General features: G+C 72.2%; 37 protein-coding genes (1 of these 37 running past the window's edge). 18 read left to right on the top strand and 19 right to left on the bottom strand.

Features of this window, described 5'->3' with window-relative positions:
- A partial coding sequence (locus ACFVH0_RS24880; RefSeq protein ID WP_385823470.1) for an acyl-CoA dehydrogenase C-terminal domain-containing protein occupies nt 1–1807 on the bottom strand: 1807 nt, incomplete at its 3' end.
- A 172-nt stretch (nt 1808–1979) separates the two neighbouring features.
- Here ACFVH0_RS24880 and ACFVH0_RS24875 point away from each other — a divergent pair.
- From ACFVH0_RS24875 to ACFVH0_RS24865, 3 genes are all read left to right on the top strand, one after another.
- Complete coding sequence (locus ACFVH0_RS24875; RefSeq protein ID WP_385823468.1) at nt 1980–2420, top strand: SseB family protein; 441 nt, start codon at nt 1980–1982, stop codon at nt 2418–2420.
- 178 nt (nt 2421–2598) lie between these two features.
- A complete protein-coding gene (locus ACFVH0_RS24870; RefSeq protein WP_385823466.1) occupies nt 2599–3555 on the top strand; it encodes a pirin family protein in 957 nt (318 codons plus the stop codon).
- Nucleotides 3556–3633: 78 nt separating this feature from the next.
- A complete protein-coding gene (locus ACFVH0_RS24865) occupies nt 3634–4731 on the top strand; it encodes an AI-2E family transporter (protein WP_385823464.1) in 1098 nt (365 codons plus the stop codon).
- Nucleotides 4732–4807: 76 nt separating this feature from the next.
- Here the strand turns inward: ACFVH0_RS24865 and ACFVH0_RS24860 are convergent, their stop codons facing one another.
- Nucleotides 4808–6898, bottom strand: a complete 2091-nt coding sequence (locus ACFVH0_RS24860; RefSeq protein WP_385823461.1) for a SpoIIE family protein phosphatase — start codon at nt 6896–6898, stop codon at nt 4808–4810.
- Between the two features lie 205 nt (nt 6899–7103).
- Here ACFVH0_RS24860 and aspS point away from each other — a divergent pair, with 205 nt between their 5' ends.
- Nucleotides 7104–8921 (top strand): aspartate--tRNA ligase, encoded by a 1818-nt coding sequence (aspS, locus tag ACFVH0_RS24855; protein WP_385823459.1) that lies wholly within the window; start codon nt 7104–7106, stop codon nt 8919–8921.
- A gap of 86 nt (nt 8922–9007) precedes the next feature.
- Here aspS and ACFVH0_RS24850 read toward each other — a convergent pair whose 3' ends face one another.
- From ACFVH0_RS24850 to ACFVH0_RS24835, 4 genes are read right to left on the bottom strand one after another with little or no spacing between them, the layout of a single operon-like run.
- Complete coding sequence (locus tag ACFVH0_RS24850; RefSeq protein ID WP_385823457.1) at nt 9008–10201, bottom strand: ABC transporter permease; 1194 nt, start codon at nt 10199–10201, stop codon at nt 9008–9010.
- Nucleotides 10198–10941, bottom strand: a complete 744-nt coding sequence (locus ACFVH0_RS24845; protein WP_385823455.1) for an ABC transporter ATP-binding protein — start codon at nt 10939–10941, stop codon at nt 10198–10200. Before ACFVH0_RS24845 ends, ACFVH0_RS24850 begins: the two co-directional genes overlap by 4 nt.
- Nucleotides 10938–12017 carry a peptidoglycan-binding protein gene (locus ACFVH0_RS24840; RefSeq protein WP_385823453.1) on the bottom strand — a complete coding sequence of 360 codons (1080 nt, stop codon included), beginning with the start codon at nt 12015–12017 and terminating at the stop codon, nt 10938–10940. Before ACFVH0_RS24840 ends, ACFVH0_RS24845 begins: the two co-directional genes overlap by 4 nt.
- Nucleotides 12014–12676 (bottom strand): hypothetical protein, encoded by a 663-nt coding sequence (locus ACFVH0_RS24835; protein WP_385823451.1) that lies wholly within the window; start codon nt 12674–12676, stop codon nt 12014–12016. Before ACFVH0_RS24835 ends, ACFVH0_RS24840 begins: the two co-directional genes overlap by 4 nt.
- A 135-nt stretch (nt 12677–12811) precedes the next feature.
- On the opposite strand from ACFVH0_RS24835, the gene ACFVH0_RS24830 reads away from it, so the two are divergent.
- From ACFVH0_RS24830 to ACFVH0_RS24815, 4 genes are all read left to right on the top strand, one after another.
- Nucleotides 12812–13507, top strand: coding sequence for a response regulator (locus ACFVH0_RS24830; protein WP_385823449.1), 696 nt, complete (start codon nt 12812–12814; stop codon nt 13505–13507).
- A gap of 68 nt (nt 13508–13575) precedes the next feature.
- Nucleotides 13576–15135: an ATP-binding protein gene (locus ACFVH0_RS24825; RefSeq protein ID WP_385823448.1), complete on the top strand. Its 1560-nt coding sequence runs from the start codon at nt 13576–13578 to the stop codon at nt 15133–15135.
- Nucleotides 15132–15629 carry a hypothetical protein gene (locus ACFVH0_RS24820; protein ID WP_385823446.1) on the top strand — a complete coding sequence of 166 codons (498 nt, stop codon included), beginning with the start codon at nt 15132–15134 and terminating at the stop codon, nt 15627–15629. The genes ACFVH0_RS24825 and ACFVH0_RS24820 overlap by 4 nt, the downstream gene beginning before the upstream one ends.
- A 325-nt stretch (nt 15630–15954) precedes the next feature.
- Entirely contained in the window at nt 15955–16782 is an 828-nt protein-coding gene (locus tag ACFVH0_RS24815) for a L,D-transpeptidase family protein (RefSeq protein ID WP_385823444.1), read from the top strand.
- Between the two features lie 136 nt (nt 16783–16918).
- Here the strand turns inward: ACFVH0_RS24815 and metG are convergent, their stop codons facing one another.
- Nucleotides 16919–18532 (bottom strand): methionine--tRNA ligase, encoded by a 1614-nt coding sequence (metG, locus tag ACFVH0_RS24810; RefSeq protein ID WP_385823442.1) that lies wholly within the window; start codon nt 18530–18532, stop codon nt 16919–16921.
- A 148-nt stretch (nt 18533–18680) separates the two neighbouring features.
- Between metG and ACFVH0_RS24805 the strand changes: the two genes are divergently transcribed.
- Nucleotides 18681–19334, top strand: coding sequence for a response regulator transcription factor (locus tag ACFVH0_RS24805; RefSeq protein WP_385823474.1), 654 nt, complete (start codon nt 18681–18683; stop codon nt 19332–19334).
- Between the two features lie 14 nt (nt 19335–19348).
- A complete protein-coding gene (locus ACFVH0_RS24800; RefSeq protein WP_385823439.1) occupies nt 19349–20542 on the top strand; it encodes a sensor histidine kinase in 1194 nt (397 codons plus the stop codon).
- Here the strand turns inward: ACFVH0_RS24800 and ACFVH0_RS24795 are convergent.
- Nucleotides 20476–22047, bottom strand: a complete 1572-nt coding sequence (locus tag ACFVH0_RS24795) for a VWA domain-containing protein (RefSeq protein ID WP_385823437.1) — start codon at nt 22045–22047, stop codon at nt 20476–20478. The two genes, ACFVH0_RS24800 and ACFVH0_RS24795, sit on opposite strands and share 67 nt — an antisense overlap.
- Nucleotides 22048–22417: 370 nt before the next feature.
- Between ACFVH0_RS24795 and ACFVH0_RS24790 the strand changes: the two genes are divergently transcribed.
- Nucleotides 22418–24064, top strand: a complete 1647-nt coding sequence (locus ACFVH0_RS24790; protein ID WP_385823435.1) for a hypothetical protein — start codon at nt 22418–22420, stop codon at nt 24062–24064.
- Between the two features lie 37 nt (nt 24065–24101).
- On the top strand, nt 24102–24503 hold the full coding sequence (locus ACFVH0_RS24785; protein WP_385823433.1) for an RNA-binding S4 domain-containing protein: 402 nt from the start codon (nt 24102–24104) through the stop codon (nt 24501–24503).
- 3 nt (nt 24504–24506) lie between these two features.
- Here ACFVH0_RS24785 and ACFVH0_RS24780 read toward each other — a convergent pair whose 3' ends face one another.
- The 4 genes from ACFVH0_RS24780 to ACFVH0_RS24765 form a co-directional block, all read right to left on the bottom strand.
- On the bottom strand, nt 24507–26465 hold the full coding sequence (locus ACFVH0_RS24780; protein WP_385823431.1) for an FUSC family protein: 1959 nt from the start codon (nt 26463–26465) through the stop codon (nt 24507–24509).
- 22 nt (nt 26466–26487) lie between these two features.
- Nucleotides 26488–26739 carry a DUF2630 family protein gene (locus ACFVH0_RS24775; protein WP_385823429.1) on the bottom strand — a complete coding sequence of 84 codons (252 nt, stop codon included), beginning with the start codon at nt 26737–26739 and terminating at the stop codon, nt 26488–26490.
- Nucleotides 26740–26810: 71 nt separating this feature from the next.
- Entirely contained in the window at nt 26811–27761 is a 951-nt protein-coding gene (locus ACFVH0_RS24770) for an NADP-dependent oxidoreductase (protein ID WP_385823427.1), read from the bottom strand.
- 115 nt (nt 27762–27876) lie between these two features.
- Entirely contained in the window at nt 27877–28773 is an 897-nt protein-coding gene (locus ACFVH0_RS24765; protein WP_385823425.1) for a hypothetical protein, read from the bottom strand.
- 118 nt (nt 28774–28891) lie between these two features.
- On the opposite strand from ACFVH0_RS24765, the gene ACFVH0_RS24760 reads away from it, so the two are divergent.
- Nucleotides 28892–29314 (top strand): hypothetical protein, encoded by a 423-nt coding sequence (locus tag ACFVH0_RS24760; protein WP_385823423.1) that lies wholly within the window; start codon nt 28892–28894, stop codon nt 29312–29314.
- A 56-nt stretch (nt 29315–29370) separates the two neighbouring features.
- On the opposite strand, the gene ACFVH0_RS24755 is transcribed toward ACFVH0_RS24760, so the two are convergent.
- The 4 genes from ACFVH0_RS24755 to ACFVH0_RS24740 form a co-directional block, all read right to left on the bottom strand.
- The gene (locus ACFVH0_RS24755) at nt 29371–29529 is read right to left on the bottom strand and encodes a hypothetical protein (RefSeq protein ID WP_385823421.1); all 159 of its coding nucleotides are present in this window, start codon (nt 29527–29529) and stop codon (nt 29371–29373) included.
- 133 nt (nt 29530–29662) lie between these two features.
- A complete protein-coding gene (locus tag ACFVH0_RS24750) occupies nt 29663–30088 on the bottom strand; it encodes a universal stress protein (protein ID WP_124719759.1) in 426 nt (141 codons plus the stop codon).
- A 120-nt stretch (nt 30089–30208) separates the two neighbouring features.
- Complete coding sequence (locus tag ACFVH0_RS24745) at nt 30209–30880, bottom strand: FMN reductase (protein ID WP_385823420.1); 672 nt, start codon at nt 30878–30880, stop codon at nt 30209–30211.
- A gap of 5 nt (nt 30881–30885) precedes the next feature.
- Complete coding sequence (locus ACFVH0_RS24740) at nt 30886–31983, bottom strand: LLM class flavin-dependent oxidoreductase (RefSeq protein WP_385823418.1); 1098 nt, start codon at nt 31981–31983, stop codon at nt 30886–30888.
- Nucleotides 31984–32147: 164 nt separating this feature from the next.
- Here ACFVH0_RS24740 and ACFVH0_RS24735 point away from each other — a divergent pair, with 164 nt between their 5' ends.
- From ACFVH0_RS24735 to trpS, 5 genes are all read left to right on the top strand, one after another.
- Nucleotides 32148–32285 carry a DUF6126 family protein gene (locus ACFVH0_RS24735; RefSeq protein WP_385823416.1) on the top strand — a complete coding sequence of 46 codons (138 nt, stop codon included), beginning with the start codon at nt 32148–32150 and terminating at the stop codon, nt 32283–32285.
- Nucleotides 32286–32323: 38 nt separating this feature from the next.
- Nucleotides 32324–33883 (top strand): hypothetical protein, encoded by a 1560-nt coding sequence (locus ACFVH0_RS24730; RefSeq protein ID WP_385823413.1) that lies wholly within the window; start codon nt 32324–32326, stop codon nt 33881–33883.
- A gap of 114 nt (nt 33884–33997) precedes the next feature.
- Entirely contained in the window at nt 33998–34396 is a 399-nt protein-coding gene (locus ACFVH0_RS24725; RefSeq protein ID WP_385823411.1) for a VOC family protein, read from the top strand.
- Between the two features lie 194 nt (nt 34397–34590).
- Nucleotides 34591–35394 carry a thioesterase family protein gene (locus ACFVH0_RS24720; protein WP_385823409.1) on the top strand — a complete coding sequence of 268 codons (804 nt, stop codon included), beginning with the start codon at nt 34591–34593 and terminating at the stop codon, nt 35392–35394.
- A gap of 292 nt (nt 35395–35686) precedes the next feature.
- On the top strand, nt 35687–36742 hold the full coding sequence (trpS, locus tag ACFVH0_RS24715) for a tryptophan--tRNA ligase (protein ID WP_385823407.1): 1056 nt from the start codon (nt 35687–35689) through the stop codon (nt 36740–36742).
- Here the strand turns inward: trpS and ACFVH0_RS24710 are convergent.
- The 3 genes from ACFVH0_RS24710 to ACFVH0_RS24700 all read right to left on the bottom strand — a co-directional run.
- Entirely contained in the window at nt 36736–37326 is a 591-nt protein-coding gene (locus tag ACFVH0_RS24710) for an exonuclease domain-containing protein (RefSeq protein ID WP_385823405.1), read from the bottom strand. The two genes, trpS and ACFVH0_RS24710, sit on opposite strands and share 7 nt — an antisense overlap.
- 119 nt (nt 37327–37445) lie before the next feature.
- Nucleotides 37446–39434, bottom strand: a complete 1989-nt coding sequence (locus ACFVH0_RS24705) for a potassium channel family protein (protein ID WP_385823403.1) — start codon at nt 39432–39434, stop codon at nt 37446–37448.
- 30 nt (nt 39435–39464) lie between these two features.
- Nucleotides 39465–44308 carry the 3' portion of a DNA repair ATPase gene (locus ACFVH0_RS24700; protein WP_385823401.1) on the bottom strand. Its footprint extends 112 nt past the window's final position, so only the last 4844 of its 4956 coding nucleotides appear in the window; its start codon lies off the right edge, out of view — the gene reads right to left on this strand; its stop codon occupies nt 39465–39467.

The raw sequence follows: 44308 nt of genomic DNA, 5'->3' as shown, positions 1-44308 counted from the left end.
GCTCCGCGGACTCCTCGGAGTCCGAGGCGTGGATGAGGTTCTCCCGGGTGATGGTGCCGAAGTCGCCCCGGATGGAGCCGGGCGCGGCGGCGATCTTGCCCCGGTAGAAGGCGACGTCCTTCCCGGTCGCGGCCGGCAGCTTCTCCGCCGCGACGGCCGCGCCCTTGAGCAGCAGGTAGCCGACGACGACATCGCCGGAGGCCATCAGCAGGCGGGTGGTGTTGAGACCCACCTTGTAGATGTTCTTGACGTCCTCGCCGGTCGCGGTGAGGTCGGTGATCATCGTGCCGACGATCGCCTCCAGGTCCACGGCCGCCTTGGCGAGCGAGTCCAGCGCACCGGACAGCTCCTCGTTGCCCTGGGAGCCGGCGAGGAACTTCTTGATCTCCTCGGAGAGGGCGTTCAGCGAGGCACCCTGGTCGCGGACGATCTTCCGGAAGAAGAAGTCCTGGCCCTGGATCGCCGTCGTGCCCTCGTACAGCGTGTCGATCTTGGCGTCACGGATGTACTGCTCGATCGGGTACTCCTGGAGGTACCCGGAGCCGCCGAAGGTCTGGAGCGACTGCGCCAGCTGCTCGTAGGACTTCTCGGAGCCGTAGCCCTTCACGATCGGGAGCAGCAGGTCGTTGAGGCCGTGCAGCGCCTTCGCGTCCTCGCCCGCGGCCTCCTTCTCCTGGATCGCGTCCTGGACGGAGGCGGTGTACAGCACCAGGGAGCGCATGCCCTCCGCGTACGCCTTCTGCGTCATGAGGGAACGGCGCACGTCGGGGTGGTGCGTGATGGTGACCTTGGGGGCGGTCTTGTCCATGAACTGCGACAGGTCCGTGCCCTGGACGCGCTCCTTGGCGTACTCCAGCGCGTTCAGGTAGCCGGTCGACAGGGTGGCGATGGCCTTCGTGCCGACCATCATGCGGGCGAACTCGATGATGCGGAACATCTGGCGGATGCCGTCGTGCTTGTCGCCGATCAGCCAGCCCTTGGCGGGGTGCTGGTCGCCGAAGGTCATCTCGCAGGTGTTGGACGCCTTGAGGCCCATCTTGTGCTCGACGTTGGTCGCGTACACGCCGTTGCGCTCGCCCAGCTCGCCGGTGGTCCAGTCGAAGTGGAACTTCGGGACCATGAAGAGCGAGAGGCCCTTCGTGCCGGGGCCTGCGCCCTCGGGGCGGGCCAGCACGTAGTGGATGATGTTCTCGGACATGTCGTGCTCGCCCGAGGTGATGAAGCGCTTCACGCCCTCGATGTGCCAGGAGCCGTCCTCCTGCTCGACGGCCTTCGTGCGGCCGGCGCCGACGTCGGAGCCCGCGTCCGGCTCGGTCAGCACCATCGTCGAGCCCCACTGCTTCTCGACGGCGATCTCGGCGATCTTCTTCTGCGCCTCGTTGCCCTCCTCGAAGAGGATGCCGGCGAACGCCGGGCCGGAGGAGTACATCCACACGGCCGGGTTCGAGCCGAGCAGCAGCTCCGCGTAGCCCCAGATCAGGGAGCGCGGCGAGGTGGTGCCGCCGATCTCCTCGGGCAGGCCCAGACGCCAGTACTCGGAGTCCATGAACGCCTGGTACGACTTCTTGAAGGTCGCCGGGACCGGTGCGGTGTTGGTCTCCGGGTCGAAGACCGGCGGGTTGCGGTCGGCGTCGGCGAAGGAGTCGGCCAGCTCGTTCTCCGCGAGGCGGTTGACCTCGTCGAGGATGCTCTTCGCCGTCTCGACGTCCATCTCGGCGAACGGGCCGGTGCCGTACGTCTTGTCGCGCCCGAGCACCTCGAAGAGGTTGAACTCGATGTCGCGGAGATTCGACTTGTAGTGCCCCATGGAAGGCTCCGTAATCAATAGCAGTGGCGCGCAGCGCCCCGGGGACGGGGTGTGGGCCGGGTGGGCGACGAGCTGGCGGTGCGTATATCAGCTGACCTCTACGATGATGCTACCCGTCAGTAATAAGACGCAACCCCTCAAGGCCCCGATGTGTCCGATTACTCTTTGCGGTATGTACGGCTACGACCAGAACCCGGGCGCACAGCAGCAGATGGGTGGCGGCTACGGCGAGCAGCCGCTGTATCCCGAGCCCTCGCCGCCGTCCCTGGGCGACGCGGTACGGGCCTTCACCACCGGCTCGCTGTCCGCCGAGGACTTCCAGCAGATCTTCGCGACGTCGAAGGTCTACTGCCCGCGCGGCGACAACCCGGGCTTCCTCGCGCTGCACAACACCCAGCAGCCGGTGATCCCGATGTTCACCACGCTCAAGGAACTGCGGCTGTACGCGGGCAAGGAGTCCAAGTTCTTCGTGATCACCGGGGCCGAGGTGATCGACCTGCTGCCGACCGGCTACGGCTTCGTCCTCGACATGGAGGGTGAGCACCGCATGGTCTTCGACGCGAAGGCCGTGGAGCAGATGGTCGACTTCGCGATGCGCCGCATGTACGGCTGACGTCCGATCGTTCGTGAAGGGCCCGCACCGCTCGGTGCGGGCCCTTTGTGCTGCCCTCTTCCGCCGCCCCTTCCGTTGCTCCGGGCGGGTGGGAGCGCGGGCGGGAATGAAGCGCGCCTTGCAGGATGTTCACCATTCAACTAAATTGAAGGCAGGACGATCCCGGAAGGTGGCTCCCATGCCCGCAGTGACTGTCGAAAACCCGCTGACCCTGCCCAAGGTCGCCGCTTCCGGCGACGCGGTGGCCCGCCCCGTGCTCGCCGTCACGACGGCGCCGAGCGGATTCGAGGGCGAGGGCTTCCCGGTTCGCCGTGCGTTCGCCGGGATCAACTACAAGTACCTCGACCCGTTCATCATGATGGATCAGATGGGTGAGGTGGAGTACGCGGCCGGTGAGCCGAAGGGCACCCCCTGGCACCCGCACCGCGGCTTCGAGACCGTGACGTACCTGATCGACGGAACCTTCGTCCACCAGGACTCCAACGGTGGCGGCGGCACCATCCAGAACGGCGACACCCAGTGGATGACCGCCGGTTCCGGGCTGCTGCACATCGAGGCCCCGCCGGAGTCCCTGGTGATGTCGGGCGGCCTCTTCCACGGCCTCCAGCTCTGGGTGAACCTGCCCAAGGCCGACAAGATGATGGACCCCCGCTACCAGGACATCCGCGGCGGCCAGGTCCAGCTCCTCGCCTCCCCGGACGGCGGCGCGCTGCTCCGCGTCATCGCCGGAGAGCTGGACGGGCACCAGGGCCCCGGCATCACGCACACCCCGATCACGATGATCCACGCCACCGTGCGCCCCGGCGCCGAGGTGACCCTGCCGTGGCGCGAGGACTTCAACGGACTCGCGTACGTGCTGGCCGGCCGCGGCACCGTCGGTGCGGAGCGCCGCCCCGTCCACATGGGGCAGACGGCGGTCTTCGGCGCCGGTTCCTCGCTGACCGTCCGCGCGGACGAGAAGCAGGACGGCAACGCCCCGGACCTGGAGGTCGTGCTGCTCGGCGGCCGTCCGATCCGGGAGCCGATGGCGCACTACGGGCCGTTCGTGATGAACAGCCAGGCCGAGCTGAAGCAGGCATTCGAGGACTTCCAGGCCGGCCGCCTCGGCACCGTGCCCGCCGTCCACGGGATGTGACCGCCGCCGCTTGACGGACCGTCACCCGTACGGCTCCGCAGGCGGGACACGGCCCCCGCGCCGTGATCGGGTGGGAGGGTGCAGACCCACAAACCCCTCCTGCCCGACGGCGCGCGCCGTGCCGCCGCCTGGTGCTGCGTGGTCCTCCTCGTCACCGGGGTGGCCGCGGTCGCCATCTGGCTGTGCATCGCCCTCAAGACCGCGGTCACTCCCGTGCTGCTCGCGCTGCTCGGTACGGCGCTGCTCGGGCCGGTGCACGGCTGGCTGACCGCCCGCGGGCTGAAGCGCTCGCTCGCCGCGGGGCTCACCTGTGTGCTGCTCGTCGCGGTGGTCGGGGGCGCCGGGTACATCGTCGTCACCGCGCTCGTCGACACCGGTGACCAGATCGTCCGGTCGCTGAAGGACGTCGCCCAGTGGGCCGTCGACCACTTCGGGATCGGCAAGAACACCAGCGTGGACGACCTGGTGGCCAACGCCCAGAAGCTCGTCGAGAAGTTCGGGGCGAGCGCCGCGGGCGGGCTCCTGTCCGGGCTCAGCCTGATCGGCTCGCTCATCGCCACCAGCGTCCTCGCGCTCCTGCTGACCTTCTTCTTCCTGCGCGACTCCGACCGGGCCGCGGGCCTCGCACACTCGATCGCCCCGCGCGGGACCGGGGACCTGGTCGAGGCGATGGGGCGGCGGGCCTTCGAAGCCGTCGAGGGCTTCATGCGCGGCACCACGTTCATCGCGCTGATCGACGCCATCTGCATCACCGTCGGCCTGCTGATCCTGCGCGTCCCCGGCGCGGTGGGGCTCGGGGCGCTGGTCTTCGTCGGGGCCTACATCCCCTACCTCGGGGCGTTCCTCTCGGGCGCGGTCGCGGTCCTGGTGGCGCTCGCCGACCGGGGGTTCGTGATCGCGCTCTGGGCGCTGGGGGTCGTACTGGCCGTGCAGGTGCTGGAGGGACACGTCCTGCAACCGGTGATCCAGAGCCGTACGGTGCAGATGCACCCCGCCATGATCATGATCGCGCTGACCGCGGGCGCCAGCGTGGCGGGCCTGCTGGGCATGCTGCTCGCGGTGCCGGTCTGCGCGGCGGCCTTCGGAGTCCTCGGCGAACTGCGCGGGGACCGGCCGGGGCCGGGGCCGGCGCCCGGGGAGGGGCCCCGGACCGGACCGGCCCCGGAAGGCGCCTGACTCGGCTTTCCGGCACTTGGCTTTCCGGCACTCGGCTCTGCGGTACTCGGCTTTCCGGGAATCGGCTCTGCGGGACTCAGCTCTCCGGACCCGACTCGTACAGCTCGAACCAGATCGACTTCCCCGCGCCCCGCGGGTCCACCCCCCACGCGTCGGCGAGCATCTCCATCAGCACCAGTCCGCGGCCGCTGGAGGCCATCTCCCCGGGGCGCCGCTTGTGCGGGAGTTCGTCGCTGCCGTCGGACACCTCCACCCGCAGCAGCCGCTCGCCGTGCTCCCCCGTCGCCTGCGCGAGCATCAGCGCGTCCCCGTCCGTGTGGACGAGGACGTTGGTGGCCATCTCGGAGATCATCAGCACCGCCGCGTCGACCTGCTCCGGATCCGCCCAGTCGTGCAGCAGGTCCCGCATCTGCTGCCGGGCCGCCGCGATCCGCTCCGGCTCGGCCTGCGCGATGGTCAGCGCGGTGCGCCGGGGCGCCGGCCGTCGCCGCGTCCCCCCGTCGCACCGGAGCAGCAGCAACGCGATGTCGTCCTCCCGGCGGTCCGCCAGCGGGCCCGTCGTGTAGTGCGACGTGGGCCCGTGCACGGCCTGCACGAGGGCGTCGGCGAGCTTCTCCAGGTCGGCGGTCTGCTGCTCAAGGACCGGCCGCAGCCGGTCCCAGCCGGAGAACATGTCATGGCCGCCGGTCTCGATCAGCCCGTCCGTACAGAGCATGATCGTTTCTCCCGGCTCCAGGGTGAGCCGGCTCGTCGGATAGTCGGCGTCCGTCTCGACGCCGAGCGGCATTCCGCCCTCGGTCTGGTGGATCATCGCCGTCCCGTCGGCGGTGATCACCACGGGGTCGGGGTGGCCGGCCCGCGCGATGTCCAGCGTGCCGGTCTCCGGGTCGGTCTCCGCGTACAGACAGGTGGCGAAGCGCGGCCCGGTCTCGTCGCCGTCCTCGTACGCGTCCGTGAGCCCGGAGAGGAAACGGGACGCCCGCGAGAGGACCGCGTCCGGGCGGTGCCCCTCGGCGGCGTACGCGCGCAGGGCGATCCGCAACTGCCCCATCAGCCCGGCGGCCCGCACGTCGTGGCCCTGGACGTCGCCGATGACCAGGGCGATCCGGCCGTTGGGGAGCGGGATCATGTCGTACCAGTCGCCGCCGACCTGGAGACCGCCGCCGGTCGGGATGTAGCGGGCGGCGACCGTCATCCCCGGGATTTCGGGGCCCAGGGTCGGCATCATCGAGCGCTGGAGCCCCAGCGACAGCTCCCGCTCGGTCTCGGCGACCCCGGCCCGGGTCAGCGCCTGCGCCAGCATCCGGGCCACGGTCGTCAGTACGGACCGCTCGTCCGGCGTGAACGAGACCGGGTGCCGGAACCCCGCCATCCAGGCGCCCATGGTGCGACCGGCGACGATCAGCGGCAGGAAGGCCCAGGAGCGGCGCCCGAACCGGCTGGCGAGCGGCCAGGTGACCGGGTAGCGGCGGCTGTAGTCCTCGGGCGACGGCAGATAGATCGCCCGCCCCGTCCGTACCACCTCGGCGGCCGGGTAGTCGGTCTCCAGCGGCATGTCGGTGAACGGGTCCTCGTCGCCCACGCTGTGCCCGTGGTGCCCGACGACCGTCAGCCGCTCGCCCGCGACGCCGAAGACCGCGAGGCCGTCCGGCGAGAACCCCGGCATGGAGAGCGAGGCGGCGACCCGCAGCACCTCCTCGGTCGACCTGGCCTCGGCCAGCGCCCGGCCGGCGTCCAGCAGGAACGCCTCGCGGGAGCGGCGCCAGTCGCCGGTGACGGGGGCGGGCGCCCCGGTGGTGCCCGGATGCGGCTCGGCGACCTCCTGGAGGGTGCCGAGCAGTACGCGGCCCGCCCCGTCCGGCCGCTCGCGCGACAGCGGCTTGGAGCGGCTGCGTACGGTGCGCAGCACCCGGCCGGTGCCGTCCACGATCCGCAGCCGGGCCTCGGCGAGGGTGCCCTCGGCGAGCGCGAGGTTCACCACCCCGTAGACCTCGTTCCAGTCGATGGGGTGGAAACGGGAACGCACCGCGGACTCGCGGAAGACACCGCCCCCCGCGGGCAGCTCCAGGAGCCGGGCCGCCTCCGCATCGAGCGTGAAGGTCCCGGATCCGTTGTCCCAGCGCCACAGACCGGTCGCGGTCGCGGCCAGGACGTCCTCGGTGCGCATTGCCCCACTTTAAGAAGGTCTGCTCCGTGGACGCCACCGAGGGGGCCGCCCAGGGAGTGTCCGGGCGGGGTCCGAGGGGCCGCCGCGGCCCGCCGGAGACCTCCGGATGATCTTGAAATGTCAATGTCAATGATTCGGTGCGGGTGCGGGCGGTAGCCTGGGGAGGCTGAATCCACCCCGAACCGCGAAGACTGGATGAACGACGATGCATCGGTACAGGTCCCACACCTGCGGCGAGCTCCGCGCCTCTGACGTCGGCACCGACGTCCGACTGAGCGGCTGGCTGCACAATCGCCGAGACCTGGGTGGCATCCTCTTCATCGATCTGCGCGACCACTACGGTCTGGTGCAGCTGGTCGCCCGTCCCGGCACCCCCGGCAACGAGGCGCTGGCGAAGCTCACCAAGGAGACCGTCGTACGGATCGACGGCAAGGTCTCCGCGCGCGGCGCCGACAACGTCAACCCGGAGCTCCCGACCGGCGAGATCGAGATCGAGGTCACCGAGGTCGAGGTGCTGGGCGAGGCCGCCCCGCTGCCCTTCACGATCAACACCGAGGACGGGGTCAACGAGGAGCGGCGCCTGGAGTACCGCTTCCTCGACCTGCGCCGCGAGCGCATGCACCGCAACATCATGCTGCGCTCGGCGGTCATCGCCTCGATCCGCGCCAAGATGGTGGCCCTCGGCTTCAACGAGATGGCGACCCCGATCCTCACCGCGACCTCCCCCGAGGGCGCCCGTGACTTCGTCGTCCCGTCGCGTCTGAACCCGGGCAAGTTCTACGCCCTGCCGCAGGCCCCGCAGCAGTTCAAGCAGCTGCTGATGATCTCCGGCTTCGACCGCTACTTCCAGATCGCGCCGTGCTTCCGCGACGAGGACGCCCGCGCGGACCGTTCGCCCGGCGAGTTCTACCAGCTCGACGTCGAGATGTCGTTCGTCGAGCAGGAGGACGTCTTCCGGCCGATCGAGAAGCTGATGACCGAGCTCTTCGAGGAGTTCGGCAACGGCCGCCACGTCACGTCGCCGTTCCCGCGCATCCCGTTCCGCGAGTCGATGCTGAAGTACGGCAACGACAAGCCCGACCTGCGCGCCAAGCTGGAACTGGTCGACATCTCCGACGTCTTCGCCGACTCGGAGTTCAAGGCGTTCGCCGGCAAGCACGTCCGCGCCCTCCCGGTCCCGGACACCGCCGGCCAGTCCCGGAAGTTCTTCGACGGCCTCGGCGACTACGCCGTCCAGCACGGCGCCAAGGGCCTGGCCTGGGTCCGGGTCGGTGAGGACGGCAACCTGGCGGGTCCGATCGCCAAGTTCCTCACCGAGACCGACGTGAAGACCCTCACCGAGCGGCTCTCCCTCGTGCCGGGCCACGCGGTCTTCTTCGGCGCCGGCGAGTTCGACGAGGTCTCCAAGATCATGTCCGTCGTCCGCGTCGAGGCCGCCAAGCGCGCCGGCCACTTCGAGGAGGGCGTCTTCCGGTTCTGCTGGATCGTCGACTTCCCGATGTACGAGAAGGACGAGGACACCGGCAAGATCGACTTCTCCCACAACCCCTTCTCGATGCCCCAGGGCGGCCTGAAGGACCTGGAGGAGAAGGACCCGCTGGACATCCTGGCCTGGCAGTACGACATCGTCTGCAACGGCATCGAGCTGTCCTCCGGCGCCATCCGTAACCACGAGCCCGAGCTGATGCTCAAGGCCTTCGAGATCGCCGGTTACGACCGCGAGACCGTCGAGCACGAGTTCGCGGGCATGCTGCGCGCCTTCCGCCTCGGCGCCCCGCCGCACGGCGGCATCGCCCCGGGCGTCGACCGCATCGTGATGCTGCTGGCCGACGAGCCCAACATCCGCGAGACGATCGCCTTCCCGCTCAACGGCAACGCCCAGGACCTGATGATGGGCGCCCCGACGGAGCTGGACGAGACCCGGCTGCGCGAGCTGAACATCCAGCTCCGCAAGCCGGCGGCGACGGTGAAGGAGAAGGCGGACGCCAAGGACTCCGTGGCGAGGGACACCGGCGCGAAGTAAGCGCCACCGGTTCCGCTCCGGTTCCACGTGAAACATCCCCCGGCCGACCCCGGCCGGGGGATGTTCCACGTTTCCGGTGGCCCGTCTCAGGTCGCGTTCAGAGCCACCGTCGGATGCAGCCGCGAGGCGCGGACCGCCGGATAGAGGCCCGCGACCACGCCGATCAGGAGGGTGGCGGCCAGGCCGCCCGCCAGGGACCAGGGCGGGACCACCGCCGTCCACCCCTGGACCTGCGCGAAGCCGTACGTCGCCGCCGCGCCCAGCAGTGCGCCCGTCGCCCCGCCCAGCGCCGACAGCAGCAGTGACTCGGTCAGGAACTGGAGCCGGATCGCGCCCCGGGTCGCGCCCAGCGAGCGGCGCAGCCCGATCTCCTGGCGGCGTTCCAGGACGGAGATGACCATGGTGTTGGCGACGCCCACCCCGCCGACCAGCAGGGCCACCGCGCCCAGACCGAGCATCAGATTGGTCAGCCCCTCGTCGGTGGCGGCCTTGGCGGCCAGCGCGTCCGAGGGGCGGGAGACCCTGATTCCCCCTTCGCTGCCGGGGTTGATGCTGCGGGCCAGGACCGCCCGTACGTCCTCGACCGAGGCGTCCGTGGAGCGCTCGAAGACGGTGGTCGGGTGGCCGTCGAAGCCGAAGTGACGCTCGGCGGCGGGGAATCCGACCATGGCCACCCGGTCCAGGGTGGGAACCAGTTCGAGCGGTTCGAGGATGCCGACGACGACCATGCGGGTGTCGTTCATCATGATCGTCTCGCCGGTGCGGGTGACGCCCAGGCGCTCCGCCGCCACCGCGCCGAGGACCGTCGTCGGGAGGCGTTCGCCGGCCGGGTTCAGCCAGCTGCCCTTCGCGACCCGGCCGCCGAGCGTGGACAGCAGGTCGATGCGGGCCGCCTGGGCGGTGACACCGGCGCTGCGTTCCTCGGGGACCACATCGCTGCGGCGGATGCGGGCGTCGATGTCGGCGGTGGCCGTGGCGTGCCGCACCGGGCCGATGCGCTCGACCATCGCGACCGCGTTCTTCGGGAGCCGGATCCGCTGCCCCGTGGCGTCCTGGCCCGCCTCGGCGGTGAGGAGGTTGGTGCCGAGGCGGTCGAGCCGGGCCATCAGGTCAGCGCGGCTCGACTCGGACAGGCCGACGACCGCGACCATGGTCGCGATGCCGATGGCGATGCCGAGTGCCGAGAGCACCACGCGCGCGCGGCGGGCGCGCAGGCCGACCGCGCCGACGCGGAGGACATCGCGGGGGGAGAGCCGCGAGGGCCGCAGGTCGTTCCTCATGAACCGGCCCCTTCCGTGCGGAGTTCGGAGCGGGAGCCGGAACCGGGGCCGGCGATCGCGCCGGAGCGCGTGTCCGAGACGATCTCGCCGTCCCGGAAGCGGACCCGGCGCGGCAGCGAGTCCGCGATCTCGTTGTCGTGGGTGATCACGCAGACGGTCGTGCCGGACGCGTTCAGCTCGTGCAGCAGCTCCATGACGATCTCGCCGGACGTGGTGTCCAGCGCCCCGGTCGGTTCGTCCGCCAGCAGCAGCCGGGGGCTGCCCACCAGGGCGCGGGCGATGGCCACCCGCTGCTTCTCGCCGCCGGACAGCTCGTTCGGTGTGTGCGAGCGGCGGTGGTCCAGCCGGACCCTGGCCAGCGCCTCCCGGGCACGGCTGCGCCGCTCCTTCAGCGGCACGCCCGCGTACAGCAGGCCGTCGGCGACGTTGTCCACCGCGTCGCGCCCCGCCGCCAGGTGGAAGTGCTGGAACACGAACCCGATGTGGCGGGCGCGCAGTGCGGAGAGCCGGGAGTCGGAGAGCCCGGACACGTCGTATCCGGCGACCTCGACGGTGCCCGTGGTGGGCTTGTCGAGGGTGCCCATGATGTTGAGCATCGTGGACTTGCCGGAGCCGGACGGGCCGACGACGGCGAGCAGCTCGCCCTCCTCGACGGTGAGGTTCACCCCGCGCAGGGCGTGGACGCCGCCGGGGTACGACTTGGTGGCGTCCCGCAGTTCGATCACCGGGGCCGGTGTCATGACGCGGCCACTCCGACCTTCAGGCCCTCGCGCAGGTCCGGGCCGCTGACCTCGATCTGCCCGTCGGCGGTCATGCCGGTCTCCACCCGCACCATCGTCGAGGTGGTCCCCCGCACGACCTGGAGGCCGTAGCCGCCGTTCTCGCCGCGCAGGGCGACGACCGCCTCGACGGGGACCGCGAGGACCCCCTTGTGCGCCTCGCTGACGAACTTCACGCTCGCCGGTTTCCTGGTGTCCTCGCCGGACGCGGCGTTCGCCCCGCCGTCCAGCACGACCTCCACGACGATGCCGTCCGGGGCGCCCGAGTCGGCCCCGGAGGCGGGCGTCTCGGGGCGCACCGTTCCGGCGACCCGGCCGGCGGCGGTCCTCCCGCTCGGCAGGGTGACCTCGACCTTGGTGTCCTTCGAGGTGAGCGCGCCGTCGGCCTGGTCCAGTTCCGCCCGTACGACGGGCCGGGTGGAGGCGATCGTGAGGACCGGTTCGTCCGGGCCGACCTGGTCGGCGAGCGCCGCGTCGGCGGAGACCACCTTGACCCGGTCGGGCTGGAAGACGACGTCGCCCCGGCCGACCCGGCCGGTGGTGTCGCGGTTCAGGGACTTCTGCCACTGCTTCACGGCGGCCTCGGTGCCCTTGTCGTACCGCGTGTCGACGTAGAGCTGCGAGCCGTACCCCAGGTCGCGCAGATTGCGCTCCAGCTGGAGCACGTCACTGCCCCGGTCGCCCTCCTTCATCTCGCGGAACATCGGGACCGGCCCGTAGAGGAGGGTGACGGGCTTGTCGTTCAGCTCGTACAGCGCCTGTCCCATGGTCACCGTCCTGCCTTCGGGGGCGGCCACCGTGACGGTGCCCTCGACGGCGGACTTGACGGTGCGGCGCTGCGAGAAGTCGAGCCTGCCGTCGACCGTCGTGGACCGTACGAGGTCGGTGCGTACGACGGTCGCGGTGGCGGGCGGCAGGTCGCCGCCCCGCCCGGAGGCGCCCGCGTCGCCGCCGTCACCGAGGAAGAGGACGCCCCCGGTGACGGCGGCGAGGACGGCCGCCGCACCGAGCGCGACGAGGGCGGAGCGGCGCCTCACTGCATGCCTTCCACGCTGTCGATCAGCTTCGACTTGCACGCCTCGCGGGCCTGCTTGTACGCGGGTGAGTCGGTGTCGATGGACGGGGAGGCGGGGTTCGGGTCGCCGCCCGGCTGGGCGTTGCCGCCGCTCATGGTCGGGTTGGTGAACCTGGAGACGCCGTTGTCCCGCATGCACTTGGCGTGCGCGAGCATCGACTCGTAGGACTTCTGCTGGTCGCGCTCGGGCTCGACGTCCATGGCGGCCAGCAGCTCGGGGGCGCAGACCCCGTCCTTGCCGCCCTTGTACGCCTCGTTCTGACCGGGCTTCGAGGCGATCACCTCGATCTTCTCCCAGTCGAGGTAGCCGCTGAGCTTGGGGTCGGGGTAGTCCTTGTAGCCGCCCTTGACGCGCATGCACTGGACGTACTTCAGCTGGGCGTCGTAGAAGGCGCTCCTGCCCGCGGGCAGCGTGCCGGCCTCGTTCTTGTCGGTCCCGGCGCTCGCGCCCGGCGACTGCGGTACGTCGGCGATCACATCGCTCTTCTTCGTACCGCCCGCGCCGTCGTCACCGCCGCCGCAGGCGACGGCGAGGGCGAGCACGGGCAGGGTCACGAGGGCGGTCATGCGCAGCCGGGCGGTGGCGCGGGGGCCGCGGGGGTTCGTCCTGGGGAAGGTCATGCGTCGCACGTTCGCCGTCGCAGATGATGGCCCCTCCATGGCCACATGATGGGAACGTAACAATGCCCCCGGCCTGCGCCTGTGCCCCTGTCCGGGGCAGACGCGGGCGGTCCCGGCATGCTCATAATCGGCTCCATGCCGCATGTACTGCTGATCGAGGACGACGCGTCCGTACGGGACGGGATGGAGCTCGTGCTGCGCCGGCACGGGTACGGCGTGGAGACCGCCGCCACCGGCGAGCAGGCCCTGGACCTGCTGGCCGGGGAACGGGGCGCGCGGGTGGAACTGGCCGTCCTGGACCTGATGCTGCCCGGCATGGACGGCTTCGAGGTGTGCCGCCGCATCCGCGCCCGCTCGGCGACCCTGCCCGTCATCATGCTGACCGCGCGCGGCGACGACTCGGACATCGTGACGGGCCTGGAGGCGGGCGCCGACGACTACGTCGTCAAACCGGTCACCGCACCCGTCCTGGAGGCCCGGATCCGGGCGGCGCTGCGGCGGGCGGAACCGTCCGGGCCGGTGCGCGGGGGAGCCGACGATCTCGCCGGGCTGGTGATCGACCGCGCCGGACTGACCGTCACCAAACACGGCACCCCAATCCCGCTGCCGCCCACCGAAATGCGGCTGCTGCTGGAGCTGTCGGCCTCCCCGGGCCGGGTCCTCAGCCGCGAGCAGCTTCTCGAATCGGTCTGGGACCACACCTTCCTGGGTGACTCCCGGCTGGTGGACGCTGCGGTCGGCCGGCTGCGGGCCAAGCTGGAGGACGTGCCGGCCAGACCGCGGTACGTCCAGACGGTGCGGGGCTTCGGCTACCGCTTCGGACCGCTGTGAACCGTACGGAACGGGCCGCTGTGAACCGTACGGAGCGGGCCGCTGTGAACCGTACGGGGAGGCCCGCTGTGAACCGGACGGGGAGGCCCGCCGCGGGCCGTGCGGGGAGGCCTGCCACGGGACGTACGGACCGGCGTGGGCGCGGCGTCGCCCCGAAGCGGCGCTCCCGGCGGCTCGTCGGCGGGCTGCGCGTCCGGCTCGTCGTCACCTTCGTCGTCGTCGCGCTCATCAGCGCGGTGACCGCGACCGCCCTCGCCTACCGGGACGCCCGCACCGCCGTACTCCAGCGCACCCAGAACGCCGCCGTGAACGACCTCCGGGAGCGGGTCACCGCGGTCGCCGCCGACTTCGACGTACCGCCCGACCAGCAGTCGCTGTCCCGGTTCGCGGCCCGGGTGTCGGAGGGCCTCGGCGGGAACATCGTCGTCGCCCGCTACCAGGACCTCTCCGCCGTCTCCGACTCGCTCGCCGACACCAGAACCCGGATCACCACCGAGCTGCGCACCGCCGTCATGACCGGCGACGGAGCCCGGTTCCAGCGGGTGCGGTGGCGGGGCGATCCCTATCTGGTCGTCGGCACGCCCGTCACGTTCGCCGACGGGGACCGCCGCACCTCCGGCCTGGAGGTCTTCGCGATCACCGATCTGCGGGCCGAACGCGACGACACCGCCGCCCTGCTGGACTCCGTACGCACGGGCATGGTGCCGGTGGTGCTGCTGGCCGCGGTCCTGGCGCTGCTGGCCGCGGGGACGGTCCTGCGTCCGGTACGGAAGCTGGGCCGGGCCACCCGTGAGCTGGCCGCCGGGGACCTCGGCAGCCGGGTCGTCGTCTCCGGGCACGACGAACTCGCCGACCTGGCCCGGACGTTCAACGAGACCGCCGACGCGCTCCAGACCTCCGACACGGAGCTGCGCGAGCAGGAGGCGAAGGCGCGCCGCTTCGTGGCGGACGTGTCCCATGAGCTGCGGACCCCCCTCGCGGCGATGACGATGGTGGCGACCGTCCTGGAGGAGGACGCCGACCAGCTGCCGCCGGACGCGGCGCGGGCGGCCCGTACCGTCGGTGCGGAGACGGCCCGGCTGTCCCGGCTGGTCGAGGACCTGATGGAGATCTCCCGCTTCGACGCGAAGGCGGTACGGCTGAACGCGGCCGAGGCGGATCTCGCCGGCACCGTGCGGGCGTCGCTGGCGCTGCGCGGCTGGACCGGCCGGGTGCGGACGGAGCTGCCCGAGGGGCTGCGGGCGGTGGTCGACCGGCGCCGGATCGATGTGATCGTCGCGAACCTGGTGGGCAACGCGCTGCGGCACGGAGCCCCGCCGGTCACCGTGACGCTCGCGACGGCGGCCGGGGCGGACGGGGAGTGGGTGACGCTGGAGGTCGCCGACCACGGTCCCGGGCTGCCGCCGGGGGCCCGGGAGCGGGTCTTCGACCGGTTCTACAAGGCGGACGCGGCCCGCACCCGCGGCGCGGCCGACGACAGCGGACCGGGCAGCGGCCTCGGCACGGCGATCGCGTTGGAGAACGCCCGGCTGCACGGAGGCACGATCGAGGTGGCCGACGGGCCGCGGGGCGGCGCGGTGTTCACGCTGCGGCTGCCGCTACGACGTACGGGGGAGGACACGGAGTGAGGATCCGGCAGGGGATCGTGGTTGCCGCGCTCGGGGGCGCCCTCGTGGCGTGCGGCGTCCAGCCGACCGGGGTGATAGGGGCGGGCGAGCCCGCGTCCGGGCCGACGCGCGGGATGCGGCTGTACTACGCGTCCGCCGCCGGGCTGCGCGCGGTGCCGCTGCTCGACAAGGAGATCAAGGACCTCATCTCGGTACTGAAGCTGCTCGCCGAAACGCCGCCGCCGGTCGAGCAACGGGGCGGGCTCACCTCTCTCGTCCCCCAGCTCGGCGGCTACGAGGCGACCGGCGTGGGCACCCGCGTCACGGTGCGCCTGGACGGCCCCTACCCGGGGTCGGGGCGTGACCTGGGCACGGGTCAGCTGGTGTGCACGATGGCGCGCGCCCAGTCCGTGCTGGAACCGAAGGTCAGGACCGACGACGTCGAGGTCACCCTGCGCCCTTCCGAGGGCGACGCGCTGGGCCCGTACCGGTGCGCGGAGTTCCTCAACGGGTGAGCGGTCGCCCGACGGGCGCAGGACGGAGCGGATGCGGCGGACCATGAGAACCGGCCCGGCCGGGCGCGCCACGGCGGCCCGTACCGCCACCGGAACCTGATTTGCGGTCAGACCTGCGCACCGCCACGGAACGCAAGGCCGGGAACCTACACGCACGGGACGGCTTCGCGGCTCATCGGCGCGCGTGCCCGGCGGGCGATACAGCCGTATGGCCCCCGTGCGGATTCGCGCTCGGGCGACGCGGCGTTAACTGGGGTCGGCGGTAAGAGGCGTGACGGGGAGCTCGCCCGTGCTGCCGTCACCCCACGACTGCTGAGGAGTTCCCGTGTCCGTGTTCCGTCCGTCGGCCGTCCGGCGTCCCCCGTACGCCATCCGCGTCGGCACCTGTGCCGCCGCGCTGCTGCTGCTCACCGCCTGCGGCGACACGACCTCCGACACCGCCTCCGGAAACCCGGCCGTCCGGGCGTCCGCCTCGGCCTCCGCCGGTGTCGCGGGGCCACAGGCCGACGGGGCACGGAGACGGGCCGCCCACGGGCCGTACGCGCCGGTCGTCCGGCCGCGCGAGATCCCCGCGCTGGGGCCGAAGACCCGGGCCGAGATTCCGGCCGGCGCCAAACAGGTCTTCGTCGTCACCGGCGACTCCTACAACTCCAGCCTGTCCACCGCGGTCCTCTACGCCCGCGACAACCCGGCCCTGGGCTGGCTGCCCGTCACCACCCGCTGGCCGGCCCACAACGCACTGAACGGCTGGACCGACGAGCACTGGGAGAACGATCTCCGCACCCCGGTCGGCGTTTATGGGCTGACCTACGCGGGCGGCCTGTTCGACCCTCCCGAAACGGCGTTCCCCTATGACCGGAATCCGGCGTTCGTGGTGAGCGGCGAGGGCTTCGACGGGGAGCCGCTCGAAGGGTCCTTCGACTACGTCGTCGCCATCGACTACAACCGGACCCCCGGCGTCACCCCGCTGGACCAGGAACGCCCGCTCGGCCAGGAGCGCGGCGGCGGCATCTGGATCCACGTCGACCACGGCGGCCCGACCCAGGGCTGTGTCTCGCTCCCCCTGGACCGGATGCGGGAACTCCTGAGCACCCTCGACCCGGCGAAGAAGCCGGTCGTCGTGATGGGGGACGCGGAGGCGCTGGAGCGCTGAACCCGGTGGGCGTCGAACCGGCCGCCGAACCGGCGGAGAACCGGGGCCGCCGGCCCGGGGCGGCGGATACGCGGCGGCAACGGCGAAGGGCGGGACCGGCAACGCGGTCCCGCCCTTCGCCGTACGCACATCCCGCTTACGCGGGCTTCTCCTCCAGGCGCGGGAAGAGCACCGCGCCCTTCGTCACCGTCGTGCCCGCCGGGAGCCGGCCCCAGCTGCCCGCGTCCTGCACGCGCTGGTCGGCCAGCGCACCCAGGGACGCCTCGGCGCCCAGCGACTCCCACAGCTTCTGCGAGGTCTCCGGCATCACGGCGTTCAGCAGGACCGCGACACCGCGCAGCGACTCGGCGGCCGTGTAGAGGATCGTCGCGAGCCGGGCCTGGCCCTCGGGAGAGGTGTCCTTGGCGACCTTCCAGGGCTCCTGCTCCGTGATGTAGCCGTTGACCTGCTTCACGAAGTCGAAGATCGCCAGGATGCCCGCCTGGAAGTCCAGCTCCTCGCCGATCTTCTCGTCGGCCGTCGCGACGGCCCTGGCCAGACCCTCCTGGACCGCCTGCTCGGCGTCACCCGCGGCGGTGGCCTCCGGGAGCGCCCCGCCGAAGTACTTGCCGACCATGGCCGCGACGCGCGAGGCGAGGTTGCCGTAGTCGTTGGCCAGCTCGGAGGTGTAGCGGGCGGAGAAGTCCTCCCAGGAGAACGAGCCGTCGCTGCCGAACGCGATCGCCCGCAGGAAGTACCAGCGGTACGCGTCCACGCCGAAGTGCGAGGTCAGGTCCTGCGGCTTGATGCCCGTCAGGTTCGACTTCGACATCTTCTCGCCGCCGACCATCAGCCAGCCGTTGGCCGCGATCTTCCCGGGCAGCGGCAGGCCCTGCGCCATCAGCATCGCGGGCCAGATCACCGCGTGGAAGCGGAGGATGTCCTTGCCGACCAGGTGCACGTCGGCGGGGAACGTGCCGTCGAACTTCTCCTGGTTGGCGCCGTAGCCGACCGCCGTGGCGTAGTTCAGCAGGGCGTCGACCCACACGTAGATGACGTGCTTCTCGTCCCACGGCACCGGGACGCCCCAGTCGAAGGTCGAGCGGGAGATCGAGAGGTCCTGGAGGCCCTGCTTGACGAAGTTCACGACCTCGTTGCGGGCGGACTCGGGCTGGATGAAGCCCGGGTTGTTCGCGTAGAACTCCATCAGCTTCGGGCCGTAGGCGCTCAGCTTGAAGAAGTAGTTCTCCTCCTTGAGGATCTCCACCGGCTTCTTGTGGATCGGGCACAGCTTGACGCCGTCCTCGTCCTCGATGAGGTCGCCGGGGAGTTTGTACTCCTCGCAGCCCACGCAGTACGGGCCCTCGTAGCCGCCCTTGTAGATCTCACCCTTGTCGTACAGGTCCTGGACGAACTCCTGCACCCGGTCGGTGTGGCGCTTCTCCGTCGTACGGATGAAGTCGTCGTTCGCGATGTTCAGGTGCTCCCAGAGGGGCTTCCACGCCTCCTCCACGAGCTTGTCGCACCACTCCTGCGGGGTGACTTCGTTCGCCTCGGCAGTGCGCATGATCTTCTGACCGTGCTCGTCCGTGCCGGTGAGGTACCACACCTTCTCGCCGCGCTGGCGGTGCCAGCGGGTGAGCACGTCGCCTGCGACGGTCGTGTAGGCGTGGCCCAGGTGAGGAGCGTCGTTGACGTAGTAGATGGGGGTCGATACGTAGAAACTCTTCACGCCGTCGCCCCCTTGCTTCTCGGATCCAGTGGCCGCCATGGTCGAAATCCTAACGGCCCGGGGGAGAGCAACTCACACCGATAAACCCGGCCACGCACGTGGAGACCTTTGCGAAACATCCCTTCCCGTAGCAAAGACGCATCCTGGGAGGGAGTGGACACGCGTGTACGAGGCAGGGGACATCACGATGCGGGTACTGGTCGCCGAGGACGAGGAGATCCTGGCGGAGCTGATCGCCACCGGACTGCGGCGGGCCGGGTTCGCCGTCGACACGGTGTACAGCGGTGACGCCGCCCTCGCCTATCTGGGGCTGCACGACTACGACGTCGTCGTCCTCGACCGCGACCTGCCGCGGGTGCACGGCGACGACGTGGCGCGCGGGCTCGTCGCCTCCGGCTCCCGGACCAGGATCCTGATGCTCACCGCCGCCGGTTCCATGGAGGACCGGGTCGCCGGGCTCGACCTCGGCGCCGACGACTATGTGGGCAAGCCGTTCGAGTTCCCGGAGCTGGTGTCGCGGGTACGGGCGTTGCGCCGGCGCAGCGCCCGCCCGGTCCCGCCGCAGCTGGAACGGCACGGCATCCGGCTCGACACCGTACGGCGCACCGCCTCGCGGGACGGGCGGGAGCTGGACCTCTCGCCCAAGGAGTTCACCGTGCTCCAGCTGCTGCTGGAGGCGGACGGCGGGACCGTCAGCGCGGAGGAGCTGCTGGAGCGGGCCTGGGACGCCAACGCCGATCCGTTCACCGGCGCCGTGCGCGTCTGCATGAGCAAGCTGCGCGGGAAGCTCGGGGAGCCGGCCCTGATCCGTACGGTGCAGGGAGTGGGGTACGCCCTGTGAGGCCGCCGGCCGGCGTGCCGCACTCCAGGATCCGGACCAGGATCGCGCTCGTGTACGGCGGGGTGTTCCTGGTCCTCGGCACGGCGCTGCTCACCACCGTCAACCTCGCATCCCGCGCCGGTACGGACTCCCAGGCGCGTGACATCGCCCGCACCGCCGCGGTCGTCCAGCCCGGCTACGCGGTGAACGGTCCGCTGATCACCCGGCGGAGTCTCGGGCCGCCCACCGTCTACGACCTCACCGACCACGTCAGCGACGCGGCCGGTCATCAGCTGCTCATGTGGTCCGCGGCCGCGCTGCTCGTGATGACGGCCTGCGCGGTCGGCGTCGGCTGGTGGACCGCGGGGCGGGTGTTGCGGCCGGTGCACGCCATGACCGCGAAGGCGCGCCGGCTCTCCGAGCACAATCTGCACGAGCGGATCGCGTCCAGCGGCCCCGACGACGAGCTGAAGGAGCTGGGCGACACGCTCGACGCGTTGCTGGCCCGGCTGGAGAAGGCGTTCGACAGCCAGCGGCGGTTCATCGCCAACGCCTCCCACGAGTTGCGGACCCCGCTCGCCACCCAGCGGGCCGCGATCCAGATCGGCCTGGACGACCCGACCCCGGAGGATCTGGTACGGACCCGGCAGACGCTCCTGGACAACAACCGGCGCAGCGAGCGGCTCATCGAGGGGCTGCTGGTGCTGGCGCGCAGCGAGCGCGGGCTCGCCGAGGGCGAGCGGGAGGCGGTGGATCTCGCGCGGGTGGTGGCGGAGGAGACGGCCCGGCACCCGGGCGTGGAGGCCGCCACCGGGCGCTGCACGGTGCGCGGGAACCGGCTGCTGCTGGCACAGCTGGTGGCGAATCTGCTGGCCAACGCCGTCACGTACAACGTGCCGGACGGGACGGTGGACGTGTCGCTGGAGACGGCCCGCGGCGTGGCGCTGCTGAAGGTCCGCAACACCGGGCCGGTGGTGGACGCGGCGGACATCCCCGGGCTGTTCGAGCCGTTCCGGCGGGGTGAGGGCAAGGACCGGATGGGGCGCGGGTCCGGCCTGGGCCTGTCGATCGTGCGCTCCATCGCGGTGGCGCACGGCGGTACGGTCACGGCGGTGCCGGGCCCCGAGGGCGGGCTCGCCGTGACCGTACGGCTGCCGGTCGATCAGTCGGCGGTCACCGTTTCGCGGGCGGCGACCCAGGCGGGGAGCGCGGCGAGGACCTCGCGGTAGAACGTGGCGTCCGCGACCTCCCGGGGCGCGGGGCCCGCGTGGAAGAACCCGGCGTTCGGGGCGTCCAGCTTGCGCAGGAAGTCGAAGCCCTTGGCGTCCTCGTCGCCGAACGCGACGAACTGGAAGAACAGCGGCAGCCGAGCCGCGTCGGCCAGCGCCTGCCTGGCGGCCTGCTTGGCGTCCGGCGGGCCGTCCGTCTGGAAGATCACCAGGGCGGGGCCGGTCGCACCGGACTTCTCGTAGTGCGCGACGACCTCTTCGACGGCGCGCTGGTAGTTCGTACGGCCGAGGCGGCCGAGGCCCGCGTTCAGCTCGTCGATCCGGCCCTCGTGGTCGGCGAGGCCGACCGTGCCGGTGCCGTCGATGTCCGTCGAGAAGAAGACCACGGGGACGGTCGCGTCCTCGTCCAGGTGTGCGGCGAGCGCCACCGTGCGGTCGCCCAGGTGCTGGGCGCTGCCGTCCTTGTAGAACGGCCGCATGGAGCCCGAGCGGTCGAGGACCAGGTAGACGGTGGCGCGCAGCCCGGTCAGCCCGTGCGCCTTCAGCCCGGCCTGGGCCGCCTTGTACGAGTCGACGAGCCCGGGAGCCCGCGACTTGACCTTGGCGAGGGTGAGAGCGGGCTTGGGGGCGGGGGTGGTCGTGGCGGTGGCCTCGGCGGTTGCGGCTGCCGGAGCGGGCTCGGGCTCGGCTGCGGGAGCGGGCTCGGGCTGCGCCTCCGGCTCGGTGGCCTCGGCCCTGACCTCGGGTTCGGGCTGCGCCTCCGGCTCGGGGGCGGGGGCGGGGGCGGGCTCCGGCTCGACGGCCGCCTTGGTCTCGGCCTCGGCTTCGACCTTGACCTCGACCTTGACCTCGGCCTCTTCCTGCGTCTCGACCTCGGCCTTGACCGGCTCCGGTGCGGGCTCCGGCTCGACCTCGGCCGCCACGGGCTTCGACTCCGGCTCGGGCTCCGACGCCGGCTCGGCCCGGGCCACGGTCGGCTCGACCTCGACCTCGGCGGCGGCCTCGGCGGCCTCTACGGTCACTACCGTCTCGGCGGCCTCGGCGGTCTCCACCTTCTCCGCGGCCTCGGCGGCCTCCGGCTTCTCCGCGGTCTCGACGATCTCGGCGGCCTCGGCGGCCTCCGGCTTCACCGATTTCGGCTTCGCGGCCTCCGCCTCCACCTCCGTCGACTCCGGCTTCCGGGCCGAGCCCTGGGCCGGGACCGTGGGGACGGACGCCTTGTCGAAGGCGGCGGCCACCAGGTCCGAGGCCAGGCCGCCGACGTCGCCGGCGGACCGGGGAGAGGCGGGTGCCGGGACCGAAGCCTTGGTGGCCGGGGCGTTTTCGAGCACCGGGGCCGGCTCCTCGGCCGGCTCGTCCGCCGTGGCGGTCGCGGTCGCCGTCATGGCCGGCTCCGACTCCGAGGGCGCGGTGCGTTCGGTCTGGGGCGGGACCGTGGCCGTCGGCGCGTCCTGCTCCGCGCGGTCACGGCCGAACACCTTGCGCAGCAAGCTCCGAATGCCCATGGGCGAGGCCTTTCGCGTGAGTTGGGTGCGAGAAATGTCCGACCTGCGGAAATTGATCCCTGGCCAGGGCGGATACGTAAGGTTAGCGGCCGGATCCGGCCCTTCGGTGGCGCGGCCCGCCCGTGTGGAAACCGAACCGCAACCGATCCCCGAACGAGTCCTGTGCGCATGCCGTGCGGGCCTGATGTACGTCGTTCAAATGTGCGCACCCGGTCCCGAGTTGCCTTGTTAACGTGAACGGACGGTGTGCCCGACGCAAAGTCGGGCACACCGTTGTCCGTTGTCCGGCAGCGTTACCAAGAAGGGCTCCCGCATGGGGAAACCAACCCGTAGAACACGTTTTGCCGCCTGCGCCGTCGCGGCGGGTGCGATGCTTTCCGGCCTCGTTCCGGCGGCCGGTGCCGCCGCCGTTCCGGCGTCCGCCCCGCCGTCCTCGGTGCGGGCCGCCGACGACCCCGTACCGGGCAACGAGGGAATGCCGGACGACGGGTTCGACAACGAATCCGAGGGCGAACAGGACGACTTCGCCGGAACCGGAACCGGAACCGGAACCGCGGCGGGCAGGGAATCCGCTTCCGTCGCCCCGGGTGTCTCCGCCCTCGCCGCCCCCGTCCCCGGCCGGGCCGCCGACTTCAAGTTGGCGAAGGGCACCGACATTGCCGGTCTTGTCACGAAACTGGACGCCGCGCTGCCCAAGCAGGGCCTCACCGAGCTGATGGAGCAGGCCAATCGGCCGGCCGACTGGGAGGGCGCCTGCGGAACCGCCGGTATCTACGGTTCCGATCTGGCGGTCAACCACCGCATCTGCTGGCAGAGCGACGACGCCACCTCCTCGGAGTGGGTGCCGCAGGCCATCACCGGCGTCTCGGACGCGCAGGAGGACGAGGACTGGGGCACGTCCAACGCCGAGCCGATCGCGGTGGCCGGTTACGACGCGGAGAACCCGGGCCGCAGCGACTATCTCTCGGGCCGTGACAACTGCCTGCTGAGCCCGGCGTCGGACGCCTGCAACGAGAAGGGCATCCGGGTCACCTTCTTCAACCAGGCGACCAAGATGTACCGCCATGTGCTGCTGGTCTGGCCGTACATGAACTCCAAGGACCACATCTCCTTCGACGCGCTGCACGCCCGCGAGGGCAAGTGCCTCGCCGAGGTGACGTCCTCCTGCGCCGCGCAGAACGGCATCCACGCCGGTGGCATGGTCTGGTACGGCAACTACCTGTACGTCGCCGACACCGCCAACGGCATGCGGGTCTTCGACCTGCGCAAGATCATGGACCTCAACCCGGACAACAAGGCCGACGTCGACGACCCGACGCCGGACGGGCTGGTCAGCAACGTCACGGACAAGAAGCGGGTCGGCCGGCAGAACAACGTCTGGTACGGCTACGGCTACCGCTACGTCATGCCGCAGGTCGCCACGCTGAAGTTCACCACGGCGAAGAACGGCGGGACCACCAGCGGCAACCAGTGCTACGCCACCGGCCGCCCGAAGGCCTCGTACATCTCGCTGGACCGCACCGACACCGACCACATGGTCCTCGGTGAGTACTGCAACACCAACAACGGCGGCACGAGCCCCGGCCGCGTCGGCACGTACCCGATGACCGCGCTGACCGCTGCCGTCGAGGGCGCCACCGGCGCGACCGCCTCCGCCGATCTGGCCTACGGCCTGCCGACCGGCGACAAGTTCAACAACGAGGCGCTGTGGCACAAGATCCAGGGCGTCACCCGGTACGAGGGCAAGTGGTACTTCCACCGCAGCAACGGCTACGACAACGGCCGGCTGCTCCAGGCCACGCCGGGCACGGTCGACGGAACGTCCCAGCTCGTCGGCAACGCGAAGACGCTGGAGTCGGCGTTCGGGCCCGAGGACTTCTACCTGGCGCACGGACGCGGTGACGGCTTCGCGCCGCAGCTGTGGTCGCTGAGCGAGCACGCGCCGAGCAAGTGCGGGGCGTGCAAGCGCGAGGTGTACAGCTACAACATGTCGGAAGTGATCAGCGACTTCGGCTGATCCCCACGAGCCCATGACAGGCCCTACAGTCGGAGACATGGTTTCCGGTGAGGCGCCGCAGGCGGAGGGCAGCGTTCGGGTCGACGTCTGGATCTGGTCGGTCCGGCTGACGAAGACCCGTTCGCAGGCCGCTGCCGCCTGCCGCGCGGGTCATGTGAAGGTCGCGGGCGAGCGCGCCAAGCCCGCCCAGACGCTCCGCGTCGGCGACGAGGTACGGCTCCGGCACGCCGGACGCGACCGCATCGTGGTCGTGTCGAAGATCGTCAAGAAGCGGGTCGGCCCTCCGGTGGCGGCGGAGTGCTTCGTCGACAACAGCCCGCCCCCGCCGCCGCGCGAGGCGGCGATCCAGGTTCCGGTACGGGACCGGGGCGCGGGCCGCCCGACCAAGCGGGACCGGCGCGAGATGGAACGGCTGCGGGGCGCCGGCCCCACCGGCTGACCGTCAGGGCTGGGGCGATGCGATCGCCCTGGCCGCCGCCACCTCCTGGCGCAGCGGAGCCAGTACGCCCTCCTCGTCGCCGGGAAGCTCGGCGCGCACCCCCACCAGCACCTCGCTGGCCCGTATCCCCTCGGCCAGCTCCCGCAGCTGCCGCCGGACCTCCGCGACCTCGGCCGGCGGCGGCTCGGGCGCTCCGTGGTTGACCCGGACCCGGGCCGCCGTCGTCGCGTCCACGATGCGTTCGACCGCGACGACCAGCGGCCACCAGGCCGCGGCCCGGGTGCCGACCGGCGGCGGCTCGGTCAGGGCGCGCTGGAATTCGGAACGTACGACGGACAGGTCGCGGTAGATCCGGCGCCGGGCCCGCACCCGCTCCGCCCGGTCGCCGGTCCCGCCCGGCTCGAACGCGTACGCCACGTAGTCGGCGATGTCCGCCACGGCGTCCGCGAGCCGGTGGCCGATCCGTACGTGCCAGCTCTCCGGCCACAGCAGATAGCCCGCCACCAGCACGATCACGCAGCCGATCAGGCTGTCCAGGAAGCGCGGCCAGACCAGGTGGAAGCCCTGGTGGTTCAGCAGGTCGGACAGGAGCAGGATCACCGGGGTGATGGCCGCGGTCTGGAAGGCGTAGCCCTTCGCGGTGAGCGCCGGGATCAGCGCGGCGAGCACCACCATCACCGGCACGTCCCACCAGCCGACCGGCACCGCGGCGAGCACCGGCGCGGCGACCACGAGCCCGGCCGCCGTGCCCACCGACCGCAGCACGGCCCGCGAGAACACCGAGCCGAAGTCCGGCTTGAGGACGAAAGTGACGGTCAGCGCCACCCAGTACGAGCGCGGCACCGGGATCAGCGAGGTCAGCGCCTGGGCCAGACCGATGCACAGGGCGAGCCGCAGCCCGTACCGCCAGGAAGCCCCGGAGAGCAGTACGTCGCGGGTGGCCCGCCGGATCCGTACCCCGAGCACGGCGGGGCGGCCGAGCCGGTCGTCGACGTTGTACGGGTCGGGGTCGGCCTTGTGCACCACGACCGCCGCGTGCCGCAGGGCACTGTCCACCGCCCGGGTGGCGGGCGAGTCCGGTGCGGGCAGGGTGAGTTCGGGGCGGCCGGTGCGGCTCTCCTCGACGGCGGCGGCCAGTTCGCGCACCGCCGCCGGGATCTCGTCCGGGAGCGGACACCGGCGCACATGGACGGCGGGGGCCGCCTCGACGAGCGGGATGACGACGTTGAGCTGGGCGAGCAGCCGCACCATCGCGTTGCTGCGGCCGTGGTAGCGGGCCCGGCGGGCCAGGATCAGGTCGTACGACGTGTTGAGGGACTGGGTGACGGCCTGGCGCTGCTCCTCGTACGCGTCGGTGCCGGCGGCGGCGAGCAGGTCGGCGACCGCGAGATAGGTGCCCGCGACCGCGACCCGCTCCGGGAGCTTCCGGCGCAAGGGCCAGGCCAGCAGGGTCAGGGTGAGCACGAACAGGCCGCCGACCGTGAGCAGCAGCGGTGCCACCCACCAGGGCTGCGGCATCGGGAGCCCGGCGCCGACCACCGCGTTGAGCAGGAGCAGCAGCCCGGACACCGAGGCGATCGCGCCGATCGTCGACATCATCCCGGAGACCAGGCCGACCAGCGTCAGCGCGGCGACGGCCCCCCAGCCGGTGCCGTACACCAGCGTGCCGAGCATGATGCCGAGCGCGCCGAAGAGCTGTGGCACGGCGATGTTGAGTATCCGCATCCGGTACGCGTCGGCGGTGTCGCCGATGACGCCGGAGAGCGCGCCCATGGAGACGAGCGCGCCGTACGCGGGGCGGTCCAGCGCGAAGCCGACGGCGAGCGGCGCGGCCAGCGACACGGCGGCACGGGCGACGGCCGCCCAGCCGATGGGCGTGGTGGACTGCGGGCGCAGCCCGCTCAGCAGCCAGGGGGGTGGCGTCGCCCGCCGCCGTCCGGATCCGGCCTCGGTGTCGGTCAACGCGTCCCCCTGAGTCCTGCGTTCAGCCGCGGTAGCCCTCGACCTCGTCGGCGGGTCGGACCTTCGCCGCGGACGGGTCCTCGCCGAACTCGCTCAGTGCCCGGCGCTGTCGCAGCAGGTCCCAGCACTGGTCGAGCCGTACCTCAACGGTACGCAGCCGGGACTTCTCGTCCTCGCTGAGGCCCAGTTCCCGGGTGGAGCGGTCGCGCAGGCTCCGTTCCTCGGAGATGAGTCCGCCGATGTCGTCGATGATGTCGCGTTCCCGTTCGTCCATGACGTCTCTGCTCCTTCGGAAGGTGATCGGGGGAGGCGATGGGTGGAGGCGATCGGTGTACGGGCGGTGGGTCAGAGCACGATGACGGTCTTGCCGCGTGCGCCGCCCGTCCGGTTCCGGTCGAGGGCCTGCGGGGCCTTCTCCAGCGGGAGTTCGATGTCGACGGGAACTCGCAGCACGCCTTCGGCCGCGCCCGCGGCCAGGACGTCGAGCAGCACCGGGGTGGGTTCGAGCCGGAAGTCGATCCCGGTCACGCCCGCGGGCAGGGCGGCCCCGGTGGCGACGCCCCGGGTGGTGAGGGCGATGCCGCCGCCGCGCACCAGGGCGGCGTGCGAGGCGAAGGCGTCCGCAGCGGTGGAGACCAGGTCGACCAGTGCGTCGACGCCGTCCGGGCAGCACTCCCGTACCGCCGCTTCGAGCGGCCGGTCGGTGATGTCGATGGTGACGGCGGCGCCCAGCTCCGTCATCCGCCCGTGTTCGTCACCGCGCACGGCGGCGATCACGCGTATGTCGCGGGCCGAGGCGAGCTGGGTCAGATAGCTGCCGACGCCGCCCGCCGCGCCGATGACCAGCAGGCTCTCGTGGCCGCGGAGCACCGCGATCTCCAGGATCTGGGCGGCCGCCATCCCGGCGGAGGGCAGCGCCGCCGCGGCCCGCAGCGGGAGGCCGGGCGGTACGACGGTGATGGCGGAGTCCTGCGGTACGGACACGTAGTCGCAGTACGTGCCGCCACCGGCCGCGTTCGGCCGGGCGACCCGGCCGAAGACCTGGTCGCCGACCCGGAACCGGTTCTCGCCGCTGCCGATCATGTCGACCCGGCCCGCGAAGTCCACCCCGACGACCATCGGGAACACCCGGGGGGCCGGTCCGTCGTCCGGGGTGCCCCGGGTGGCCTGCCAGTCGGACGGGTTGAGCGCGGCGTACTCGATCCTGACCCGGACCTCCCCGGCCTCCGGCTCGGGCTTGGGTATCTCCACCAGTGCGGGGTCGGCCCGGAACGCGCCGACGGCTATGGCTCGCATGCGGAAGACCTCTCAGTCGCCCCCGATCCGGCAGTCATCAGAACCACTGTTCCCCGGCCCGCCCGCCGCCGCACGTCGAGCGCGAGGCCCCCCGGGCGGCCGCTCGGGGGCCGGATCATCCCGTGCCCGGACCGGGCTTTCCCCGGGCCACCCGCAGCCGCACCAGCACCGCGCACACGGCCACCGCCAGCCCCACGCCGAACACGGTCCACACCGTCGTGCGCAGCGAGCCGGTCAGCGCGTCGTACACCGCCGCCGCCCCCGCCGTCTCACTGTCCGGCACCTCGGACAGCACCCGGTTCCGGGCGTACGCGAGCACCGCGCGCAGCACCAGTGCCCCGAGCGCGAGGCCGAGACCGGTCACGGCGGTGGCGGACAGTGCGGCGGGCCGGGAGCGTCTGCGCCCCGGCCCGCCGCCGCGCAGCCAGGCCACGGCCACGGCCAGGACGGCGACCACGAGCGTGGCCACGGCCGGCCAGATGCTGCCGGTGCGCAGCAGGCGGAAGGTCTGACGCAACTGGTCGGCGCGGTCGGCGGAGATGAGCGTGATGTCGGTGTGCTGGACCGGAATCCGGTCGGCGAACGGCACCCCGTTCTCCTCCAGATTCCGTTTGACCTGCTCGGTCACGGGCGCCAGGTCGATGGTCACGGCCTCGCCGGTGTTGCCGTTCAGGGCGGCGGTGACGGCCTTGTGGGCGGTGCGGTTGGCGGCGTTCCAGGCGTCCTGGAAGGCGTCGGTGGTGGTGAAGGAGAGCACTGCCTGGCGCAGGAAGTCCCGCACCGTGTCCTGGAGCGGCCCGGCGTCGATCTGCTTCATCGCCCCGTCGGTGATGAGATCGGTGACGGTGCTCTGCACATCGGGGTCGGAGGCGAGCGGGGCGACCGCGTCGACGTAACGGTCCGTGTTGTCGATCTCCAGATCCACCCAGGCGGACAGCGCGCCGACCGGCACCAGGACGGCCAGCAGCACCACCAGTGCCGCCGAGAGATACGCCGAGAGATACGTCCGCACCCTCCCAGGGAATCCCGCGGACGGGCGGCGCGCCCCGGGCCGTACGCCATCCGAGTTGCCGGGCGGCGCGGCCGGGTGTGCCCTGGAAGGAAAAGGAGCCACGGAAGGAGAACCCCGCATGTCCACACACGCGGCAATGCCGTCCCGCGGACGGACCCGGCCGAGGTCACACGCGCGCGGGCAGAGCGCGCTCTCCTGGGCGATCCCCGTCACGCTGGGTGCGGCGTACGGCCTCTACGCCTCGTTCATCCTCCGCAACAACGGCGCGAGCGGTTACCGGCAGTTCTGGTACGGCCTGATCACCGCGGTGGTGCTCGCCGCCCTGTGCTTCGTACTGGGCCGGATCCAGCACACCATGCTGCCCCTGGTGCGGGCGGCGGCCTACGGCGCGCTGACCGCGGCGGCGATCGGCCTGCTGGTCGGGCTGACCGATTCGAGCGTGCTGAGGTCCTCCGCGCTCGGACTCGCGGTCGGCCTGGGGATGTTCATCACCACGTTCTACATCTACTACACGCACGAGGACATCCGCCCCCGTGCGTGAACGCGGGTGGCACGCGCCCGCCTGTGCCGCCCCCGACGACCTGCCGCGCCCCGCTGTCAGCCGTTCGCCGGCGGCGGGGCGCACGACATCACCGCGTGCACCGTGGTGGCCCGGGTGAGGTCCGCCACGACCTGGCCCGCGTCGGTGTGCGACATGTCGCGGGAGCGGTCGGACGGTCCCGCGGTGACCGGGGCGGTGATGAAGCTCTCCGCCACCTGGCCGTTGCTGCCGCGCCGTTGCGGCCCCACGGCCGGCCGGGGCGCGTGAGAGCCCGGCGTCCCGGACCGGTACGAGAAGGGCGGGCCCGCGCACGTTCGTGCGGGCCCGCCCTCTCTCACGTCCGGTCGGTCACGCGTCGCGCACGACCGTCACCGGGCACGGTGCGTGCTGGGTGACGTGGAGGCTGACCGAGCCGAGCAGGGTCGCCTTGAAGCCGCTGTAACCGCGTGCCCCCACCACGAGCAGGTTCGCGCCCTTGGCGCGGTCCAGCAGGGACTGGGCCGGGTTGCCGATCACCACGATCTTGCTGACCGCCGCGGCGCCCTCGGCGCCCAGGGCCTCCTCCAGTGTCTCGGTGAGGGCCACGGTCGCCAGGGCCTGCGGGTCGAAGTCCTCCGGCATGCCGGGCATCATCGACGCCCAGCTCGTCGCGGGGTACTCCCAGCTGTTGACGGCCTCCACCGTGTCACCGGTCAGCTCCGCCTGGCGTACGGCCCAGTGCAGCGCCTTGACCGACGACTCGGAGCCGTCCACGCCCACCACGATCCTGCCCATCTCTGCCTCCAGCTCGTTCCGGCTCAGTGCGCAGAGGCGCCGTACGTACCGAAAACCCCGCACGGCGCATCTTTCGCTCCAACTCTAATCAAACCGGACAGAGCTTCGGACGGCGGGTCCTCAGTCCAGACGGAGGTCGGCGAGCTGCTGCTCGAACGGCACCACCTCGTCGTCCAGCCCGAGGGTCCGCCGCGCCCCGGAGGCCGCCCGGCCGCCCGTGATCATGGCCGCGAGCTCGCCGCCCGCCCGCCGGATGCGGGACGGCAGCCCATCGGTGTACTCGTCGCCGGACGAGCCCCAGTCCTCCGAGGCCGCGTACACGGACGTCGGTACGACGATGGCCCGCAGATAGGCGAAGAGCGGGCGCATCGCGTGCTCCAGGACCAGCGAGTGGCGGGCGGTGCCGCCGGTCGCCGCGATGACGACGGGCTTGCCGGTCAGCGCCGTGTTGTCGATCAGGTCGAAGAACGACTTGAACAGCCCGCTGTACGACGCGGTGAACACGGGCGAGACGGCGATCAGTCCGTCCGCCTCCGTCACCTCCTTGATCGCCGTGTCCAGGGCGGCCGGCGGGAAGCCGGTGACCAGGTGGTTGGCGATGTCGACGGCCAGGTCGCGCAGTTCGATCACCCGGACCTCGACCGTGCGGTCCTGCTCGGTCAGCAGCCGCTCACGGGCGGCGCCGGCCAGTCGCTCGGCCAGCAGCCGGGTCGAGGACGGGCTGCTCAGCCCGGCCGACACGGCGACGATGCGCAGGGGCTCGGTGGCGAAGACGCCGGACGTGGTGGACACGGTGGTCAGGCCTCCTTCGTGGCGGCAGTGGCGGTGCGGGCGGCGACGGCCGGGTGGACGGGCGCGGAGTCCGGAACCCCGGCCGGGCGCAGCGCGGCGAACTCCTTGCGCAGCACCGGGACGACCTCCTCGCCGAGGATGTCGAGCTGCTCCAGGACCGTCTTCAGCGGCAGTCCCGCGTGGTCCATCAGGAACAGCTGGCGCTGGTAGTCGCCGACGGCGTCCCGGAAGGACAGGGTCCGCTCGATGACCTCCTGCGGGGAGCCGACGGTCAGCGGGGTCTGCTGGGTGAAGTCCTCCATCGAGGGCCCGTGCCCGTAGACCGGCGCGTTGTCGAAGTACGGGCGGAACTCCCGTACCGCGTCCTGCGAGTTCTTCCGCATGAAGACCTGGCCGCCGAGGCCGACGATGGCCTGCTCGGCGGTGCCGTGCCCGTAGTGCGCGTACCGCTGCCGGTACAGGTTCACCATCTTCTTGGTGTGCTCGATGGGCCAGAAGATGTTGTTGTGGAAGAAGCCGTCGCCGTAGTACGCGGCCTGCTCGGCGATCTCCGGCGAGCGGATCGAGCCGTGCCAGACGAACGGCGGGACGCCGTCCAACGGGCGCGGGGTCGCGGTGAAGGACTGCAGCGGCGTACGGAACTTGCCCTCCCAGTCGACGACGTCCTCGCGCCACAGCTTGTGCAGCAGGGCGTAGTTCTCGATGGCGAGCGGGATGCCCTGCCGGATGTCCTTGCCGAACCACGGATAGACCGGACCGGTGTTGCCGCGGCCCATCATCAGGTCGACACGGCCGTCCGCGAGGTGCTGGAGCGTCGCGTAGTCCTCGGCGATCTTCACCGGGTCGTTGGTGGTGATCAGCGTGGTGGACGTGGACAGGATCAGGTTCTCGGTGCGGGCGGCGATGTAGCCGAGCGTGGTCGTCGGCGAGGACGGCACGAAGGGCGGGTTGTGGTGCTCGCCGGTGGCGAAGACGTCCAGGCCGACCTCCTCCGCCTTCTGCGCGATGGCGATCGTGGCCTTGATCCGCTCGTGCTCGCTCGGCGTCCGGCCGTTCGTCGGGTCGGTGGTGACATCCCCGACGGTGAAGATCCCGAACTGCATGGCGCCCGCCTCCAGAAACCTAGTTTGGTTGAACGTTGAACTATTTGAACACACCCTACAACGGAGCACCACCCCGGCCTATTCCACGGGGGCGCTGCGGGGCGGTGCGTACCCTGGACGGGGCGCGCGGCCGGGCACGGCCCGCGCCGGACGGAGGCAGGACTGTGAGCCAGGGAAGCGAGAGCGAACGCTGGAAGGAGCGCGGCGTGGCGCTGCGCGTCTTCGTCTACGTCTTCGCCACGCACCTCTTCGCGGGCTTCATCTGGATCCTGTTCTACGTCGGCGAGCACGCCAAGAAGTGACGAGCACGCCGACAAGTGAAATGAGCGGGGCGGGGGACATGACCGGTACCACACGGGTGCGCCTGGACACGGTGCTTGCGGCGGACGACGTCTGGAGCGCCCTGTCCGCCCTGGCCGAGGACGCCCCGGCCGACCTGCCCGCCGAGATCGCCGCCCGCCACGGCCGGGCGGCGAAGGACGAACGGCGCCACCTCACCTGGCTCCTCGGGGCCGTCGGCGAACCGGCCGTCCCGGTGTTCCGTCGTCTGCTGGCCGAGAGCGACGACGACGGTGCGAAGGAGCTGCTGGGCACGATGGTGCAGCGCGGACTCCGCGTTCCGGCGGCCGAGCTGCACCGGCTGGCCGAGCGGCTGGGCCCGGTCGAACCGCTGGTGGACGCGATGGGGCTGTCCGCGGACGCCGGCTTCGCGCCGTACCTCGGCGGGCTGCTGGACCACGAGCGGCTGCGCGGGCGCGCGGCCGTTGCGCTGGGACGGCTCGGCGCACGGGAGTGGACGGTGCCGGTCGCGCAGCGCCTCCCCGGCCTGACGGGACTGGTGCGCGGCTTCTTCGTCGTGGCCCTGGAACTGCTGGACGACCCCGCCGCGATACCCCACCTCCTGGAGGAGCTGGCGGACGACCGGGCCCCGGCGGCGGGCGATGTGCACCACGCCCTGGTCGCGCTGACCCGCCAGGACCCGCTGCTGCCCCTGACGCCCCCCGACGGCGACCACGCCGAGCAGCTGCGCCGCGTCTGGTCCGGGCGCCGGCTCGACCGCCCGGGCCCGCCGTCGATCGGCCCCGTCGCACTCGACTCGCCACGCCGGGCACGCTTCACGCTCGACGACGGCCGGGGCAGGGTCCGGATCGACTACGACCCGCCCCCGCTCGGCTCGTCCTGGCCCCGCTGGGGCAAGTCCCTGCGTATCGACGGGGAGCGGGTCTACCACGTCGGATCGGACTGCGGCACCTGCGAGACGACGATGTCCCTGCTCGGCTGGCCGCCCCGAAAGGCCAGGGAGAGCGCGGACCGCCTGCGCGCCGCACTGGCCGACATCGACGGCCTGGACTCCGGCGCCCTCGAAGCGCTCGCCCCCCTCATCGAGGAGCTGCCGTCCGGCCACTACCGCGCCCACCTGGCCGACCTCGCCCTGGAGCGGGTGAGCGACCCGGCGGCGTCGTGGTGGTTCCGGCGACGCGAGCTGCGCGGGAGCGAGGACGACGAGCCGTACACCGAGGACCCCCTCGACGACTGGCCGGGCACCGACCACTTCCAGCTGCGCGACCGTATCCCCGGCGAGGCCCCGACGTACGGCGTGCTGCTCCCGTCCCAGCCGCTGGACGCACTCGACGCGGACACGGTGGCCCGGTACACCTCGGCGATCACGGCGGGCCACCGCCCCGCCGCCCTGGCCCTCGCCTGGGTCGAGGACGTCCACGTGGCGGCCGAGCACCCCGAGCGCTTCCTGGTCGCCGCCGTCCTGGACGGCCATCACCGGCTCGCCGCCTGCGCGGCGGCCGGCGTTCCCGCGAGGGTCCTCCTCCTGTCGAGGGCGGAGGACAACTGGGGCCCGGCGGGCTGGAGCGAGGCGTTCGACGAGGTGCTGGGGCAGTTGTAGGACGGACGGCGCACAGCGGTGCGCCCCGGGACCGATGCGGACGGGAATCCCGCCCGCCTACGCTGCGGGCCCGGGCGCGCACAGGGCGGGCCCGCAGCCAGGCAGGAGCCCGCCGTGCCGTTCACCGGACAGACCCACATCCGCATCGCCCGGCCGTCCCGCGACCTGGCCGTCGCCGAGCGGTTCTGGGCGGACGGCCTCGGGCTGGACGTGCTGTGGCGCGCCGAGGCGGAACGGGCACCCGGCACCCACGACCTGTTGATGGTCGGCCACCCGGACGCACCCTGGCACCTGGAACTCGTCCGCGGCGGCGAACCGCACCCCACCGACGAGGACCTGCTCGTCCTCTACCTGGACGGGCCCGTGCCCCAGGAACTGGTGGACCGGCTGGAGGAACACGGCGGCAGGCGGGTCGCGTCGCCGAACCCGTACTGGAACGAGTGGGGCGTCACCGTGGAGGACCCGGACGGGTACCGCCTCGTCCTGTGCCGACGCGGGTGGTCCAACGGCTGACGGTCCTGCCGGGGCGGGCGCGACGAACGGCGAAACGCCGCCGCCCGGGCCGGTTCCCGACGGCGCCGATCCGTGGTCCTGCCCGACCGCTTGTGCGTGAGATCACGGTGCCCGGCGAGGGCCGCGCTCCCTACGATGCGTGGTGGATGCAGCTGTTCCGTGCATCACCTGCCCTGTTCAAGGAGACGGATCCCGTGACCACAGGCGTCGCCGCACGCGAGAGCTACTACGAGCGGACGGGCGAACACTCCTACAAACCCACGGCTCACGCGGGGGGCGCGTGGAACACCGACGAACAGCACTTCAGCCCGCTGGCCGGGCTCGTCGTGCACGCCCTCGAACGGCACCTCAGTACGCGGCCGGGGAATCTCGTCCTCGCCAGGATCAGCTACGACATCCTCGGCCGCATCGCCCTCGACGAGTGCGAGATCACCGTTGAGACCGTTCGTCCCGGCCGGACCATCGAACTCCTCGAAGCGACCGTGGCCATCGGCGGGCGTCCGGTCGTCCGCGCCCGTGCCTGGCTGCTGGCGTCCCTGGACACCTCCTCCGTCGCCGACAGTCCCCACGAGCGACTTCCCGTCCCCGAGGAACTCACTCCCTGGCCGATGAGCGAGAGGTGGGACGGAGGCTACATCTCGTCCATCGACGTCCGCCGAACGCCTCCGCTCCGCAAGGGACGCGCGGTGGCCTGGGCGTCCTCGCCCGTCGGCCTGGTCGCGGGCGAGCCGATCGGTTCCCTCGCCTCGTACATCGCGCTGGTGGACATCGCGAACGGCATCGCCGTCCAGCAGGACCCCACCGAGTGGATGTTCCCGAACCTCGACCTGACGATCCATCTGCACAGACAGCCGGAAGGACCGTGGACCGGGCTGGACACCACCACCGCTTTCGGCCCGTCGGGACAGGGACTCACCAGCAGCGTCCTGCACGACCTCCGGGGGCCCGTCGGCCATGCCGAGCAGATCCTCACCGTCCGCCCGCTGTCCGCCGACTGAACCGCGTCTCCCGGCCGTCGCGCGGCGAGGCGTTTGTTCCGGCAGCTACGGGGCGCGGAGCGGGCCCGGAAAGACGGGTGGGCGGGGCCCGGTTCCGCTAGGCTCGGGTCATGACCTCCGTGCTGTGCCGAAACCGGTGGCGCTCCTTCTAGGAGCGGCCACCTCCCCTCTGCACGGAATCCGGGCCGTTCGATATGGACGGCCCTTTTCCCTGCCCTCGTACGGGTACGGATGCCGGTGGTCACGGCGGGCCGTCCTCCACGCAACCAGCACTCGCGAGGAGAGAAACCCCATGAGCAGCACCGTCACCATCGCATCGCCCGAGCAGCGCGCCGCCGAGCTGGAGGCGCGGATCCGGCAGGCCCCGGAGAAGTTCCGGGTGATGACCGGGGACCGGCCCACCGGGCCCCTGCACCTCGGGCACTACTTCGGCACCCTCCACAACCGGGTGCGGCTCCAGGAGCTCGGAGTGGACGTGTTCGTGATCATCGCGGACTATCAGGTGCTCACCGACCGGGATCTCGCCGACCGGCTCGGTGAGCACATGGAGGGGATGCTGCTGGACTATCTGGCCGTCGGCATCGACCCGGCGCGGTCCACGGTCTTCAACCACAGCGCCGTGCCCGCGCTCAATCAGCTGATGCTGCCGTTCCTGAGCCTGGTCTCCGTCGCGGAGCTGAACCGCAATCCCACCGTCAAGGACGAGATCGCGCATTCCCGGCAGTCGGCCGTCAGCGGGCTGATGTTCACCTATCCCGTGCACCAGGCCGCCGACATCCTGTTCTGCAAGGGGAACCTCGTCCCGGTCGGGCAGGACCAGCTGCCGCACCTCGAAGTCACCCGGACCGTCGCCCGGCGCTTCAACGAGCGGTACGGGGCGGTCTTCCCGGAGCCGGACGCGCTGCTCTCCGACGCGCCGCTCCTCCTCGGCACCGACGGCACCAAGATGAGCAAGAGCCGGGGCAACTCCATCGCGCTGGGCGCCGACGCGGACGAGACCGCCCGGCTGATCAGGACGGCGAAGACGGATGCCGAGCGGCACATCACGTACGACCCCGAGAACCGGCCCGGGGTGTCCTCGCTGGTGCTGCTGGCGGCGCTCTGCCTGGACCGTGACCCGCACGCCGTGGCCGAGGAGGTCGGCGGGGGCGGTGCGGCCGGCCTCAAGCGGACCGTGACCGAGGCCGTCAACAGCCGGATGGCACCGATCCGGGCCCGGCGGGCGGAGTACGCGCGGGACATGGGGTACGTACGGTCGGTGCTCCGGGCCGGGAACGAGCGCGCCAACGAATGCGCGGCGGCGACGCTGGAGGAGGTGCGGGGCGTGATGGGCGGCGTGCTTCAGTAGCGCGTCCGCCCGTCGGCGGTGGGTTCCGGCCAGGCGCCCCGGGCCGCGACGTCCAGGATCAGGGCGGCGATGTTCCACGCGTCGTCGGCGCCGCTGTGGTGACGGCCCTCCAGGGGGAGGCCGGCGATCTCCAGGGCCTGGGCCATGCCGGGGCGCTTGCGCAGGCCGTGGGCGGCGGTGAAGGGGAGCTTGGCGTTGGTGTGGCGGTGGCCGAAGGGGTACCGGGTGCCGGTCGCCCGGCACTGGCGGGTGAACTGGTTGCGGTCGTAGTCGCCCCAGCTCGCCCAGGGGCGTATGCCCGCCCGGTGCTCCGTCGCCAGCAGGCGGCAGGCCTCGGCGAAGGACACACCCGTGTCCACCTCGGCCCGGGTGAGGCCGGTCAGCCCGGTGCAGAAGGGGCTGACCGTGGACCGGGCGGGCCGGACCAGGATCCGGTGGCGGGCGAGCCGCTCCGCCGCGCGCAGGTCGAGGACCGTCAGACCGATCTCGATGATCTCGCTCACCGCGCCCGGGGGCGGCTGCCCGTCCCAGCAGGTCGCCTCGATGTCGATCACGTTGAGGAGGTCGGGGGAGTCGGTGTCCATGGGCGGCAGGGTAGGTGGAGGGGCGCGTGCCGGGCATCCGGATTTCGGCGTCCACCGGCCTTCCCGCCAGGCTGCTCCGGCGTTCGGTCAGTTCTCCTGGCGCGCCCGCCGTGTCTCCGTCACGCCCCCGGGGCCACCCGGAGTCGTCCGCGCAGCAGTTCGGCCAGGCCCCGGCGGGTGGCGGCGATCACCACGCGGTCCTCGGGGCGCAGTACGTACCCGGGGTGCAGGTCCCAGACCAGGCCGGACGGGTGGTCCGGGGTGGCCGTGGTGGGGGCGGCCAGGTCCGGGCGGCGGTCGCCGGGCGGGGTGGCGTCCAGGGCCAGGACCCGCCAGGCGCCCGCCCGGAACGCCTGCTCCACCGTGTGGCCCTCCAGCTGCCGGTGGCCGGCCACCTCTACCGCCGCGAACAGCATCACCTTGCGCTCGACCGGGATCGCACCCAGGATCTGACGGCCCATCATGGCCACCGCGAAGGCCGGGGCCGCCAGATGGGAGACGGAACGGGAGCGGGTCACGGCCTGGGGGTGGGCGGTGCGCAGGGTGCGGTAGACGGCGGTGGCGAACTCGTCGTCGTACAGCCGCAGCGCCACCCGCAGATCGGGCTTGACCGAGCGGGCGTAGAGGGCCGCCTCCAGGTTGGTGGTGTCGACGCTGGTCAGGGCGAGCAGTGCGCGGGAGCGCTGGATCTTCGCCGCCTCCAGCACGCCTTCCTGCGTGACGTCACCGAGGACCACCGGTACGTGCAGCCGGCGGGCGACCGGGATGCCGCGCGCGTCCGGGTCCTCCTCCACGCACACCACGGGGATGCCGAGTTCACGCAGCCGGACGAGGACCCGGGTGCCGATCTTGCCGAGCCCGAGCAGCACCACATGGCCGGAGAGTCCGCGCGGCGGGCGGCGCAGGGAGGAGGCCGTGCGGAGCGAGCCGAAGGCTTCCAGGACGCCCGCGACGAGGAGCGGGAGCAGCATCAGACCGGCCACGCCCGAGAGGATCTGGATGATCTGGCGGGCCGTCTTGTCGCCGATCGCCGGGTCGCCCATCGCGAAGAGGTCGAGCAGCGTGAGGTAGGTGGCGTGCAGGGGGTCGTCGCCGGTGGTGATCGTGGAGGCGATGGCCAGGCCGAGCACGGCCAGGCCGACACCCAGCGCGGACCAGCGCAGCCGCCGTGAGAAGACCTGGCCGAGCGGCGCGCCCCGGCCGCCCATCCGGGGCGGTGGTCCGGGCGGCCCGGCCTGGCTGACCGCCTCCAGGACCACCGTGCCCCGGCCCGTGGCGGCGGCCACCTGCCGTTCGTCGGGCAGCAGCCGGGGGCCCTCGTCGCCGCTGCTGTCGGAGCCCTCGGTGCCCGCCGGGTCATGGGTGGTGGAGGAGAGCAGCGCGAGGGTGCACAGGCCGGGGTCGGCGATCTGGCCGCCCCCGGGCGGGGTGCGTTCGGCGGCGCGCAGCAGCAGGCCCTCCGCCTGGATGACCTTGCTGGAGCCGGTGAGGACGGTGGCCGCGAGGGCGGGGGCGGCGGTGTCGGCGTCGGAGAGGACGGTGGTGGAGGCGTCCAGGGCGGCCCGGTCCAGGCCGGGGGCGGCGACGGCGGCGGCCTGGTCGAGCAGTGTCTCCAGGTGCTGGCCCAGCTTGCGGTTGTAGAGCCGGATGACCAGCCGGAGGCGGGGATTGAGGCGGCGGGCGGTCAGCGCGGCGCGGATGTTGCGCTCGTCGTCGTCGTACACCAGGGCCAGGGCGGCGGCCGAGGCGACGCCCGCCTCCTCGAACGCCTCGTCGGACGGCTCCGCCGCCGCCAGGATGCGGACCGGGTCGACCCCGGCGTTGGTGTCGTCCCCGAGCGAGTCGGCCCCGCCGCTGCCGCCGTTGCGGGCCATCGCCGACGACATCCGGCCGAACAGTGCCGACGCCAAACCCCGCCCGGTCAGCGGGAGTTCGGGTGCGCGGGCGTCACGGCCGGGCGGCAGGACGAGGGTGACCCGCTCCCCGTACACGTAACGCAGCTCGACGGCGAGCCGCCGGGCCAGTGCGTCGTCGCCGCAGACGACCATGTGTCCGCTGAACGGGGAACGTTGGGGCTGCTGGGGAAGTGGGGGCACAAGTCCCAGCATGCCTTGCTCCTCTCCTCCGTGGGCGTCCGGTCAGCGATCTTCTGCCGGTCCGGCGGGCGGGGAAGCCGCGTGCCGGGCCTGCGGGTTGGTGAGCACATGGCGCGGGTCGGCCACCCGGACGATCGCCGACTCGACCGCCGCGACCCGGTCCGCGAGCAGCCCCAGCGCGGCGACGGCCCGGGTCATCGGGTCGCCGTCCGGGCCGCCGAGGGCCTGCGTCCGGACGTAGGAGGTGGTGATCGCGGACCAGCGCGCGGACTGTTCCGGGGTGAGCCGGCCGCGCAGCGCGGCGAGCTTCAGCAGGTTCGACTCCGCGCCGGTGGTCAGCGTCTGGGCCTCGCCCGTGTAGTGGTCGTCGATGACGTCGGACAGCTCCGCGTCGTTCATCACCGGCACGATCCGTTCGGCGATCTTGTTCATGTTGCGGTACGAGCCCTGGAGCCGGAACGGCGGTTCGGTGCGCGTCGCGTCCGTCTGCGCGGCCGACGCGATGTACGCGGCGTTCACGGCCAGCACCGTGTCCCGGGCGGTCAGCAGATGGCGCAGCACCGCGACGATCCGGTCCACCTCGGCGGGGGTGTACGGGTGTTCCAGCCGGTCCGTGCGTGCCGCGCTGTCGCCGGAGGCCAGCCGTACGAACAGGGCGAGATCCGCGCGGGAGCGCCCGGCGAGCGGTGCCAGCACCGGATTGGCGGTCAGCGCGTTCTCGACGAAGCTCAGCGCGAAGACGTCCTCGCGGCCGCTCAGCACCTCGCCGAGGTTCCACACGTCGGCCCGGTTGGCGAGCATGTCCGGGATCCGGAACCGCTCCCCCGACTCCGTGTACGGGTTGCCCGCCATGCACACCGCGAACCGTTTGCCCCGCAGGTCGTGGCTGCGCGGCTCGCCGTCCCGCACGCCCTCGATCCGGCGGGTCGCGTCGCAGAGCGGGATGAACTTCTGGAGCAGTTCGGGCGAGGTGTGCTGGATGTCGTCGAGGTAGAGGAGCGTGTTGTTGCCGGACTCCAGCGCGAAGTTGATCTTCTCGATCTCCTGGCGGGCGGTCGCGGTGCGGGCCTGGGCAGGGTCGAGCGAGGTCACGTCGTGGCCCAGGTTCGGGCCGCTGATCTTGACGAGGACCAGGCCGAGCCGGTCGGCGACGTACTCCATCAGCGTCGTCTTGCCGTAGCCGGGCGGCGACACCAGCAGCAGCAGGCCCTGCGAGTCGGTGCGCCGGTCGGCGTCGGCGGTGCCGAGCTGCTTGGCGAGGCTGTCCCCGATCAGCGGCAGGTACACCTCGTCCAGCAGCCGGTTGCGGACGAACGCGGACATGACGCGCGGCCGGTGGTCGTCCAGCCGCAGCCGGGCCCGCTCGGCGTTCACGAGTGCGGTGCGCCGGCGCTGGTAGGCGCGGAACCCGGGGACGGCCTCGGTGCGGAACCCGGCGGTGCGGGCGAGGAGTTCGTCGATCCGGACGGTCAGCGTGCCCCGGTCGATGCGCGGGTGGGTGCCGAGCAGCCCCTCCACCCGTGCGGTCGGCGGAGCCTCGCAGTCGTACCGGCCGAGCACCGGCTCCGGGCAGAGCTCCACGGCCACGGCCTCCGCGAGATCGCCCGCGTCGATCCCGCCGCCGCTCGCGGTGGCGTACGGGGCGAGCCAGCCCTCGACGAGCTGGCGGCGGGCCGGAAGGTCGTCGCCCAGCGCGGCGAGATCCTCGTCGTACGCCGAAGTCCCGGTAGTGCGCCGGAACTTGTCCAGGAAGGTGCGGACGGCGGCGCTGGTGACGAATCCCTCCGGGCCGCTGGTCAGCTCCTCGAAGAGGTACGCGGCGACGGCGGCCGGGGCCTCGCCCCCGATGACGGCCGCCCACTCCTCCTGGAGGGCGTCGACGGCCGGGGCCAGGCCGAAGGTCTCACGGGCGCGGGCCAGCGAACGGGCCCGCCGGGTCCATGAGGTGCGCCGCGCCTCGTCCGCGCCGTACGCCCAGAAGAGTTGAGCAGTTGCCCGGACGGCGGGCGGGCAGCGCAGCAGTCCGGCCCCGGCGTGCAGCCGCAGCAGGGCGGTGAGGATCGCGGTGGCGTCCTCGTCGTGGACGCCGCGCTGATAGCCCTCGTCGTACGCGGCGGCTGCCGACTCCCGTACGAGGGCGGCGAGTTCGGCCGGGGCCAGGGCGGCGAGGGTGTCCGCGCCCCGCTCGTCCAGGAGCCGGGCGGCCAGGTGCTCGCCCCGGTAGACCTGCGGGGACTCCGAGGGGAGGGTCTGCTCCCAGTACGGGCGGGTCGCCTCGAACTCCGGGTCGGTGACCGGAGCCCGGTAGTCCGTGCCGGTGAGGGCGAACGCGAGCCGGTCCCCGTGCGGGACGAGCGTCAGGTCGAAGGGCTGGGTGTTCACGGCGAACCGGTGCCGGCCCAGCCGGATCGTGGCGCCGCCGTCCGCGTACAGCTCACTGCGGTCGCGCAGCGCCCGCCCGGCCTCCTGGCGGGCGGCCAGCAGCTGCCCGTCGAGTTCCTCGGCCCGCACCGGATCACCGAGTCCGCGCAGCTCGTCGGCGGTGCGGCGGATCCTGGCGGCCATCGGGTCGGTGGCCAGGAAGGTGTTCACGGCGTCCAGGTCGGGCAGCGCGGTCAGCCGCCGGGAGACCGTCTCCAGGACCCGGGCCGCCGACTGGGCGAGCCGCTCGGCGCGCCGGGCGCGGGCGTCCTGGAGGGTCTGCTTGCGGGCCGAGAACGCCTCGTACACCTCCGTCCGGCGCTCGGCCAGCTCGGCGAGGAAGTCGTCGAACTCCGCGAACCGCGACTCCAGGTTTTCCAGCTGGAGCAGCAGCCTGGAAAGTTGATCGTCGCAGGCGTCCGGGGTGTCGGCGGCGGCGATCGCCCCGGTGACGGCCTGACCGAGCAGGGCGAACTCGGCGGCGAACTCGGCGCGGCCCTCGTGGTCGAGGAGTTCGCGGCGGCGGGCTTCGAGGGTGGCGCGGGCCCGGTTGACCCCGCCGAGCACCCCGGCGATCCGCTCCAGGATCGACGTGCGCACCGTCGTGTCCCCGATGTCGAGGCCGGCGACGACCTCCGTGACGGTGCTCAGCCCGTCCGTCATTCCGCTCAGCCGGTCGCCGAGCGCCGACGCGTCCGCGACGGTGGCGAGCCCGGACGCCTCGGCGGTGAGCCGGGCGATGTCTTCGTGGTAGCCGGCGAAGGCGTCGTCCCGGCCGAGGAATGCGACGGCGCGCTGACCGGCCGATTCGAGGTCGGCGGCGGTCTCGGCGGAGAGTTCACCGATGCGCCCGGTGTCCGCGTACCGCATCTCGGCCAGTGTCGCCAAGTGGCCGTGGGCGCGGCGCAGTTCGGTGAGCTGGTCGACCCAGCCGGCGGCCGAGCGCGGAGCCTCGCCCCGGATGCGGCGGACGAGTGCGGTGAGCCGGTCCGCCGTCTCGCTGAGCGCGTCGGCGGCCTGCCGGGTCAGCTCCCGTACGGTCTCGAACTCGGTGAGCACCTGCTCGGCGGTCGCCTTCAACTCCGCCAGCGGAGCCGCGAGTTCACCGAGTTCGGCATCGGTGAGCCAGTGGTAGCGGTCGGTGGCCCGGGTGCAGTCCGCGACCAGCTGCGCGTACACGGCGGCGGTCGGCGTGGTCTCGGCGGCGCTGTGTGCCAGCGCCAGGCAGTCGGAGATCCCGCGCACCAGATCGGCGTTGCCGACCCGGGCGAGCGGGCCGGTCCCGGCGGGGCGGGCGGCCGCGTGGGTGTCGGAGACGTACGGGGTCCGCCAGCGCTGCAAGGGGTGGACCCGGGCCGGTTCGTCGCCGGTGGCGGTGGTGCGCAGCAGGACGAGGGTGCCGTCGTCGAGCAGGGCGTGGCCACGGCCCTGGAGCGGGGTGGCGACCTCCTGCCGGATCAGGTTGTAGGGCAGCAGCAGACCACGGCCGTCGTCGGGGGAGCGGAAGACGTAGAGGACGTCCTCGCCGTTCGGGGAGCGGACCGCGCCCTCGAAGACCGGGTCGGTGAGCGGCTCGGCGATGTCGAAGGTCTTGGCGGTGCCGGTGGTGAGGTAGTAGCCGCCGGGGAAGATGATCCCCTGATCCTCCGGCAGCCGGTGGCAGGCCGGTCCGATGCCGTCGAGCCGCAGCACGGTGCCGAGCAGCGTGTTGAAGACCAGGTGGCGCCAGGACTCCTCGTTGTACGGGCGTACGCGGAGCAGGACCAGCGGCCCGATCGTCGCGTGCTCGACCTCCGCGTCGGCCAGCGACTGGAGGGGCTCGGCGACCGGCTCCCGGTAGATCCCGTCCGGGGTGTCGGTGTCGTTGACCGTCTTGACGGTGAGGGTGCCGCCGAGGGTGTCCACGTAGAGCGGGGCGCTGTCCGGGCCCTCCCCGCCCACCGCGATGTGCGGGTGGCGCCCCAGCACGTGCGACTCGCGGCCGGCGGCGGTCCAGGTGAAGTCGTGCGAGGGCGGGAAGACATGGTCGCGGTCGCCGCGCGCGTCGAGGAAGGCGCCCGGCGACCCGTCCGGGGCGAGCGCCCAGCGCAGCACCCGGATGCCGTCCGCGCTCTCACCGGTACGGAAGACGGCGAGCAGCTTCCCGTCCACCAGGCGCAGCCGCAGCAGCCGGGCGTCGCGGTAGTAGCGGTGCAGCGCGGTGAACTCGCGTACGAAGTCCTCGTCGGCCGTCGGCCCGCCCTGGACCTGCTCCCCCAACTCCGGCCCGTACAGGGCGAGTACGTCGGCCACCTCGGCCGGGTCGGCCGCCCCCGGGCCGCGCTCGAAGCCGAACAGCAGCCGGCCACCGACGGCCACCAGGTCGCGGGGGACGGCCGGCTGCCCGGTGCGGATGCGCTCGGTGCCGGTGAGCCGGAGCTCGGTGGAGCCGAACTCCTCGGTGCGGCGGGCGTTCAGCTCCGCGG

Source organism: Streptomyces sp. NPDC127117 (assembly GCF_042677325.1).
Taxonomy (GTDB): domain Bacteria; phylum Actinomycetota; class Actinomycetes; order Streptomycetales; family Streptomycetaceae; genus Streptomyces.
This window is presented reverse-complemented; position numbering and strand designations above follow the sequence as displayed.

Bases quoted from the DNA above. Each gene is read 5' to 3' on its own strand.
- ACFVH0_RS24835 (WP_385823451.1), bottom strand. From the start codon at position 12,676: ATGACCTTCCCCAGGACGAACCCCCGCGGCCCCCGCGCCACCGCCCGG.
- ACFVH0_RS24705 (WP_385823403.1), bottom strand. From the start codon at position 39,434: ATGCTGGGACTTGTGCCCCCACTTCCCCAGCAGCCCCAACGTTCCCCG.
- ACFVH0_RS24740 (WP_385823418.1), bottom strand. From the start codon at position 31,983: ATGCAGTTCGGGATCTTCACCGTCGGGGATGTCACCACCGACCCGACG.
- ACFVH0_RS24770 (WP_385823427.1), bottom strand. From the start codon at position 27,761: ATGCGAGCCATAGCCGTCGGCGCGTTCCGGGCCGACCCCGCACTGGTG.
- ACFVH0_RS24870 (WP_385823466.1), top strand. From the start codon at position 2,599: ATGCCCGCAGTGACTGTCGAAAACCCGCTGACCCTGCCCAAGGTCGCC.
- ACFVH0_RS24850 (WP_385823457.1), bottom strand. From the start codon at position 10,201: ATGAGGAACGACCTGCGGCCCTCGCGGCTCTCCCCCCGCGATGTCCTC.
- trpS (WP_385823407.1), top strand. From the start codon at position 35,687: ATGAGCAGCACCGTCACCATCGCATCGCCCGAGCAGCGCGCCGCCGAG.
- ACFVH0_RS24875 (WP_385823468.1), top strand. From the start codon at position 1,980: ATGTACGGCTACGACCAGAACCCGGGCGCACAGCAGCAGATGGGTGGC.
- ACFVH0_RS24790 (WP_385823435.1), top strand. From the start codon at position 22,418: ATGCTTTCCGGCCTCGTTCCGGCGGCCGGTGCCGCCGCCGTTCCGGCG.
- ACFVH0_RS24775 (WP_385823429.1), bottom strand. From the start codon at position 26,739: ATGGACGAACGGGAACGCGACATCATCGACGACATCGGCGGACTCATC.
- ACFVH0_RS24830 (WP_385823449.1), top strand. From the start codon at position 12,812: ATGCCGCATGTACTGCTGATCGAGGACGACGCGTCCGTACGGGACGGG.
- metG (WP_385823442.1), bottom strand. From the start codon at position 18,532: ATGGCGGCCACTGGATCCGAGAAGCAAGGGGGCGACGGCGTGAAGAGT.
- ACFVH0_RS24845 (WP_385823455.1), bottom strand. From the start codon at position 10,941: ATGACACCGGCCCCGGTGATCGAACTGCGGGACGCCACCAAGTCGTAC.
- ACFVH0_RS24710 (WP_385823405.1), bottom strand. From the start codon at position 37,326: ATGGACACCGACTCCCCCGACCTCCTCAACGTGATCGACATCGAGGCG.
- aspS (WP_385823459.1), top strand. From the start codon at position 7,104: ATGCATCGGTACAGGTCCCACACCTGCGGCGAGCTCCGCGCCTCTGAC.
- ACFVH0_RS24760 (WP_385823423.1), top strand. From the start codon at position 28,892: ATGTCCACACACGCGGCAATGCCGTCCCGCGGACGGACCCGGCCGAGG.
- ACFVH0_RS24750 (WP_124719759.1), bottom strand. From the start codon at position 30,088: ATGGGCAGGATCGTGGTGGGCGTGGACGGCTCCGAGTCGTCGGTCAAG.
- ACFVH0_RS24730 (WP_385823413.1), top strand. From the start codon at position 32,324: ATGACCGGTACCACACGGGTGCGCCTGGACACGGTGCTTGCGGCGGAC.
- ACFVH0_RS24785 (WP_385823433.1), top strand. From the start codon at position 24,102: ATGGTTTCCGGTGAGGCGCCGCAGGCGGAGGGCAGCGTTCGGGTCGAC.
- ACFVH0_RS24860 (WP_385823461.1), bottom strand. From the start codon at position 6,898: ATGCGCACCGAGGACGTCCTGGCCGCGACCGCGACCGGTCTGTGGCGC.
- ACFVH0_RS24795 (WP_385823437.1), bottom strand. From the start codon at position 22,047: ATGGGCATTCGGAGCTTGCTGCGCAAGGTGTTCGGCCGTGACCGCGCG.
- ACFVH0_RS24805 (WP_385823474.1), top strand. From the start codon at position 18,681: ATGCGGGTACTGGTCGCCGAGGACGAGGAGATCCTGGCGGAGCTGATC.